This is a genomic window from Sulfobacillus harzensis, assembly GCF_012933365.1.
Lineage (GTDB): Bacteria > Bacillota > Sulfobacillia > Sulfobacillales > Sulfobacillaceae > Sulfobacillus_B > Sulfobacillus_B harzensis.
In genome coordinates this window covers 1-42,454 of the sequence record NZ_JABBVZ010000029.1, presented here as the reverse complement: position 1 = coordinate 42,454, position 42,454 = coordinate 1, and the positions used below count along the sequence as shown (strand labels likewise).

Here is a 42,454-nt window from a genome sequence, read left to right as displayed (position 1 = left end):
TCGACTTAGGGATTCGGGCCACCCACGCGCTGTCGGACGTGACCGAAACGGTTCGCAACGACACGTCGCGGGTGACGTTGACCGGTCTCATGCGGAGTTTGAAGGACCCCGAAATCCAATATAGCGTGAAGCTCATGATGGGACTCTTGCGCCGCTTGCCGCAAATACTCGCGGAGGATAGATAAGCACTGGGAAAAAGATCACCGGCCGACAGATGTCCTGCGGCCGGTGGTTTAATTTCAGGCCATTAGACTGGCATGCGCGATTCCTCGGGATGGGTGAGACCCCATACGATGAATCCACCACTCAGGTTGAAAACGGCGGATCGGCCAGTCTGTCGCAGAATGCGAGCCGCAAGATAACTGCGGTGACCGCTGCGGCAATATACGACGACAGGACTGTCGTTCGGGACCTCATCCAGTCGCGATCGGAGGTCATTCAAGGGAATATTTTTGGCGCCGGCTATCATGCCACTCTCGCTGGTTTCGTGGGAATCGCGCACATCCAACAGGAAAGGTGGCCTGGCGCTGTTCAGCCATTCTTCTAAATGGCCGGCGCTGACGTTCTCCACCAGTTCCTGATAATGGTTGGCCGCAGCCATGCCAGCAATGATCACGGGATCCTTGGCAGCGCCGACAGGCGGAGCATATGCCAAGTCCAATTCGCCGAGGTCATCCACCGTCATGCGTGCGTGAATGGCGGTTGCAATGACGTCAATGCGCTTGTCAACGCCTTCTTCGCCCGCCGCCTGAGCGCCTAGAATACGGCCGCTGGCGGGATCGTACAAGAGTTTAATCAGCACATCGCGCGCACCGGGGTAATAGCCCGCGTGATGGCCGCGGATAGTGTGCAGCAACCGATAGGGGATGTGGTCTCTTTCAGCGACCTTTTCGGTGAGGCCAGTGACCCCGACGACGAAGGGTGCCAATCGGACAATGCCGGTGCCTAGGGCTCCGTTAAGGGTTGCGTTACCTCCGGCGGCATTGGTGCCGGCAACACGCCCCTCCTTGTTGGCTACTCCGGCCAGTGGCCACCACCGTGGGTTTCCAGTGACTAAGTCCCGCTTTTCCACCGCATCGCCTGCCGCGTAAACATCCGGATGGGATGTCTGCATGCGATGATTGACCTGAACCGCCCCCGTGGTTCCCAAGGCTAGGCCCATGGATCGGGCAAGCTGAAGTGACGGACGCACGCCCAGGCCCATAACCACCAAATCGGTCGTTAGGCTCGGCCCGGACGACAAGTCCACGATGGGATGACCGACGGCGCCACGAATACCCATGATGGTATTCGACAAGGCGAGCTGTATGCCCAGATCGGGCATGCGGCTCTCCAAGAATCCGGCAATATCGCTGTCAACGGGCGGCAAGACATGGGCCGCCTGATCCACCAGCGTGACTTCGAGGCCTCGATGACGGAGCACCTCAGCCATTTCCAATCCGATGAATCCGGCGCCAATTACGGCCGCATGGTGTATGGAGTTCTGATCGAGGTATTCCCTTAGACGCAGCGCGTCGGGTACCGTGCGCAGCAAAAACACATCGGGCCGATCCATGCCAGGCAGCTTGGGGACAATGGGTGTGGACCCCGGGGCCAGTATCAGCTGATCAAATGCCCAATGGGCCGCCTGGCCGGATTGCACGAATCGAAGACGTTTGGTCGTCAAATCAATGTCTGTGACCTCGGTGTTGACGTGTACTCGGATGCGGAATCGGTCCCAGAGGCTTTCGGGGGTTTCCAGCAAGAGTGCGTCGGGTGTGGCAATTTGGCGACCCACATAGTAGGGCAACCCGCAATTGGCATAGGACACGTACGGCCCTTTTTCGAAGATGGTAATATCGGCGTTCTCGTTGAGCCGTCTTGCCCGGGTGGCCGCGCTGGCACCGCCGGCAACGCCCCCGATGATCGCAATGCGCATGGTTGCCTATCCTCCTAAAAATTTCATAAGGATAACATACACCCGGGGGTATGTTGGATATCAGGACCGAACGGCTCATTGTGAGGGGTCCGGTTGGTCCTATCACGGCGTCGGGGAGAATGCAGCGAAGGCGAAAGCCGCGAAGATAGCAGTTGTGTCCGAATGGCCCTTCAGTTCAGGAACAAAGAGCCCTTTTGGCGATTGAAATGATTCGCTACGGTAAAAAAGAGCATAAAGGAAGGGTGTGGGGGCGTGGTTTCGTATTTCGATACACCGCATGTGCTGACGTGGGAGGTGACTCGTGCCTGCCAGCTGCATTGCCGCCACTGCCGGGCGCGGGCTATTCCACACCGCGATGAGGGTGAACTGTCCTTGCAGGAAATGATCCCCGTGTTGGACGATTTGGCGGAAAACTTTTCCCGGCCGCCGATTCTTGTTTTGACGGGCGGCGACCCGCTGGAGCGGCCTGACTTGGATGACATCATTAAGGAGGCGGTGCGCCGACGCATCATTACGGCCATAGCCCCGAGCGTCACCCCCAAGCTCACCGACGAGGTGGTGGCGCGTTGGAAGTCGCTGGGGGTCCATTCCGTTTCGTTAAGTCTAGACGGGGTGGATGCGGTCACTCATGATAAATTTCGCGGCGTTCGGGGAACCTTCGATCGGACCTTAGAATTGGCCGACACTATCGTTCGGGAAGGGCTGGCTTTGCAAATCAACACCTCCATCAGCCAGCAAACTGTCCATCAAGTGTCCGCTATGGCTAGTTTGGTGCGGTTTTTACGGGTAACCAGTTGGGAGCTGTTTTTCGTCATTCCGACCGGTCGCGCCCGAATCATGGATGCGCTCTCGGCGGATCAAACTGAACGCGTGCTTCAATGGCTGGTCGAGTTTGCTCCTAAAGAATCCTTCCGCATCACAACGGTGGGGGCGCCGCAATGGTCTCGCGTGCTACACCAGCGAAACCCGGCAAGCCCGATTCGGACTGTGGCCCGGGAAGCGCGCGGATTTGCCTTCATCAACCATCGTGGTGAAGTGTTTCCGAGTGGCTATCTGCCGGTATCGGCGGGCAATGTTCGTCAAACCCCTTTTTCTGAACTTTATCGGCGGTCGGAGCTATTTCAGATGCTACGCGATCCGAATCGTTTTGAAGGCGCATGTAGCGCCTGCGATTACCGGGATTCCTGCGGTGGATCGCGCGCGAGGGCTTATGCGGTCACCGGAAATTTGGCAGCGAGCGATCCCGGGTGTCCCTGGGCGGCGGTTGAAGGGTAAGGTCGATTCGAAGTCATCGACAGCGAATTCCGAGAACTCGATTGGCTTCGTGGTAAGGCCAATCGTTTGCGAAGCGCTATGGAGGGCGAGTACCCGTCCGCGCACGCATGCGCCGGTCTTACCATCCGTCTCGTCACCGGTGGGCAGGATGGGTTAAGGCGCCAACCGACACGAAGACCTTGTGGGACATTGCCCACGGCATCGCATTTCAGGCTAAAAGCTTTGGCGTTTTTGAGCGTCGGGTGCACATCCTTTCGTATCCGCTCAACTGGGGCGTGGTCGCTCATTCATATTTCGGTCGCGGTAGAATAGGGGTATGAAAATCTAGTAACTATGGATTCGGCCACGAGGGGGGACACATGGCAGCGCCAAAACCCAATACCCGACATGAGATTATGGAAGCGGCCCTTAAGGAGTTTGCGGAATCTGGGTATGACCGTACCACCATGGACGCCATCGCCATTCGTGCTCAGGTGGCCAAGGGCTCCCTATATTATCATTTTCCGTCAAAAGAAGCGCTGTTTCGAGCCTTGTTCCAAGAGCGCGCCGAGCGTCTGGCGACCCTCACGGAGGCGTCCGTGAGCGCCAATCAGTGGAAGGGGGCTATGCAAGCATGGTCCGATTTCTTTTGGCGGGAAAAGGCATTCTTGGAGCTATTTTTAAGCGAGGCTTGGCGCAATCAAGAGCGGGAGCTTCTTGTACGGCAATTTCTGCAGCGCATTATTGAACCATTGGTCCCTGTGTTCGAAAGGGGAAGCCATGATAGCGAGATGATGGCGTATGCGCTGTTCGGGGCGATTGCAGTTCCCGCGTTGCATCTTCTCAAGCAGCCGCAGCCGGAACGCCACCGGCTCGACGATCTGGTTGCCCGGTTAGCGGATTGGATTTCGGCCCAAACGCGCTAGTTTTTTTCTTTCATCTAAGTTATACTGACTAGTCAGTATAACCATGGAAAGAAGATGGACATCGTGAACTTATTTCGAACCTCGCGCGGACGCCTCAGCGTGATGGCCATTGCCGTCGTTCCGCTGCTTTATAGCGTGGCATACCTCGGGGCGTTCTGGAACCCTTATGGGCACCTTAATCGGGTTCCCGTAGCGGTTGTTAATCATGATGCGGGAAGCGAAGGGCGTGCGCTGGTCGCTAAACTCCAAAAGGACTTGGACGTGCGGACGGAAACGGCCAGCAGCGCTCAAAGAGCGCTCAAAAACGGGCGTGTGGGGATGACGATTATCATTCCCGCCGCCTATACGAAGGGACTTGATCATCAGCAGTCGGTGTCCCTGACATTTCGAACCAATCCAGCCACGAACTATCTGACCAGCATCCTGATGCAGCATGAGGCGACGGCTGTGGCCAACACCTTGGCTGATTCGGTCCGAGCTCAGACGTTGACGGGGGTGGCTGGCGGGTTAGGGAAGGCAGCGCACGCGGCCGCGGCGGTAGCGGCCGGGACCGCCCATGCATCCCAGGGCATGGCGCGCATCCAAGGAGCGGAGACGTCGCTGGGGACCAATGCCCATAGATTAGCCTCAGACCAGAGGGCGTTGGCGCACGCACTCCTGACATGGCAGCAGGGCGCAACGCGCGTCAATCAGGGAATTCAATCCCTCAGTGCGGGGTCTGATCAGGCCGTTCGCGGAGCCTCGGATTTGGGGAACGCCGCTAAGACGCTATCCGAGGGCGCGAAGCGATTATCTGTATCGGCTGCGACCTTATCCTCCAAGGGAGTGAGTTTGGGATCCGGCGCCACGACGCTCGCAGGCAAGATGGCGGCGTTGGGTCAATCGTCGACTTCCTTGGCAGCGGCTGCGCAACACAGCGCTGCGCTGACCGAAGAAATATCGCAACTGGTAGCGGCCGAGAAGGCGAATCCTTCGTCGGCCACCTTGAATGAGATTCAGGCGCTGTTGGCGCAACAAGAGGCATTGAACGGAAGCGTGGCCCAAGGTACGGCGGCCATGGGGCGGAACCTCAATGCGGTGGCCGCCGGCTCTAATGCCTGGGCACAGGGGGCGGGCCAGTGGTCAGAGGCGGTGGGCCAATGGGCTAAGGCAACCAGTGCCCTGGCCTCGGGCCCAGCGCAATGGGCCTATCAGGTCACGTCTTGGCAAGAGGGCATGCAAAAAATTGGCCATGGGACGCAGTCTATTACTGGGGCTATGGTTCCATTAGTGCAGGGCGCCGCTACCTTGGTTCAAAAGGACTCTTCCTTAAGCCACGGGATGATTCGCTGGTCTCAGGGAGCGACCCATGCCGAGTCCGGGATTCGCCACATAACACAAGGACTGGATGCCTTGGAGGAGGGAACCGCCAACCTGGCAGCATCCCTGCCAACGTTTGAACCGGCCGTTCAAGACAGCGCCCACCCGGTGAGCGCTTACGTGGCAACAGGTTCCGAAAATTATGGGACAGGCATGGCCCCGTATTTTCTTGGGCTCTCTCTTTGGGTCGGCGCGGTGGTGGCAACCGTTTTAGTGCCGGGCGGCCGATATGACAAACGACGCCTCGGGTCACGGAGTTGGCAGAGTTTAGCGGTAGCCGGTCTTCAGATAGCCTTTCTGGGCATTGGAACCACGCTGGTTTTGCCAATGCATCCGATGCATGCCTTGGCCTACGGGCTTAGCCTGATAGGGATTGGCGCGGTATGGTGGGCTTGCCTTCGCTTGCTGGTGGAGAAGTTTGGCGACGCTGGTCGGGTTCTCGGCATTGTCCTATTGGTTGTGCAATTAGCGGGTGCGGGTGGCACCTATCCTGTCGTCCTGTCCCCCGGCTTCTTTCAAGCCATCCATCCGTACCTTCCCATGACCTGGGCTGTTCATGTGCTCCGATGGGCGCTCTCCAACGGATACCCCAATCGGGTCTTGGGGGATGCCGAACGGCTGCTGGCTCTGGGCATTGGTGCGATTGTCTTAACACGCTGGTGGCCTGCTCAATGGCTCTTCGAAGCCCCCGTGCTTACCGACCAAGAATCCACGGCGGTGGAAGACGGCCGGCCGAATGAGATTGCCTGAGACGCATCCACTCGCAACAGCCCTCATCGGGCTTCGGCGTGATGTGCTCGCTGACGCGACGCAGCGGGGGGGAATCTCCTCCCACTGACGCGTCAGCACTCTTTAACTTTTCTCATGCTAACTCCGGTGGTTTTCCGTCATTCTTGGGTTGGGGGTAGACTGGTTGGGCCGATTTCCCCGAGTTCGATGCGGTTGCCATCCGGATCCAAGAGCACCGCAATCGTACCCCACGAAAACCTCTTGCAGCGTTCGCGAAAGACGGCGCCTCGGGACTCCAATCTCGTGACGGCCGATGGGAGATCCGCAACATCCCACCGCAACACGGTCGGGTTCTGCTCCGGGGATTTTTCTGTGGCCGTGGCCACACCGCCACGCTCAACCAAGAGATAGGTCCGTTCATTGATCCGAAACCCGGTCAGGGAGTCAGTTCGTCGATAGGCCACAAGTCCCAGGACCTGCTCATAAAAAGCCACGCAGGCCTCATATCGTTCGGTAAATAAGTTGATCCCGAAAATTCCCTCCACCTATCCGATCCTCCTTTCGGTCATGAATCCAGCCTAATCGGGCACGACGTCCTTGTCGTCCGACCAAAGTCGTAGGCTGGATGAGGTTGATGCTTGGCGCAACAGTGGGTATGATGAGACAAACGGGCTCCCAAGGGCGCCGATGGAGGTGAGGACCATGGCAACTGTCAATTTTGTCATGCGCCGGATGGCCTCGCCCTTGGCTTCCGGAGCGGCATAGCGCCCACTCCTTGTCATGCGATCCGAGGCCATTCCTCGGATTTTTTCTTTAATGACAAGGAGGCATTACCACGAAAGAGATATATGACCGTTTCAAGGCCTGGGGATTTTCCGACACGGTGAGCGCCACATGGCGTGACTTGGGGGGCTTTGGCGCCATCGGCCGGATTGTGGTAGACCTGGGAGCAATGTTTCGGGTTGTAGTTTTGGAGATAGATGGGACTGTCGTCCAAGAACTTGCCCGGCCCAGCGGCAAATTCCGCCATCAGATCAAAGATGGCGAGCAATGGCCGCATATTGGCGATTTTGTGGTGCTGGACGGACCGCCCGGTCAGCGCCGTATCGAAGCGGTGCTTCCCCGCCGCACGGCCTTAGTCCGCAAAAACCCGGGCGAGGCAATTGAAGCCCAAGTGTTGGCCGCTAACATCGACACGGTTTTCATTATGGTGAGCCTCGCCCAGCCTCCCAATGCGGCACGGTTGGAACGAAGCCTGGCATTGGTTTGGGATAGTGGTGCCGCACCGGTCATCGTTCTGACGAAACAGGATGTTTGTTCCCATCTCGATGCATATGTCCGAGCAGCGGAAGAGACAGCCTTGGGGGTGCCAGTTCTAGCAGTGAGCGCTGTGACCGGGGATGGCATCGAGTCGTTAGGCGCGTGGCTGATGCCGGCACAGACCGTGGCGCTGATGGGACCTTCAGGGGTGGGCAAGTCGACCCTCTTAAACTACTGGCTTGGAGATGATGCGCAACGGGTGATGGCCGTCCGCACAGGCGATCATCGCGGGCGGCATACCACCACCCACCGGGAACTGTTCCGGCTGCCCAACGGAGCGTTGGTCATGGATATTCCGGGCATCCGCGAGGTGGGACTGTGGGCCGGCAGCGCCCACACGGTGTTCGGTGACGTGGAGCAGCTGGCTGAGGATTGCCGTTTTACCGATTGCCGCCATCAGGGAGAACCAGGGTGCGCAGTGGCCCAGGCGATTCATGAGGGACGTCTCGATGCTGAACGGTTAACACAATACCAAAAGCTAGAGCGCGAGCATCAATTCATCGAGCGCAAACGGTCGCAACGCGCTCAAAGTGAGGCGCGGCAACTGTGGAAACGGCGCAGCCAAGAGGCCAAAGCACAGCGTATGGAAAAGCGCCAACGCCAATAGAACCACGGCGGGGCTGTCTCAAAAGGCCTTTGCCCTAAGGGCTCCCACTTGATTCCCGAAAAAAGCGAGGAAGATGCCCCGCTTCTTCCTCCACTAACCGGGGTAAAATAGGCGCATTTGAGGGACGGCATCACTGCCGAGGTACCGTTTGAGGCAGCCCCGTTCGTAACGAGGTTAGGAAAAAATCTCCTCTCTGAAAAAAGGACTTCCTCGGGTTACGACGAAATTCGACGACATACGACAAACTGTGAGGAGTTGGACCATGGTCCGGACACTCATCGTCGACGACACCCTAGAAACCCGGATGGTGCTCCAAAAGCTGGTGGAAGCGGCAGGTGGCCGCGTAATCGGCGCTGTCGCGTCAGGCGAGGAAGCCCTGAGATGGCTCGCCCAAAACGCTGTGCATCTTGTATTAACCGATTATCAGATGCCGGGCCTGCTTGGCGATGAGCTGGCGTCGGCTATTAAAGAGAAATGGCCCCAAACCGTGGTCGCGATGATTACGGTACTGGACAATGAAAGACTTCGCCATGCGCCCGGCATTGGATGGATTATGTCGAAACCGGTGACGTTGAAAACAATGGAACAACTCCTGCGCGCCGTCAAACCGGTAGGAGCCATTCGCTCGTGATGGAGCGTTGGTTTTGGCGCCGTTGGCAAAAGCCACGACGGCTGCCAATGGTCATTCCTGATCCGCTTCCTCTGACGCCCATTACCAAGTCCGAGAATATGGCGCCATCCCCAACGCCATCGCCGGCCGACAAAGAGGGCAGCGTGTGGCTAGATGGTGCTGGACGGGTTCACGTGACGAATCCCCAGGGAGAGCACGGTCGCTTTGCCGTGTTGTCGGCCGCCGATGCCGATCAGGTGACGGTGCTGGTCAATGGCCGGTCGGTCGTGGGAGAGCGCGTCGTGGAAGAAAGCGACCATATTGTTGTTCGTGCCCATATGCGGGCACCCAGCGCGCAGGTCCGCGTTGAGGTTTCCGAAAACGAAATGCTGGCCACTCTTCATGTTGCGTATCAGCGTGGGGAGCGGCGGGTGCTGCAGCCAACAGTCCCGGGCCCTCGATTGGTATTGACAACCGTCAGCTTTCCCATCGATCCGCCTCGCGTCACAGTGGCCCAAGTCCGTACTGAGTTGTTGCGGGCGGGTGTTATCTCGGGAACGGTGGCCACCCGTGAGCTTCAGACATTTCTTGACAGGGGTGAGTCGGGAAGTCTCGTGATCGCGCGGGGAACGGATCCCCATCCGGGTGCTGGCAGTGTGGAATGGATTGATGACAAGCGCTTGGACGGCAGTTGGATGGTCGAGACCGGGGCTATATTGGCTCATCGACGGCCCCACCCCGCGCGGCCGGGCACTACGGTCACCGGGAAGACGGTGGCGGCACCGGCCATCGCCCCCGGGCGCCAAATGCGCCTTGGCCCGGGCGTGGCGCTGATGACACATGGCACTAAATTGGTGGCCGCGCGGTCAGGCTACGTGATTGCCCAGGACGGCATTGTGGACGTGGTTGACGCTATGGTCATTCCTGAAGTGACGTCCGCTCCGGATCCTTTAGTATTAGATGGCGATGTGACGGTCGAGGGACACATTTCCCGCCGACTGGTCATTGTGACCGGAAATTTGGTGATTAAGGGAGGAATCCGCGAAGCCGAGGTTGTGGTCGGGGGCAATGTGGAGGTTAAGGGGACGGTGAGCGATGCCGCCGTCTTTCTTGGATATGGGCGCTACGTGCAAAAGCGGGCAGAGCAGCATGTGGGCCGCATTATCGACGGGCTCTACGATCTCGAGGTGACGGCCGAAGAGCTCCTCAAAGGCGGTGGCCGATCCCGCTTTCCATTGTTGTTGCAACAGGTGATTGCCACAAAATTTACCGACATTCTGGAGTCCTTGGATTGGTTCAAGGGCGCCCTTACCTGGCCGCATTTAAACTGGTCGGATGCGTTGGTGCGCAGCATACAGGAGTTGAAGGATCGCCTCGATCAAGGACAGATTGACTCCATGGCAGAACTTGTGGCGCTCCGTACGCAACTGGAATACCTGGAGATGGATCGGGCTGTAGAGGCGCGGCCAATGGGACATCGTCCCATGCCGTGCTGATGTGCGCCGAAGCCACATCGACGGCATGGGTGATTTAACCGTCCAGAGTCTCCTCGCCAGTCACGTCTGCTCGGAGCGTTTGAGGATTCTCGATACAGCGGTCGGCGGATTCATCAGCGCGCAATTCCAACTGGCCGCCCGGCAGTTGGGCAACAATCTAGCCACGGAAACCAGCGTGGAGGTCAGCTCTCCGGAAGGAAGCCTGGAAGCCGGGTGCGCTTACCCTGGCGTGGCGCTGGCGGTGGGCGGAGAACGGATAATCGTTGACGTCCTTCAGAGGCCCATGGCAATGGGGGGACATCCGGCGAAAGGGGGTGAGGACACGTGAAGCGGATTCTGATTGGGCTTCTAAGCGTTGCCGCCCTGTTGGCAGCGTCAGCGCCCAGCTATGCAGACGCCGTGACATCCAGCGGGCCCGGAAAGCCGGTTTACGCGGTTTCCAACACGGGCAGCAGCGCTGGTCAGGCTAACCGGTCGACAACCGGTACGGCAATGAAGACCACCAATGACCGCGTGGAGTTCATTTGGGACTTTTAATTCATCGGCGACCGGGAGAGGTTCTCCCGGTCCCTTTTGGAGGGAATCACGTGGACGCAGTGGACCAACGGCTGGTGGACATCTTGGAGGAGGAACGGCGGCGGTTTGCACGCGATCTGCATGATGGTCCGGTTCAGGTGTTGTCCAATACCAGCATGCGGCTTGAATTGTTGGGGCGCATATTTGAAGCCGATCGAGCGTTGGCCCTTCAGGAAATGGAACGCATTCGCCGGCGATTGGCCCAAGCCGTAGTAGAAATCCGGCAACTTATCTACGATTTGCAACCTGTCGCCCTCGATGCCATGGGATTCATCCCATCGTTGCATGCGCTGGCCCATCGTATCCAAACCGACTGGGGAACCGTGGTGTTAGTATCGGTCGATGGGACCAGGGAGATCTCCTTAGCCTCGTCGCAGGCGATTATGCTTTACCGTGCGGTGCAGGAAGCGGCCACTAATGCGGCCAAACATGCACGCGCTCAAACGATTCGGATCGTCTGCGTTCAAGAGCCTGACGATCTACGGGTGACCGTGATGGACGACGGCGTCGGGTTTGACGCCAAAATGGGATCCAAGCCCGGCCACTATGGGCTGCTTACCATGGCGGAGCGCATGAGGCTCATGGGTGGATCGGTCGACATTCAGTCCAAGCCTAATTTGGGAACGCGGATCGCTTTGGTGATGCCTCGATGAGGAGCCGACCCGAACGCCTCTATGCGCGTGGATTGGCCTTATACCATTCGGGGTGTTTGGAAGCGGCGGAGGAGGAATGGAGGGATGCGGCAGGGGATGCCACCCAAGAAGCCCTTCGTGCCGCCATACTGGATGGACTCGGTCGTCTGGCCGCCCATCGAGGTCGGCCACGTCAAGCCTTGCAATTTTTTCAACAGGCCGTAGCCTCAGGAGGAGGGCCAGGTGTGGCCATGCGGATGGCCATGGCTTTATCTCTGGTGGGCGAGCGGGACCGGGCCTTTCGCGAGGCGGACCGTCTGGTGCGGGTAGAGCGGACGACGCGTGGGGCCGAGCCGGTCCAGGGGGCGCTCTTCATTAATTTTGCGGGAATGCAGATTAACTTTGCCCTATATGAGCAGGCTCTTCAGTCCCTTAAGAAGGCGGCCCAGGTGGGCCGGCGCATGCCGACGCCATATCAGTACGCTCTGGAGGTCAATCGGGGATTGGCATTCATGGAGTTGAAGCGATGGCACGAAGCCGAGGAGGCTTTTCATCGGGCATTGGAGCAGAGCCAGGTCGGCACCATTGGGGCGCTCAATGGGCTTGCGCGACTGGCGGTATCGCAAAACCGTTGGGAGGACGTTCGTCGATTCGGAGAGAGGGCCTTTCAAAGAATGTGGCTATCGCTAAGAAGCTTCGACGTGGAAGAAATGGGGCATCTTTCTTCTGTGCTCGGCCAATGGGCGTTATCCCTTGAACTGAGCCGTCTCGCAGTGCGCTTTTTCGATATCGCACAAACGCTCTACGGACAGGCCGGTCAATGGGAACGATGGCGCAGCATCAACGCCTTAATAGCACAGGCGGAATCAGGGCCCAATCAGCCGCCGTCGGATGCTGATTATGAGCGGGAACTCACCCGCTTTCTCGTGCTGTTGGAAAGCACTTTGGCGCAAACTCTCGTCAAGGGCGATTTTTCTCGGCGCCTGGACGTGCGCCATTGGGCCGCGCAAGCGGTGGGACAGCGGCTGGGACTAGCAGACGAAGAATTGGCCGCCTTGACCCATGTGGCTCGACTAGAAGATTTGGGATTGGCCGCGGTTGGCGCCGACGATGAGCAGTCGCCCCTCTTCGATGTCCATCCCGACATGAGTGTTCGGCTGCTGGATCGTCTGGAGCTTGCGCCCTCAATTCTTGAAGCAATCCGTGGCCATCATGAACGCTGGGATGGCTACGGATTTCCTGACGGCTTAGCGGGTGAGGCCATTCCCCGGTTGGCTCGCATCATCGCCGTGGCCGATGCCTACGCGCGGATGACGGCCGGCCCCGAAGGGTCGCATCGCCAGGCGATTGCAATCTTGCTGCAGGAATCGGGCCGGGCATTGGATCCGGCGGTGGTTGAGACCTTCATATCAGTCTTTGCCACCGCCGCCCTTGAGGATACCGATTAACCCTTGACGCCGCCTGCCGTCAACCCCGCCTCAATCCGCCGCTGCAAGAACAACACCACCAAGGCAATGGGCACCGAAGCCACGACAACGCCCGCATCAATTTGGCCGTAGTGAATATAAAAGGCGTTGCGAAAGTTTACCAGGGCCAGCGGCACAGTGAACATGTTGGGGCTTTGGATGAAGGAGAGGGCGAAGAGCAGATCATTCCATGACAACAAAAAGCCTAAAATGGCGCCAGTGAAAATGCCTGGCAAGGCCAGGGGCACGAACACACGCCAAATGGTTTGGATAATCGAAGCGCCATCGACCATCGCAGCCTCCTCAATTTCCACGGGAATCTGAGCGAAGAAGGCGGTCAGAATCCACGTGGTGATGGGCAGCGAGAGAATAAGGTAGGGGAAAATCAAGCTTTGATAGGTGTCCAGCCAGCCGATATGGCGAAAAATGAGAAATAGCGGGCCAACCATACCAATCTGTGGAAAGAAAGACACCAGGAGTACAAAGCCCAGCACCGCCATCCGGCCTTTCACGGGAAGACGCGAGAGAGCATAGGCAGCCAGCGAACCCAGTACCACGGCAATGCAGGTGGTAATGCCAGCGACCACAATGCTGTTGATAAGCGGGCGGAGAAAGTTCTCTTCCGCAAAAAGGTCCCGATAGTGGGATAAGGTGATGCCAATGGGCCAAAAGGTGCTGGTTGGCTGACTGAGGCCAGCCGAAGACTCGAGGGACGACCGCAAAATCCAGAAAAACGGCAGAAGCGAATAGATGATGATAACCGCTACCAAGACCCCAAATCCAATCCGTCCCCAGCGTCGCGCCATCATGCCTGGAACCCTCCTCCTTGACGTAACAGCCGGACATAGAGAAACGCCAAGATCATGGCGATGATGGTGATGCCGACGGAGATGGCGGCCCCATACCCAAAGTTGAGGCTCGTCATGAACTGGTACCAGTTGTAATAGGACACGACCTCGGTGGAAACGCCAGGACCGCCGCCGGTCATCACAAAGATGGTGTCAAAAATGAGCAGGGCGCTCAATGTGCGAAAGACGAGTGCGACCAGGATGGTAGGCTTCATGAGCGGCAGCGTCACGCGCCAAAAACTTTGCCAACCAGTGGCCCCATCAATGCGGGCGCTCTCATAAAGCTCGGCTGGAATTCCTTGCAATCCGGCAAGCAGCAAAAGGGCCACGAAGGGCGTGTTTTTCCACATGTCGCTGAGAATGATGGGCAGCCACGCCCAAAAAGGGGAATTAAACCACACTTGGTGGCTGCCCGGCAGGTGCAGAACGCCCAGGAAAAAATCCACAAACCCAGTGCGTTGATCGAAGAACATCTTCCACAACATAGCCGAGACCGCGGTTGGGATGGCCCAAGGAATGAGGATGGACGCCCTCACTAAGGCGCGGGCGCGAAATTTTTGGTTAACCACTAAGGCTAGCACCATGCCTAGCATGAGTTCGATGGAAACGGAAATGGCGGTAAATAAAATCGTGCGGCCAAAGTCCCCCCAAAATTCGGTGTCGGTGAGCAGCAGATGGTAGTTAGCCAACCCTGTGAACCGATTGGCGAAGGGGTCGGTCAGCACTTCGTGGTGCAGGGACAGCCAAATATTGTAGACCAAAGGGTAAACCGAAACCAAGGCCAGCATGATGACGGCCGGCGCGATAAATATATACCCCACCCGTGCCCGGCGGGCGGTGTACGACGGGCGCCCGGGGCGCGGCCGAAAAGCCTGCCCCGGAACCCGTGTGGCCGGTCTACTAGCCATTGTTGGCGATGATGGATTCAGCCTTCTTCTGCGCTTGGTCCAGAGCTGCCTTGGGCGAGGCTTGGCCGGAGTAGACTTCCGAGAGCGCCGTTTGAATGGCTGAGGAGATTTGTGGATAGAGTGGGGTCACGGGACGCGGAACCGCGTATTTGTACACCTGCTCCTCCTGAGCAAACCAGGGCGCCTTTTTAATTAGCGAACTGGTATAGGCGTCAGTCCGCGCCGGCGGGTCGCCCGAAATGAGTGCCCGCTGTGTCATGGTGCTGGCTGAGGTCAGATATTGGACCAACTCTTCCGCTTGCTTGGGGTACTTGGTGTTTTTGTTGATAACCAAGACATCCCCGCCTAACGAGGCGGTTACGTGCCCGCCCGCGGTAACGGGCGGCGGTGCGAATCCGACTTTGCCTTTAACGGCCGATCCGCTGGCCTCTGCCAATGGGTACAAATAAGGCCAATTGGTGGCAAAGAGAGCATCGCCGGACAAAAAGGCCTGTTGAACCTGGCCTTCCTCCCACCCGGTCACGGCAGTAGGCGAGATGCCCTTTTTGATGAGCCCATCCAGCCAGGTGAGCGCCTTGATGTTCGCCGGGGAGTTGATGACCGGCTTCCCATGGGCGTTCAAAAAGGCTCCACCGTAACCTCCCGACACGTCTTGGAACACGGTAACAGCGCCCTCATACTTATCACCCTCGAAGGCGAGGCCATACATCTTCGGATCCTTCTTTTGCACGGCTTGGGCATCTGCCACAAGTTGCGAGAAGGTCTTGGGCGGCGTTTTCACTAAGTCGGTGCGATAGTAGATGCCTTCAACGTTGATAAACCAGGGGATGGCATAAAGTTTGCCCTTATATTCGCCTGCCTTGACCATCCCCTGGAAGAAGTTGCTCAACTGGAATTGGGATGGGTTCAGCGGCTTAATCCAATTGGCAGCGGCGAACGCGGCCGGCCAAATTACGTCAGCGGTAATGACGTCCGGCGTGGCAGATCCCGAGGTCAGGTCGGTTACCAAGCTTTGATAGGCGTCGTTGGAGTTCGCCGACAAGGTTTCAATCTTGACTTTGATGTGAGGATGAAGCTTCTCGAAGCCTTTAATCGCGGTTTGGGTGGCTTGCAATTCGGTTCCAAGCCCTTGATTTGCAAAAACCAGTGTCACGTTGGAAGATCCCGAAGCCGAGTTCGAGGATGGGGACGAACCGCAAGCGCTTAACACGCCTGTCAACAAGGCCACCGACGATAATGCCGCCAGTGTGCGATGCCGAACAATCATGTCGACAACCTCCTGTCTCTAAGCTCAAGCCATCTTAGGCCTAGGTGAAATGGTTTTAAATGCCGTCCGAAGAAGAAGCCTCCACGAGGGACCCGCAATCGGCCTCCTTTCCCGTAACAAATATTCGAAAGAAGATTGGAACTTCAACCCAATTATTACCACAAACTGTTCCTGTCGCATAGAGGCGTAGGCTGTCAGGTGGATGATTCAAGATGGGTGAGAACCACGGGGAATTTCTGGCCGGCAATGGGAACTTGGCGACCAAGCAAAGAAAAGACGCGGCGGGACGTCCCGCCGCGTTCTGATAGGGCGACAATGTCAGGGCTGCTTCCCGACATCTTTCAACAGTTCTGCGTAGATTGAATGGGTCGCATAGCCAACTTGCCACAGGGCAATCCCTGCTAAGTGATCCTTTTTGGCCAAGGCAATTTTTTGAGCGATCCCTTTTCGGTTTTCCCACCAATAGACGGTTTGACCCATGGTGGCGGTCTCTTCTTGATACCGCGTATTCCACGTCGCTTTCGCCTTCATGGCTGGTGTGATGGCATCGTATGGAATCGTCGTCGCATGGGTGCTGCCCGATGTCCACTTGTAACCATATAACGCAATGCCTAAATAGATTTTGGAACTTGGCACCTGGCTTTTCAGGCGATTCGTTATGCTTGTGACCCAATGCATTGCCGCCACAGGCCCAGCAACCGTTCCATCGGAATGCTGGTCGTAGCTCATTAACTGGATTGCGGTCACCTCGGGCGCCAGTCTCCGGAAATCGTAGGCTCCGCCGGAATGTGGGACGACATCCACAATAATCTTATCCGAACGAGGCAACGAATCACGCAATTCCACCATGAAGGCGGTCAACTCCGACTTTAAATGCGTGTGGGGCGGCTCAAAATCGATGTTCACACCGGCGTAATGGTTAGCCGCGATGACATGGTCGATGCTCTGAACGGCCGCCTTCCGCGTTGCCGCGCTGGTTAAAAACGCTTGCGTTCCGGTTGCATCGTTGACCGAGACGATAATGGGGAGTTTTTGCTTTTTAGCCTCGGCCAATACGGCGGCGTCGACCTTGGTTTTTAAGGTGCCGTGAGCCGTCATGGAATACCACAAGGGCGCCAAGTAGGTGAGGGAATGGTTGCTGGCCCCTAGCGCAGAGGGTGGCAACGCTTTGTGGTGCGCCCAAAAACCTAAGACTTTAAGCGTACCGCCCTTGGTGACCGTGCTGGCCGGCTTTTTCGGGCTTTTGCTGGCGGCCGTTTTTTTGGTACCGCCGTTTTTGGACTGAGAGGGCGAGGCGTGTCCCGTTGTCCCGCAACCGCCAGCCAATATCAAGGCAGAAAGGAGTGCTAATGTTCCCCAACGTTGATTCATCGTTTTTTCACCTCGAGGAGAGTGTGCGTATTTCTCCTGGGAACATGCAGGTAACGATTAGCAGGTGGCATCCACTCTGAGAGGTGGGCCCACCGGAATGTCCCTATATCTAATGGTGGGCCACCGCCCAGGTTCAAACTGGCATAAGGGGATAGGCCATCAGCTGCCAGGCTCCGTTCTTCCATTGCACAGCCAGACCGGCGGTATTGGTTAGGTGGAACCATTGTGCGCTTTCCCATGGGGCGTGAAGCACCGACAGGAGCAGGGCCTTAAGACAATCCGAATGGGTAGTGGCGACAACACGGCCGTCGGGGTGTTCTTTTCGAACATCGTCCAAAAACGCGTGAATCCGTTCTGCCACATGACTTAATGGCTCGCCGCCATCAGGAGCTCCCAATTCTGGATTCACTTTCCATTGATGATAGCGGTCGTAATCGTCAGCCTCGATGTCCTCGATGGTCAACCCATCCCATCGGCCCAAGGCAATTTCGTGCAGGCGCGGGTCGACACGGACGGCTTGTCCCGGTTGACAAAACGCCTGGGCGGTCTGCTGGGTTCGCTTCAGCGGGCTTGCGTAGATGGCGGCGGCCGGACCCCAAGCCGCGGCCGCACGACGGGCCTGCTCGAGCCCTTCGGGCGTGAGAGCGGGATCTCCTTGATACGAGATAATCATGTTCTGTCGATTGGCCTCACTTTCCCCATGTCGTACAAAGATGACTTCAAGCACATCGATTCCTCCTTCGCCTTCACTATACCTTGCCCGCGTATCAGCTCGAATAGCCAGTCTCCTTGGGATGAGCAGCAGATGAGTTGAAATTGCCGTATTCTGTCGACGGTATGCAAACACAGAAATTTTTATCAATTAGCAGGAAAAACGATTGGGCGTGGCGAACATTTCCCGCGATGGAGGGAGGACAAGGCATGGAATCCGGAGACCCGTTCTTGACGCCCGTGACCGTGACCACAACCGCCGAGGAAGTGTATCGGCGTCTGAAACATGCCATTACGGATGGCGATTTATCGCCCGGAACACGGTTGGTGGAGGCCGCGTTGGCGAAGCAATTGGGGGTATCCCGCACGCCTGTCCGGGAGGCCCTGCAACGCCTCTCACAGGATGGGCTGGCTGCGTCCGACGGATCCCGAGGCCTCATCGTCGCTCGTCTATCGATTGAGAACATTGCCCATGCCTATGTTCTGAGAGAAACGCTGGAAGGATTGGCTGCCCGCCTGGCGGCCTCCCATCAGCGACCTGACTTGTTGGAGGATTTAAGCCAAAGCCTCCGCCATATGGAACATGACGCCGTCGATGCCGCTGCTTTTGATGCAGCGCACTCGCGCTTTCATGACACCATTGCAGAAATGTCGGGCAATCCCTATCTCATTCAGGCTTTAAAGAACTTGGAAGGGTTTCGCACGCGAATGGTGACCTTGGACTGGGTGGCGCGAAACCGGGTACGCATTTCCGTTCCTGAACATCGCCTCATATTTGAGGCGATTGAAATGCGCGATTCTGAGCTGGCCGAGCATTATGCCCGGCTGCATGTAAGCAAGACCCGCGAGGGTCTGATGAAACGGCTCGGATCCCCTGCGCTTGATGATTAATGAAGGAGGCAACCCGATGTTAGGGAAAAAGCTCGTAGTGTTATTGTCGTCGGCGGCGCTTTTGGGCGCACTTGCCGGTTGCGGGGCGTCTACCAAGACTACCAGCACTTCCAGTGCCACCGGTAGCTCATCAAGCCCGAGGGTAGGCGGAACGCTCAATGTCGGGATCGATTCCGACTTTGTCACCTTAAACCCGGCGATGTCATCGGCCTTGATTGACCGCCAGGCCTATATCAATATCTTTGACCCGCTTCTCAAGCTGTCCCAATCGATGAAAATAGAGCCGAACCTGGTGACCCACTGGACGGTCACCAACGGCGGGAAAACCTACACCTTGTATTTACGGCATGGCGTGACGTTTCAAGATGGCACGCCTTTTAACGCACAGGCCGTCATTTACAACTGGCAGTGGGAAATGAATCCCAAGAACGCCTCGCCGCGGCTTAGCAACCTGAAGTTGGTCTCTAGCTTGTCGGCCCCCAACAGCTATGAGGTGGTCGTCAATCTTAAGGCACCATTTGCGGCCTTCCTCTCTCTCTTGACCGGCCGTACCGGCATGATTTCCTCGCCGACGGCAATGAAGAAGTGGGGGAGCCAATACGGGCTTCACCCGGTTGGAACCGGGCCCTTCGAATTTGTTTCTTGGGTGAAGAATGATCACCTTATCTTAAAGCGCAACCCTCATTATTGGCAGAAGGGCAAGCCGTATCTCAACAAGATTGTCTACACGCCCATCACCAATCCGCAGCAAGAGTATAATGCGCTTACTACGGGACAGGTGGATTTGATTGATAGCGTTCCGGCTCAGGACGTGAGCCAACTCGCCGGCAATTCCTCCCTGCAGTACGCCAAGATGACCGGCTTAGGCTATTCAGACATGGAGTTGAACACCACGAAGTCGCCGCTCAACAATGTGCACAATCGTGAGGCGATTAACTACGCGATCAACCGTGAGGCGCTGATCAAGCTGATTGACTTTGGTCAGACCCAACCGGCCTATAGCCAGTTTCCGCCGTCATCCTGGGCCTACGACCCCAACCTCAAAATCCCGTTCTCGGACACTTTGGCGAAGCAACAGTTAAAGAAGGCGGGGAACCCCGGCGGATTCTCCTTTACGCTCTTGGGCAACAACGACCCTGTGACGGTGCAGGAGATGCAGGCCATTCAAAGCCAACTGGCGAAGGTGGGCATCACCATGCACAGTGAGCCCGTGGACTTCACCACCCTCTTAACCGATGCCATCAACGGCAACTATCAAGCCGATATGTTGGGATGGAGCGGACGGCCTGACCCGGACCAAAACTCTTATGCCTTCGACACGACTGGCGGAAGCTTCAACGACCCCCGTTATTCCAACCCGGAGGTGAACTCGCTCTTGCTGCAAGCGCGTGAGTCGACCTCGCAGGCGACCCGGAAGGCGCTCTACTACAAGGTGGCCAAGATCTTAGCGCAGCAAGCCCCTTACATCTATCTCGCCTATACGCCCGTGATTCAAGCGTGGTCAACCTCTGTGCAGGGGTACAAGGCCTATCCGGACGACCTGATGCGGTTTACGAATGTGTGGTTGAAGTAAGGAGGAGCTATGGCACGGTTTATTGTCCGGCGCATTATCAATGTCATTCCGGTCGCCTTCATTGTGCTCTTGGTGACCTTTAGCCTCATCCACATTGCGCCCGGCAACCCGGCCTACACCATTTTAGGCGAGCAGGCCTCGCCGGCCGCGGTGAAGCTGCTCGACCAGCAAATGGGGTTGAATCAACCGTTGCCGGTGCAGTTCGTAGAATATCTGAAGCACGTGGTGGAGGGGAATCTGGGCTTTTCCTTGCTGGATCATCAGTCGGTGGCTTCACTGATTGTTTCACGCCTCCCTGTGACGTTCGAGTTGACCATACTGGCCGTGCTGGTTTCGCTTATCATCGCGCTTCCCGCTGGCATTCTAGCCGCCTATCGGCCCAACACCTGGATTGACAGCTTGTCCCGGGTGTTGGCGCTGGTGGGGGCGGCGGTGCCCAACTTTTGGTTGGCGCTGCTGCTGGTCTACATCTTCGCGGTATCGCTGCATTGGCTGCCGTCCTTAGGGTGGATACCCCTTGGCCAGGGCGTGGGTTCCAATCTGGTGCACATCATATTGCCGGTGGTGGTGCTGGCCCTGCCATTGGTGGCGGTCACATCGCGGGTGCTACGCGGCGAGCTGATGGAGGTCATGCGCCTCTTATACATTCAGGTGGCACGGTCCAAGGGGGTGCGAGAATGGGGCGTCGTGATGCGTCATGGACTGAGGAACGCCCTTATCCCGGTGGTCACGGTGGTTGGGCTTCAGGTTGGTGGCCTCTTGGGTGGGGTAGTCATCACGGAATCCATCTTTTCTCTGCCCGGTATGGGCCAATTGGTGGTCAACGCTATCTTTAACCGAGACTATCCGGTCCTGCAAGGGTCGGTGCTTTTCATGGCACTCGTGGTGCTGGCCGCCAATCTTTTGGTGGATTTATGCTACGCCTGGATCGATCCACGTATCCGGTATAACTAACAGGAGGGAGAATATGGCGGTTTTTATTTCCGAACCGGCATTGGAAGAGCAAACCTTTCAGCCGGTATCTAGCCGAAAGCGCGCCTGGCGCCGGTTTGCCAAAAACCGTCTGGCGGTCGGCGGCCTGATTCTCATTGTCCTGTTTATTCTCATGGCCGTGGCCGCCCCGGTTATTGCTCCTTACTCGCCGGATGCCACCCATTTCGGGCAAGCCTTTCATCCACCCAGCGCCCAGCATTTGTTGGGGACCGACGAATTGGGCCGAGATCTCCTGTCACGGATTATCTATGGAGCGCGCGGCAGCCTCTTGTCGGCCGTTCTGATTGTCATCTTGGGAGTGGCGATTGGCGTTCCCGTGGGGCTGGTGTCGGGATATTACGGCGGGTGGCTGGACGAGGTTCTCATGCGCATTGTGGATGCCGGACTGGCATTTCCGGGCTTGGTGCTGGCCATGGCCATGGCCTGGATACTGGGACCGTCCTTGATTCATGCCGTGATCGCAATCGGACTGGTAACGATTCCGCAGTTTGCGCGGGTGACACGGGGCCAGGTGCTGGAGGTCAAAAACCGCGAGTATGTTGAGGCATCTCGGTGCCTTGGGGCATCGCCGCTTCGAATCATGTTTCGGCATATACTGGTGAATGCCGCGACACCGATTATTGTGGTTGCGACCCTCAGTATTGGGGGCGCCCTGTTGAGTGTGGCAAGTCTGTCGTTCTTGGGGTTGGGCCCGCCACCGCCGGCCCCAAACTGGGGCGAAATGCTTCAAAGCGGAGCGGAATACTTGACCATGGCCCCCTGGATTTCGCTTTTTCCGGGAGCAGCCATATTCTTGGCGGTGCTTGGATTTAACACGTTTGGCGATGGGATCCGCGATGTGTTTGATCCCAACCATCAATGATACAAGGAGAGGAAGCGATACCGGGTGGATCCGACACGACCAAATGCCCACCAATACCCTTTCGCCTCACGGAGGACGGTGGTCTATTCCCGCCAGGGGATGGTGGCTACCAGCCAGCCGCTGGCCGCTCAAGCGGGCTTGGAAGTGCTGCAGCAAGGCGGCAACGCCATCGACGCGGCCGTAGCGACAGCCGCAGCGCTCACGGTAGTCGAGCCCACATCTAATGGTTTGGGAAGCGATGCCTTCGCCTTAATATGGGCAGAGGGGAAGCTTCATGGCCTCAATGCCAGCGGACCCGCCCCACAAGGCCTCACCCCGGACTGGATCCGGGACCACGGTTATGAGGCTATGCCGGCGTTCGGCTGGGGGGCCGTGACGATTCCCGGCGCACCGGCGGCCTGGCAGGCCATGAGCCGGCGGTTTGGCAGGGTAGGCTTGGCGGGGAGCCTCGGCCCCGCCATTCGTCTTGCGGAAACAGGCTATCCGCTGTCCCCCACCTTGGCACACTTTTGGAAGAGGGCCTATGAGCGGTATCGGGAGGTGCTGAAAGGTCCTGAATATCAGGAGTGGTTTCGTGTGTTCGCTCCCGGGGGGAATGTGCCCGAAGCTGGCGATCTCTTCTACGCCCCCGATCATGCCGCCACGCTTCACCGTTTGGCCGAAACGGAGGGCGAAGCCTATTACCGCGGGGAGATTGCGGAGCATATTGTGCAGTTCTCGCTGGCCACCGGAGGCGTGATGAGTCTGGAAGACCTGGCGTCGTACCAGCCGGAATGGGTTGAGCCCTTGTCGGTGCCGTACCGAGGCTACGATGTGTGGGAGCTTCCGCCTAACGGCCAGGGATTCATTGCCTTGATGGCGTTGAAAATGCTGGATGGCTTACCGTATGGGTCAGAGGAGGAGCAGATTCATCAGCAAATTGAGGCGCTGAAGTTGGGGTTTGCGGATGCGTTTCAATATTTCGCGGATCCCCGGTTCATGCCCTGGCCCCCTGAAACGCTGTTGCAGGGCGATTACATACGCCGGCGCGCCCAACTAATTGGTGAGCACGCCGAGGTGAGAAGCGCCGGGCAACCGGTGCCGGGCGGCACGGTCTATCTTTGCACGGCGGACACTCAAGGCAACATGGTATCGTTCATTCAGAGCAATTATGCCGGATTCGGTTCGGGACTGGTGGTTCCGGGGACAGGCATTGCACTGCAAAACCGCGGCAAACTGTTTTCCCTCGACCGAGGGCATCCCAACTCTCTGGAACCCGGCAAGCGGCCATTTCACACCATTATCCCTGGGTTCTTGACCCAGGCTGGGAAACCTGTCGGGCCATTTGGGGTGATGGGCGGGTTTATGCAGCCCCAAGGCCATGTGCAGGTGATCGCCAATGTGCTGGATCGGGCAATGAACCCTCAAGCGGCGTTGGACGCGCCCCGATTTTATTGGGAAAGCGGCAATCGTGTGCGGGTCGAGGCACACATGCCGGAACAGGTGATAAAAGAACTGCGTCGGCGCGGCCACGAGGTCGAAATTGAAACGGGACTCGGGCTCTTTGGCCGCGGCCAAATTATCTGGCGCCGGGAGAACGGCGTGTTGATGGGAGGGACCGACCCTCGGGCTGATGGCGAGGTAGCGGCCTGGTAATATGCCGAGCGCTGGGGCGTCGATCTAATGCGGGTCATGAATCGATTCTGGACCGTGGCTCGTGGGAGTGACCGTCCCGGCGCTTTGGTTTTGCCGGCGCAGGCGTTCTCGCCAGGCCAAAATGGCCCCTAAAATCACGCCCAACAGGACACTCGCAATAATCACCAAGGCCTCAGAGATGCGCGGAAACTGCCAAAATAGAAAACGGATGGCGAACGGTCGGTTGTTTTGCAAGGCAAAGATGGCCACTAAGATGGCAAACACCAACCCTAAAATGAGGCGTTTCATGCGCTCACCTCCTCTCATTTCTGCGTTGTTCTTAGCGTTAAAGTACCATATTTCCGATCGTTCGAAGAAATGCGGCAGGCATACCCCCTCTGCCTCGAAAAGAGACTATAATGGGCACATGAATCCTTCCCGCGAAGAAAACTTAGCAGCGCTGACCTCCTATTATGCCCAAAAGATGGAACAGGGCCGTTTGGATGGTCCCAAGGGGATCATCGAATTTGAAAGAACCCGCGAGATTATCCACCGGCACCTTCCGCCGCTGCCTGCCACGGTTGCAGATATCGGGGGCGGTCCCGGTCGGTACACCGTGTGGCTTGCCGAATTGGGATATCACGTCGAACATCGGGATTTAATCGCTCTTCATGTGGATCAAGTTCGGACAATCTTGCGCGATCGTCCCGAGTTGTCGGTTCACACGGCCGTGGGGGATGCATGTGAGCTGGATTTGGCTGCCCACTCGGTGGATGCGGTGCTTCTCTTGGGACCCTTGTACCACCTGCCTCGTCGCGAGCAGCGCCTCTTGGCTCTCAAGGAGGCCAAGCGCATTGTCAAGCCTGGCGGCGCCATTTTCGTCTCGGCGATCTCGCGGTGGGCTCCGCGGCTCGACGCCGTCATCGGCCAAAAGCTTTACGAGCACGCCCCGGCCATGGAACAGTTGCCGAACATCGAACGGCACGGATGGATTCCTCCTTTGTTTCCTGGAGCGTTTACCGCCTATGCCCATCGTCCGCAACAATTGCGGAGCGAAATGCGCGCAGCGGGTTGGGAGGTTTTGTCTTTGGTGGGCATTGAAGGAGCGAGCTATCTCCTCGGTGATTTGGGGGAGCGGGTGCGTGATCCACAAGCTTTGGCCGTGTTGCTTCAGAGTGCCCGGGCACTGGAGGCGGTCCCAGAGGTTCTTGGAATGAGTTCTCATTTCCTCGCGACAGGAATTCGGCCAGCGTCCGGAGGATAAGTTGCCGTGACCGTGTGCCTAAGGACTTATGCGCGAGGGTCGTCGACAATTGAGCAAATAGCCCCATAACCTTGCAGCAGACGATTGAAGGAATCCGCCTCGCGAAAATTATCAAACGGACCAATTCGGGCGGGGAGATGATGAAGTGGCGCCGTATCCTCGACGCCCTCGCCGCGCAATACGGACTCGACCGCCTCGGCGGGATCGAGTCCAGCCGAAAGTTGATGGGGATTGGCCCATCCGGTGATTTCCACGAAAATCATGCGTACCTCCCTGTCTCTTTTGCGCTTAGTGTGCCAAATATTGCCGTTATGATACACCTCCTGCCATGGTGGCACGAGGACCGCTTCGCTATACTAAGGTGAGTGCGTCAAAATGAATTCGCTGATCATATGCGACAGAACAGGAGAGCGAGTTTGAACAATACTGCATCAGTAAAAAAATGGTGGGTTCTGGCCGTGGTCACGTTAGTAGCCTTTGTGACCAATCTTGACGGCACCATCGTTGTCGTGGGGCTGCCGCGGATGGTTCAGGGACTTCATATTACGGTGACCACGGGACTTTGGACCATGACGGCTTATATTATTACCAGCACCATCTTTTTGCTTCCCGCGGGACGATGGTCCGACCTCATCGGAAGAAAGCATATTTTCCTGACCGGCCTTATCATCTTCACGGTGGCCACGTTTTTCTGCGGCATTGCACCCAATGGCGCATTCTTGCTGGTGTTTCGATTCGTTCAGGGCACAGGAGCCGCACTGGCCTTGGCGACCGCTACCCCGATTATTGTGAGCGTCTTTCCGCCGAGTGAGCTGGGTCGGGCGCTTGGCATCAACTCCACATCATGGGTAATGGGTTCCATCGTGGGTCCTGTCGCCGGTGGACTTTTGGTCGGCAGCCTGGGGTGGCGTTGGGTGTTCTTTGTAGCGATTCCCTTCGCCCTTGCCGGCATCGTGGGATCCCTGTGGGTTCTCAAAGAAGGACCCCATGACTTGAAGGCACGCACGGATTGGGCCGGAGCCGTAACTTTCGGCACAGGGTTGGTGGGTCTCCTCCTAGCCCTGTCCTTTGGGCAAGCTTGGGGGTGGGGTTCGGCCCGCATTTTGGGTTTGTTTTTGGCCACGGTGATTCTTTTGGTTTTGTTTGTGGTGTTTGAGACGCGTCAAAAGGACCCCATGTTTGATTTAGGGCTTTTGAGGCATCGTCATTATCGTTCGGGTTTAGGGGTGACAGTTAGCTACTCGATTGGCTTCTTTGCCACCACCTTTCTCTTGACGATCTATTTACAAGGGGCGGTGCATCTAAGCCCTGTGGCCGCAGGGCTTATGTTGGTGCCGCTGTCGGCCCCACAGCTCATTATGGGGCCGGTTCGTACTCGGCGTTATCGGCATGGCCTTAGGCAGCTTCTGGCTGGGCCACTTGCCGAACCATTTCTCTGCCTGGTCGGTCATTTTGCCATTGCTCCTGATTTCTGCATCGAACGGCCTCGCGTGGCCTTCATTGACCAAGGCGGTCATGTCGTCGGCCCCGAGGGAGCGGACCGGTGCCGCTTCGGGGATGTTCTTCACCTTCCGCAATGTTGGGATGGCGTTGTCCCTTACCATCGCCTTGATGGCGGCCGAAGTTAGCCTTCCACCCAAGGTGGCCTCTGCCATTTACCTTGGCACCTCCGGCATCCTGTCCCGCGCTATGCAGGGGGCGCTGGTGCACGCGACCAACATGGGATTTTGGGTATTTGTGGCTTTCTATCTTTTGGCTTTGCTTGTTGCCATGCCGCTACTGAAGCCGCACCAAGCCACAGTGCTGGCCGAGCGACAAGAGATCACAAGCGGGGAGGGAATGTAGCATGTACTTTGAGGAATTTCGACCCGGGACCGCGTACACCCTTCGTCCCATCGAAGTGACGGAGCAGGCCATCCTTCAATTTGCCAGCGTCTTCGATCCCCAGCGAATTCATCTCGATCCCGAATTTGCGCGAAAGGGGCCTTTTGGCGGCTTGATTGCCTCCGGATACCACACCTTGAGTTGGGTCTGGTCACGCTGGATTGAAGCCAATGTATTAGGGGACGAATCGATGGGCGGACCGGGACTGGATCGGGTGGAATGGTTGGCTCCGGTTCGCCCCGGAGATACCCTGACCACGGTCGTGACCATTACCTCGGTGCGGCGGTCTAAGAGCCGGCCGCGTGGGATTGTCAGCATGCATTTTGAGGTGGTCAATCAAGACGGGACCCGCGTGATGGCCTACGACGCGGCGGCCTTGGTGCGTTTGCGGCCTGAGGAAGAGGGGTAAGACATGGTTCGCTGGGGGATTCTCGGTAGTGGCTGGGTGGTCCAGAATTCATTTGGGCCTGCTATGAAAAGTCTTTCGTCAGGCACAATCGGCATGATAGGGAGCCGTTTAGGATCGCGGAACGGGTTGGCCCGCGATCTTCAGGTGCGAGCCGGCACCTATGAGGACGTATTGGACGACTCCACCATCGATGCTGTCTATATTGCGTTGCCCAATCATCTCCACGAAGAGTGGACAGTAAAGGCATTGGCCGCAGGAAAGCATGTGTTAGCAGAAAAGCCGTTGGGACTTGACGCCGAATCAGTCGCTCGGATGATTGAATCGGCTCGGGCGCACAACCGTTATCTCTGGGAGGCCTTTGCGTTTCCCTTCCGGGAGCAAATGCGGATGGTGCAGGAGATTTTGGACGAGGGCGCCATCGGGGCCGTTTGCCATCTCCAAAGTGTGTTCTATTCCTCCATTGCGGATCCGAACAACATCCGCTGGGACGCCACCATGGGCGGGGGAGCGCTCTATGATGTGGGCTGCTATCCCGTGCACTGGGCGGGATATCTCTTGGGTGAAGCGCACCAAGCTCGGGCCTTCATGGTGGAGAGGCGCGGCGTGGATGTTGAGGTGAACGGACAAGTGGCCTTTGCCGGGGGAACGACGTTGCAGTTTCTAGCGGGCTTGAACCGGCCGTATGAGACCTCCGGTCAAGTGTTGGGAACCCGCGGCCGGCTGGTGTTGACGAATCCATATCATCCAACGCCTGGTGACACCATCCGTGTCATAACCCCCGAGGGGACGCGCGAATGGGCGGCCGCCCAGGGAGACATGACGTTCGTCCGGATGGTAGAGCAGATCAATGCGACCATTATGGGAGACCAGCCTCCGCGTCACCTGGCGGCCGAATCAGCGCTTCGCACGGCTCAAACTCTGGCTCTTTTGCGGCAGAGTTCCGCAGTAATCCACCGGATTTAAAGATGTATTGCCAGGGAGCGTATGGTAAAATGTGCACAGTTTTGTGCACGGAGGTGCGAAGCGTTTGCGAAAGTTTGCCTTCATCATACACCCGCTACGATTTGACGATTTTGCCCGCAAGTATCCCATTACCCAGCATCTACCACCGAAATTAGTCGAGTGGGCCTTTAAGCAAGTTGGCCCCGTTACGGCCGGTCACGTTACCGGTGTTCACTCTCCAACGGGGGAGGAGCTGGAAGGGTGGCTGCTGGGGTTGCCGCTGACGCCGGACATTTTGTTGAACGCGCCCTATGAGTGGGTGCTAAAGAAGCTGACCGCCTCGGTGCAATTGGCCGAAAAACTTGGGGCGGAAATAGTAGGGCTTGGTGCGTTCACCAAGATTGCCGGTGATCGAGGTATTACCTTGTCCCAGCGCGTGGGTGTGCCCATTACCACCGGCAACTCGTATACCACGGCTACTGCGGTCCAGGGAACCTTAATGGCGGCGGAGCGCATGCAAATTGATCTTGGGCAGGCGCGGGCCACGGTGATTGGGGCGACGGGATCCATTGGGCGCGCAGCCACCTTTCTTCTTGCTGAACAGGTACGCCAAGTGACGCTGGTTTCCCGCACCGAAGAGGACCTCAAGGCACTGGCGGCGGAAATTCGCGCCAGGCATCCGGCCATTAAGGTGGATTGGACCACCCACATCCCCGAGGCGGTGAGGCCTGCCGATATTGTCGTTGCGGTGTCGTCCGCCACCGGAACCATTGTAGAACCGGACGACCTCAAGCCCGGTGCTGTGGTGACTGATGTAGCGAGGCCACGCAACCTCTCCCGCGTGGTAATGGAGCAGCGCCATGACGTGCTGGTGCTGGATGGGGGCGTCATTCAAGTGCCCGGGGAAAATGCCGACATGGGCTTTGATTTTGGTTTTCCGCCTAAGATGGTCGAAGCCTGCATGGCGGAGACGATGATTTTGGCTTTGGAAGGACGCCTAGAGTGCTTTACCTTGGGACCCACCATTGACGTCGCACGGGTGCAGGAAATTCGCGAACTGGGCGATAAGCATGGATTTTCTCTGGCGGGATTTCGCCGCTTCGAACGAGCGATTGACGACAGTGAAATTGAGCGGATACGACTCGCAGCCAGGAGCGCATCAGCCTAGGGCCGATGCGCTCACCTGCTTTTATCCGGCATAAAACCAACCCGTATTCCACATGTCCAAGGCCTTGGCGTTTTCATCGCGGATGCCCGCGTCAATAACTTCACCTATAAACACGGTGTGGTCTCCTCGCTTGACGGTGTCGGTCACTTTGACCTCTACCCAGGCGGGCAGTTCGGTCAGCAGGGGGACGCCGGTAGCCGATCCCGATTCGTAGGGGTGGCCATTCAAGGTGTTGTTTTCCTGCTTGGTGGGACGAAAGAAGTCTTGGGCAATCTCTTTTTGGTCCGCACTTAGGACATTGATCGCGAATTGACCCGTGGTCTCGATAAGCTGGTGAAGGTGCGAATCGGCCTTGACGGCGGCCATCACCAGCGGGGGTTGAAATGAGGCTTGCGACACCCAGTTGATGGTACCTGCAGCGACATCCGCGCCCGTCCCGGACGTGCCGATGTAGAGGCCGTAGGTAAAAAGGCGCAGCGCGGTCTTCTTGATTTGCGCGTCCATCCACTCATCTCCTCTGCAAGTTGGGAAATATGACCAAAACCAGCCTAACGCAGGCGCTGGGTAAACACAAGGGTAAGCGTTCGCCCGCTGGGCTCTGCACTTTGGCACCTGTTTGGCGATGGTCCCATCGCGAATGATGTTCGATGTCAATAGAATATCCATGTTGACATAAATAGAATGTCGAGGTAAAATGCGGCCAAGGATGGAGGGGTATGCCGTGAGCCCGTTGCTGCCTGGGGTGTTTTTAATCCGTTCGCCAGTGTTCGAATTACTGGCATCCATGTTTCGGCTGCAATCCCACGAGCATCTTTCCAAGACGCCAGCAGCTTTAACGTTGGCAGATTTCGATGTGGACTTGTTTGTGGATCGGACACGGAAATCCCTGCCGCAACCCGTGTTGGAGGGGCTCAAAGTCTTCTTTAACGAGGAAAGCTATTTGGGCTTGTCATTAGTAAGTTTTGCCTGGGTCCAAAGCGCCTGGCAATCGGTGGAGATCTTCATGGACCGGCTCTCCCAGATGTCCCCGCGTGAGCTTTTCCGGAGCCTCTTGAGTACGGGCTATAGCCCTGACGGACCGCTCAACATTGATGATCCTGAGAGCGTGAGAGATTACATTAACAGGACTAATCTGCCCGACCTGGAAAAATGGAAACTTAGCTATCTGTATCTCAACGCGGAGAGCGCGAAACAGCAATTTATCGACTTGGTGGCCCAATGCCATGAGAGATACTTTGCGGCGGAGTGGGAGCGTCTTCAAAAGCTGCAGGACGAGAGTATGGCGCGCGTGGCTGAAAGGGTGCATTCGCATCGGGATTTGATGAACGAATTTCCGATTTTAAATGGAGTGCCGATTGATAATGGGGGGGTGGAGGTCGTATTGGCCCCGTCCGTTTTTTATCACTTGGACAGCTTGTCGTCCTTTAGTGATGAGCGTTTGCTGTTTATCGCCCTCTACGGCATTCATTATCTAGGACGGAAGTCGATGCGCAGCGATGAAATGGCCGGGTTTCTGAAGGTGCTGTCTGACGAAACCCGGATCAAAATCATCAAGACGCTGGCCGTCACTCCCTGCTTTGGGTACGAATTAGCGCAGCGTCTGGGTCTGTCCAATTCCACCATTTCCCATCATCTCGCCATTTTGGCGGATATGGGTCTGGTTGTTCCTGACCGCCAAGAGAACCGGGTTTACTACACGCTGGACCGGCAACGGCTTGGCGCGCTCTTGGCCTCGTTAGACCGCCAACTGCTCGGTTAATTTTTTGCGCGGTTGTTCGATGATTGTCGAAGTAATGATTGACGAATATAAAAACAGGGGGGCTTATCTCGTGAATTTTGGAGCCTTTCCGCAATTCCTCAAGCAATATCCCGAGGCTCGGAAGCTTTGGGCGAGCGAAACGGTAAAAGCTTTCGGATCCTATTTCTTCAACATTGCGGTTATGTGGTTCGTCTTTGCCCAGACTGGTTCAGGAGTAGCGATGGGGTTAGTGGTGGTGGCCAACTTTTTGCCCACCGTGATTTTGGGGCCATGGTTTGGCGTTTTGGCGGACCGCCATAGTCGCCGACGGTTGATGATGTGGGCGAATCTGGCCTCCGGGTTGCTGGCGGGTTTATTGGCCCTGTCCGTGTTGGGGCGCTTCCACGCCATTTGGCTTGTTTATGTGGTTCGCGGCCTCATGGGCGTGGCCTCTAGCTTATATGATCCGGCCCGCGCCTCTATCTTGCCCGATATTGTTGGCCAAGACGACCTGCTTACGGCCCACGCCTTGTTCCATAGTTCGCAACAGGTGGCCCGCCTGATTGGCTCGGCAATGGGAGGGTTGGCGGTGGCTTTGGCTGGGGTGGGGCTCACCATGACGCTGGACGTGCTCACGTTTGCCGCCGCGGCGATCTGGGTCGCGCGGATTGCTCATCCTGATCACAATGCGCCAAGCCAGGAGGTGTTGACGTCGTCCGCCTGGAAAAGCGCCTTTGAGGGGTGGCAATGGTTGCGCCAACGGCCCGTGCTTCTGGTGATGATGGGGATCGGCATGGTAAGCAATATTGCCCTGGGTCCAACTAATGTTCTGCCCCCGATGCTGATTCGGGATACGTTTCATGCCAGCGCACGCGCCCTCGGCCTTTTCGACTCCGCCATGGGCCTCGGCATCGTGGTGGGTGGGGTGATTATCGGGATGTTTACCATCCGCCGCATGGGGCTCTCCATGGCGGCTGCCTTGGGCCTTGAAGCGACCGGATTGCTGATGGTGGCGGTGTCGCCAACCCCGGTTGTGGCTGATGTGGGCAACTTCCTGTTGGGGGGCGGTTTGGTGGCCGCCAATGCTCCGGGCGGGGCGATGATGCAGACGCTGGTGCCTAGCCGTTTGTTAGGGCGCGTGTCATCGTTTTCCGGCATGCTGTCAGGGTTGGCGGTACCCATTACCTTTGGGGCAGTTGGCGTTGTGGGGGACGCTATTGGAGCCCACAGAAGCTTTGGATTGGCCACGGTCTTGATGGCCTCCACGGTGGTGGCCGCCTTAATGGTTCCGGGCATTCGCCGTTTTCGGTTAACCCCTGTAGCGAGTCAAGCCAATGTCTCAATTACGGAGGAAGCCTAAAGGGGCGCCGCAGCGGGTGCAGTTGTAACCCGGTAATGCGCCCAGACTGACTGACCATCAAGACGCTCGCTGCGAATCAACTGCAAGCGAATGATATCGTGAATATCGGTGATGTTGGGGCGATCGTAAATGGTTGGTGTGTTGTGTCCGCCAACTAACAGCGGGTTCCAAACGACGCTGACTTGATCGACGAGACCCTCTTGAAGGAAGGCCGCGTTAATACGCCCCCCGCCCGTAAGTGCCAGTCGGCGAAACCCCCGACGGTACAGTTGGGCTAGTGCCAAGCGCAAGTCGACATGGCGACCGTGGCCAGCAAAAATGGCATCAATGTGTTTCTCAGCCAGTTGGGCGCGATATTCCGGTGCGACCGTTTCTCGCGTAACCACAATGAGTCCCTCGGTGTGAGCCCATTGGATTCGGCCTCGCCCATCAACCACGATGTAAGCTTTCGACTTTTTTGGCCAGTAGCCTGGGGATGGCAGGCGAATGGGGTGCGAACCCCAGATGAGAACCGACTCGCTTCCCGACATTAGCCCATCGCAATCCAGATTATCCGCCAAGTGGTGAATATGATCGTGAGACTCCATTAGCCCTTCTGCTATCCATTCCGTCACGTTTCTTCCTGGCGCCGTCGTGATGCGTCCGTCGACCGACGCTCCCATGATGATGATGACCTCGGGTCGCGGCATCCTTTTCATCCCTTTCGTGGTTTAGGGGCAGCGTACCAGGAATCGCCGACACCCTCTGTCACCGTTTGCCTGTGACGTGACGTTTTTTCTTGCCAGAGGCGTTTGTTCGGTATAGACTGGAGTCATTCTTGAACCCCATGAAAGCACTAGATCTTCACATCAGAATGGAGGGAGACCCATGAAATTGGCGGAAGCTTTAGCGGAGCGCAAAGGGTTGGCTGACCGCATGACATCCCTGTCTCAGCGCGCCCGGCGCAGTGTTGTGGCTCCGGAAGGGCGTGCGCCCTTGGAGGCCGTTACCGATATTCTGGAGGAACTGGATCAAACGCTCGCCCGCTGGGAAGAGCGGGTGGTGCAAATCAATCGGGCCAATATGACGGTGCGATTGGAAAACGGCATGACCCTAATGGAAGCATTGGCCCGGCGCGACCGCTTGACCCGGCACATCGCCATCCTTAGCGAAGTGATGCAGGTCGCCACAGGGGGCCCTCATGAACGGTTTGGCATGGTTCCCCGGGAAGCAGCCACGATGGTTCCGACGATGGATGTCAGTGCATTACAGAGTCGCCTCGACCAGGTGTCGGCAGAGCGTATGGCGTTGGATTTGGCCATTCAGCAAGCCGGCTGGGCATACGACATGTAATCCGTCCAAGCGTGGTGTAATGGCGGATGTGTCCACCTCCTCACCCCTTAAGGTGAAGGAGCCTCTTTCCTTGTCGGGATACGCACAGTGTAACAGGTATGGGGCACAGGGGCATAGGGCAGCGGGTACAGCGTACCCTGGGACACATTCTACATGAGGGTGGGTTTGGGGATGCTTGGATGGCTCAGCGCCTCCGTCAAATGACCAGGGCCAAAAAACACGTCGTGTTGATTTCCGGATGATACTTAATGAGCGGGAGCCGCCTGTTGAAGCTTTAAGGTTTCGTCGTTCTCAAGAACTGTCCGCCCCATCGTCTATGATACGCTGATGGGAAGAGGGCATTCTTCGGGAAGGCGGCGGAATCAGTGTCATGGGCGGTAATTGTTTTCGTGCTGGCATCCGCCGGGTTGCACCTCGGGTGGAATCTCCTCGCGCGAACGTATTCGGGGAGTCTTCGGTTCGTGTGGTTATTGACGCTCTTTGGCGGCATTGCGGCAACATTAACGACGGTGGCATTGCGCATACCCTTTCGCCTTCAGGGCATCTGGCCTTATCTCTTGGGGACGGTTATAGCCCACGCTCTCTATTTCTCCGGATTGTCCCGGGTCTACCAGGGTGGGGCATTAGGGGACGCCTATCCCGCGACTCGCGGACTCGGCATCGCTGGCACCGCAGGATTGGGTTGGCTACTGTGGGGGCAACGACTTGCTGGGCTCACGCTTCTCGGCGTGATTGGGATTGCGGTTCTGGTAGCGTGGCCGGCCCTTAAAGCCCGATGGAGCCTTCGGACAATAGTTTGGGCGATTTTAGTGGGGGCGGCCATTGCTCTGTATTCCACCATCGACAATCACGGCGTTCGGCTCGTTTCGCCAGTCGTCTACATTGCCTGCCAATTTCTTGGAACAGCCCTCGTTTTAACGCCGATCGCCCTCCGAGAGAAGCGAACGGTCGGGATCGTAGGACCGGCGGCTGTCGGCGGGTTGTTTAGCGTCGGCTCGTACCTCTTGATTCTCTTCGCCTATCGCGTTAGTGCCGCGGCTCCGGTCTTGGCGCTCCGTCAAATCAGCATTGCGGCGGCACCCTTTGTAGGTTGGCTCATGCTAAAAGAACCGATACCGCGGCAGGCGCCATGGATAGCCTTGGGGATCGCCGTGGGTGCCTTGCTGGTGGTGCTTCACTAAGGGGCTAGGATCGCAAGGAATCTTGGTTCAAACGCAGGTGGGCTCAACCGGGAGGTCTACGTCCTCAGAGGTTCCCGAATTTCCCGACGTGATCACGTAGTGCGAACCGGATCATTTCGTAGGCCGTCTCCTGGGGGATGTTGATGACTTTTTGGCTTTGAGCATTGTTCCGAACTGCCTCCACCGCGGAACCATATTGAATGGTGTAGAACCAATTCGGTTGCAGGGCTGAGACCGAAGGGTGACTGCCGGCTCACGGCCGTATCTGACCAATCCTCAATCCCAGGACCAACACTCCCCTCAGTGCTGCGCGGTGTAATATCATGAGGGCCTAATCCTTTCCCGTTCGGCCTCATGTCTAGTCCACACAGATCATAATGCGATTTCCCTGCCCCACGTCACGGAAGGGCGTATAATCAGGCCACATGCTAGACAGGCAAAAATCCATGATTTTTAAATGAATAGAGACAATCGATACTCTACGAGCCCTAACAGACCGACCTTCTAAGCAGACTTTCGAGACCTTGGGGGTGTGTCGTCAGAGGGAGTACTCTCAAAAACGGGTATCCGGATTTTGGTGCGCTGTGAAGGCGCACGGCTTGGGAACAAGTCGTCGCCGAACTATGCGAGAGATGAGGGACGGCCCCTCGAAATCGCCTTACAGGAGGAGATTTCAAACCACCGTCAGCGGCTTGGGTCAAAAGCCCCGGTCGTGAGCGTGACGGAAAAGGCCCTGCTAGACGGGGTCAGGTGGGCGCGCGGGAGCTGAACGCCAGTGAACCCCTGACGAGGTGTCGAAAGGATAGAGACGTCATCAAAACCGGGGTCCCAAATTTACCCCGGGACAAGTGGAGCAGGAACCTGCTTACTGGCTCCACGGTGGCCGGCATGAAGGGGGCAGGACCCGTGCACAGGCTCTGGCATGGAACGCAGGAACCTTCGCTGCGATGGCAAGGGAAAATGCCGAGCGGAAGCCCCGCGAGGCAGAAAGTACCAAGGCGCAGCAAGGGACGGAGGCTCTCGTAGTAGTGACGAACCCGCGTAATGGCGGGGGAGCGAAGGGGAGCCAGTATCGAGGGACTGGAAATGTCGTCAACCAATCGGGAGGAACGCATGGACAAGCCCAAACCTTATGCCATTCCGAAGAGGCTCGTGTATCAAGCATACAAACGCGTGAAAGCGAATCACGGGACGGCCGGGGTGGATGGCGAAAGCCTGGCACGCTTCGAGGAGCACCTCAAGGACAACCTCTATAAAATCTGGAACCGCATGTCCTCCGGCAGCTACTTTCCACCGCCGGTGAAGGCGGTGGAAATTCCCAAGAAGACGGGTGGAGTCCGAATTTTAGGGGTGCCTACGGTGGCCGACCGCATCGCGCAGATGGTGGTCAAGTTGACCTTCGAGCCTTTGGTCGAACCCCACTTTCATCCCGACTCGTACGGGTATCGCCCCGGACGGTCGGCGCATGATGCGTTGGCCCAAACCCGCCAACGCTGTTGGCGGTACGATTGGGTATTGGAGTTCGACATTAAAGGGCTGTTTGACAACATTCCTCATGATCTCCTCATGAAGGCGGTGCGGCAGCACACCCAAATTCCGTGGGTGTTACTCTACATCGAACGGTGGCTAGGGGCCCCACTGCAACAGGCCGATGGCACGCATATTCCTCGAACCCGGGGCACCCCGCAGGGGGGCTAATGTTAAGCTTTACATTAGCCCCCTTATGACAAGTAAATCGTAATGGAAAGTCCGAACTGGAAAGGCGCATGGCACCTTGAATAGCTCGCCAATTACTTTCCATAACGCCGAGGCCGCTTTTGTTGGAAAAGCCTTCTAAAGTATCCCAAACCAACGAAAAAAGGCCTTCAGTAGAAGCCATATTGGCCAGCATCACCACAATCTCGGGTGGGATGCCGGATCTCGTTATGGAAAGCAAATCGAACACCAATGCCCTAAAGTCAAGGTCTTCAGCCGCTAACTTGGCATAACGATTTACTTGTCATAAGGGTCGGTGGTCAGTCCGGTGTTGGCGAATCTGTTTCTCCACTACGCCTTTGATGTCTGGATGGATCGGCGGCACGCCGACCAGCCGTTTGAACGCTATGCCGATGATGCCGTGGTGCATTGTCGATCATATGCGGCCGCGGCCCGACTCAAGACGGATCTGGCGGCCCGGCTGGCCGCCTGTGGACTGGAACTGCATCCCACGAAAACCCGGATTGTCTACTGCAAGGACAACCATCGGCGCGGAACCTATCCCGAGATAAGTTTCGACTTTCTCGGTTATACGTTTCGCCCGCGACGCTCCAAGAACCGGTATGGGGAATACTTTACCAACTTCACGCCCGCCGTCAGCCAAGCGGCTCAGAAGGCCATGCGGCAAACCATCCATGATTGGCGCTTACACCTTAAGGTGGGCTGGAGCCTCACGGACTTGGCCCGCCTAGTCAATCCGATTGTGCGGGGCTGGATGCAATACTACGGCCGGTTTTACCAATCGGCCCTGTATCCGGTCCTGCGCCACCTGAATCGCATGTTGGTGCGCTGGGTGGAATGGAAGTATAAGAAGTTGCGCGGCCATACGCGTCGCGCCGAGCATTGGCTCGGCCGTGTCGCGCGCCGTGACCCACGCTTGTTCGTACACTGGCAATTCGGAAGACTCCCGGCAGCGGGTCGGTACGGGAGCCGGATGAGCTGAGAGGTTCACGTCCGGTTCTGGGAGGGCCTCGGGGTGCGATTCCCCGGGGCTACTCGCCTGATTGATCGCTCCCTCTTGGGAACCTTCTTCATGCGGAGGCAAATCCGGATTATGTGATTGATTCGGCCGCCTGCTTGGCCGACGTCACGAATCCGAGGATAGCAATCCTTAATGCACATACGGGCCGGATAGCGACCTAGCATAACATCCGGTCAAATCGGCGCGGTGAGCTTGGGGACGACGGGAAGAGAGGTATAATGAGAATCATCAGGGTCGACGTCGTGGACTGTCGCGCGCGAGGTGAATGAGCGAAATTCGTTGGGTAGGAATGTCGGGATGGATAAGAATGCAGAAAGGCAGGAGGGGAATTCGGTGACCCACGATGAACTAGAGGTCGAACTACGGAAGCTCGATCCCCGAGAGCGGGCGCGATTGGCGGCAGCGCTGCTTAACAGCCTAGAAGAACTGTCGGAAGATGAGAATGCGCGTCTCTGGGCGGAGGAGGCGGAACGACGGCACGACGATCTACTGGCCGATCAGACCTTGGGCCGATCCGCCACGGACGTCTTCCGGGAGATCCGGGAACGCCTCGGTGGATAAGATTCGCGTGACGTTTCATCCGGCCGCGGAGATTGAACTGTATGATGCGGCGTTGTATTACGAAAGCCAAAGACGCGGGCTGGGCAGCACATTCCTGCAAGCCATCGAGACGGCGATGGACGAAATTCGCGAAAACCCGATGGCGAGTCCGCGGGTCCAGGGTGTCGTGCGAAGCAAACGGGTGCGGCGGTTCCCCTATGGTTCCCCTATTCTGTCATGTACTCCGCTGAGAATGGTGATCTCCGGATTCTCGCCATCGCAAATCAAAAGCGCCGATCGCTCTACTGGTTAAGACGTCAATGAGTCGCGACCATTGAGGCTTTCAGCGAGAGTCGAGAAGCTGATGGCGGTCCCTAGACACAGGCAAGGGTAGATACGGGGGCGAATGTCCATGAAGGGTTTTGGTCCCGCACGCCCGAATCCACGCTAGTATACGGCAGAAGTTTGGGAGAGCGGCTGCGCCGGATCAATTCCGACACGGCTACCATGGAAGAGGAGGGGGTGAGGAGCGCATGTCCAACTCTCTATGGGGAGAGGTTCAATCCGTGAGCCGGAGTGCGACGCATTCATTTACTAAAGAAACACTTCCCGCGATTACTCTGCTCGCTGGGTTGGGTGTGGAGGGCGACGCCCATATGGGGACCACCGTGAAGCATCGCTCACGGGTGGCCAAAGATCCGAATCAGCCGAACCTGCGTCAGGTTCATTTGATCCACGCTGAGTTATTCGACGAACTGCAGGAGGCCGGGTTCCACGTGCAACCCGGCCAAATGGGGGAAAACATCACCATCCGTGGGATCGATTTGCTGGGATTGCCGACCGGCACTAGGTTGCAGATCGGGGAGCGAGCTGTCATACAACTGACCGGGCTCCGTAACCCGTGTGCCCAAATCAATGAGTTTCAAGCAGGGCTCTTGAGTGCTGTCTTGGACAGGGATGAACACGACAATGTTATCCGAAAGGCGGGGGTCATGGCTATCGTGTTAACGGGGGGTCGGGTTTGCGTTGGGGACTCTGTCCACATCAAGCTGCCTGAGGAACCGCATCGCCGCCTCCAACCCGTGTAGTCCGTCGCCTTGGGTAACTGAGGGCGAATGTGCTCGAAGACAAGACTGGCGGGGATAGACGGTTTTAAAGAGGGGGGTGTTGGATGAAAGCCTTCAGCCGCTCATGGACAATTGGACTACCGTGGATGATGAGGCCGTCGCACACTGGTACGTTGAAACGACACTAGAACCCAACGGTTTATAAGGGGCCTCACCGCCAACTATTTGGGTATGCGATAGGGGTGGGTAGCGCCTATCACTACGGCGAACGGGGGCGAAGCTGCATGAGTCCGATTGGGCTATTCGCCCTCGTTTGCAGCGCCACTAGCCATGCCTTCAGCCCCTGGTTGCTATAATAAACACGAGAGCCCATCAGCCACGAGGAGGTGTGTCTTGAAGGTCCGACTTACGGCCCATAATGACAATTGGGCTCGCAAGTTCGAGGAGGAAGCCGCCGTGCTCCGACCGATTTTCGGTGAAAACGTCGTGACGTTCGAGCACTTCGGCAGCACTGTTGTGCCTGGCTTACCGGCCAAGCCCGTGATCGACATGATGTGCATCGTCCAAAGTATTGAGAAAATCGATGCGTGTAGTGAGCAAATGGCGGCGCTCGGATACGACGTGGCGGGCGAATGGGGCATCCTGGGCAGACGCCTGTTCCGGAAGGGTGGAGACGACCGGACCCATCATGTCCAGGTGTATGAAGTCGGGAGTCCGCAGATCTACCCACATTTGGTCGTCCGAGACCACCTGAGAGCCCATCCCGAGGAAGTGGAACGATACGGCCAATTAAAAGAGGTTCTGGCCCAGCGGTGGGATGATACGAGGGACTACAGTCCCGCTAAAAAACCGTTTGTGCAGGCCCTGGAACAACGAGCTCTGCGATGGGACCAGGAGACACGTGCGTGATCCGTTTTGTAAGCGGCAAAATGCTACAGAACAAGCCAATGATTAATGCGCCGAATCACCTGGCTTCGGGGGCGAATATGCATCAGCGCTCCCGTTACTCGGTTCCGGTGCTCTCTAGGTAATCGGCGAAAGCCGCCGGATCGATCAGGCGGGTAGACCCGAAGGATCCTAAGGCGTGTAACGCCTTGTCACCCGTCACTAAGAATTGAGCCTGGGCATTTTTGGCCGTGGCCAAAATCCAATCGTCTTCCGGGTGGGTCGCCACCCCGGTGACCGGCTCGATGATCGGCTGTAGCACGGCCGTGCGCTTGAGGAGCGTGAGAAAGCGGTCCGTCCGCTCCGGCCCGAGCCGCGCGGCAAAATAGGGTTTCGTGAGCGTGCGCTCGACTTCATCCAATAGCGGCTCGGACACGTAAACCTGAAATCGGCCGGTCAGCCAGCCTTCGCGGATCACCGCCAACGGTCCTCGATCCGCGCGCACCGCCGAGACGAGCACGTTGGTATCCAGGACGACCCGGATCATGCGGGAGGGGGACCGTCGGTGTGGGACCGACTCTCCTGCACGGCGCGATCCACCGCGCGGTTAAATTCTTCCGGGGGCACATCGCGGAACGCCTGCCGCATCTCATCCATCGTCTCCCGCAGCTCCGCCATGCGCCGGTCCCGTTCTTGCAGCCACTCTAGGTCTTGGGGACTGACCACCCCGGCAACCGGAACCCCGCTCTTTTCCACGATGACGCGGGTCTTGTCGCGGGCGACCTCGTTCACCACTTCGCTCCAGCGTTGCCGGACGTCGGACGCCTTCAGTACTTTGTAACTACCCACGGGCATATCCTCCGATTGTACAAAATTGTACGATAACCTCATTATAGCACAGACGTGCCAAAGAATGGCAGATAGTACGTGCAGTTAATGATGATGATTCGGGGGCGAGTGTCCCGGAAGGTGAAGCTTGCAACAAGTGAAAATACGGCGGAAGATGAGTTGAGACTGGGAATTATCAAGGTAAAGGCGCGGTTGATGCGTCGTCCAAGGGTAGGAGTCGTCGGATGCAAACCCACGTGGTCTTTGGGGAGTCTATCGCCGGAACCATGAAATTATTGGGCCTACCTGATCCGGTTATGGCCTTAGAAGACGATTTAAGTTGCGGGCCCTTGGGGGACATGTTGAGTGAGGCCACCCGAGAGGACCGCGTCGAGTGGTGGAGCCGTGTGCTCGTCCCTTCGCAACCACGGTACCTCCAAAGTCTCAGGCGGAGCTGGGAGCGGGTCGGCACGTGGCTGCACTCAGGCGGTCGGGACGACGCGGTGGTCATCTGGGTCGCGGAGAACCCGGCGGAGTTGACCGGTGCCTCCGGTATTCTGGCCCATCTGCCCATGACGGCGCCGGTGTCTATCATTAATGTCAACCAGGCCTATGCGCGTGTGCATGATACGGCGGAAGTTCAGTCCCTCATCAAATATACCGGCGAGATCATCCCGGATGAACTGCCGCCATTGATGGATCATGCCGTTCCGTTGTCCCCCACCGCTCGCTATGCCGCCATCGCCCAGTGGCACCGACTGGTCGAGAGCGGCGGCCACTTGCGCCAGATCGTGAACGCCCAAGTCGCGACCGCCGGGGTGGATTATTTGGATCCCTTCATTGTTGAGCAGGCGCAAGCTCTGCTGCGCCGTCAGGAGCGTCTTCGCGCGGTCAGGCTGGTCGGTGAATGTCTCGGTTGGCATCCCCAAGTCACCAGCGATGCACTGATCTTCTGGCGTATTCGGTGTCTCATCGAATCGGGCGTCTTTACCTATACTGGGTCTCTGAAGAGCATGCGGGACTGCTTCCTTCAACTGGCGGGCAATTGACGCAAAGGGCCCAGAAAACGCCGCCACAATGATGGCGTGTGGAGGATATGCTTCAGATAGCTAGTTTGTGCTGAAAAAATCACCGCGTCGGATCCTTGAAAACCGCATAAAAGCAGGGATTCCCAGCCCTTTTGTCGAA

Annotated in this window: 45 protein-coding genes and 2 pseudogenes; 34 read left to right on the top strand and 13 right to left on the bottom strand. The window is 57.3% G+C overall.

The window, feature by feature from the left end; genetic code table 11:
• A partial coding sequence (locus HIJ39_RS10275; RefSeq protein WP_169099341.1) for a helical membrane plugin domain-containing protein occupies positions 1 to 185 on the top strand: 185 nt, incomplete at its 5' end.
• Positions 186 to 247: 62 nt separating this feature from the next.
• On the opposite strand, the gene HIJ39_RS10270 is transcribed toward HIJ39_RS10275, so the two are convergent.
• Positions 248 to 1,918 carry an FAD-dependent oxidoreductase gene (locus HIJ39_RS10270; RefSeq protein ID WP_169099339.1) on the bottom strand — a complete coding sequence of 557 codons (1,671 nt, stop codon included), beginning with the start codon at positions 1,916 to 1,918 and terminating at the stop codon, positions 248 to 250.
• Positions 1,919 to 2,170: 252 nt separating this feature from the next.
• Here HIJ39_RS10270 and HIJ39_RS10265 point away from each other — a divergent pair, with 252 nt between their 5' ends.
• The 3 genes from HIJ39_RS10265 to HIJ39_RS24905 all read left to right on the top strand — a co-directional run bounded on the left by HIJ39_RS10265 (position 2,171) and on the right by HIJ39_RS24905 (position 6,207).
• Positions 2,171 to 3,193 (top strand): radical SAM protein, encoded by a 1,023-nt coding sequence (locus tag HIJ39_RS10265; RefSeq protein ID WP_169099337.1) that lies wholly within the window; start codon positions 2,171 to 2,173, stop codon positions 3,191 to 3,193.
• A gap of 359 nt (positions 3,194 to 3,552) precedes the next feature.
• A complete protein-coding gene (locus HIJ39_RS10260) occupies positions 3,553 to 4,098 on the top strand; it encodes a TetR/AcrR family transcriptional regulator (RefSeq protein WP_169099335.1) in 546 nt (181 codons plus the stop codon).
• 63 nt (positions 4,099 to 4,161) lie between these two features.
• On the top strand, positions 4,162 to 6,207 hold the full coding sequence (locus tag HIJ39_RS24905) for a YhgE/Pip family protein (protein ID WP_169099333.1): 2,046 nt from the start codon (positions 4,162 to 4,164) through the stop codon (positions 6,205 to 6,207).
• Positions 6,208 to 6,344: 137 nt separating this feature from the next.
• Here the strand turns inward: HIJ39_RS24905 and HIJ39_RS10250 are convergent, their stop codons facing one another.
• A complete protein-coding gene (locus HIJ39_RS10250; RefSeq protein WP_169099331.1) occupies positions 6,345 to 6,731 on the bottom strand; it encodes a VOC family protein in 387 nt (128 codons plus the stop codon).
• A 338-nt stretch (positions 6,732 to 7,069) separates the two neighbouring features.
• Between HIJ39_RS10250 and rsgA the strand changes: the two genes are divergently transcribed.
• The 7 genes from rsgA (at position 7,070) to HIJ39_RS10215 (ending at position 12,875) form a co-directional block, all read left to right on the top strand.
• Positions 7,070 to 8,113 carry a ribosome small subunit-dependent GTPase A gene (rsgA, locus tag HIJ39_RS10245; protein WP_169099310.1) on the top strand — a complete coding sequence of 348 codons (1,044 nt, stop codon included), beginning with the start codon at positions 7,070 to 7,072 and terminating at the stop codon, positions 8,111 to 8,113.
• Positions 8,114 to 8,375: 262 nt separating this feature from the next.
• Entirely contained in the window at positions 8,376 to 8,744 is a 369-nt protein-coding gene (locus HIJ39_RS10240) for a response regulator (protein WP_169099308.1), read from the top strand.
• Positions 8,744 to 10,219, top strand: a complete 1,476-nt coding sequence (locus tag HIJ39_RS10235) for a flagellar assembly protein A (RefSeq protein ID WP_243239523.1) — start codon at positions 8,744 to 8,746, stop codon at positions 10,217 to 10,219. The genes HIJ39_RS10240 and HIJ39_RS10235 overlap by 1 nt, the downstream gene beginning before the upstream one ends.
• A gap of 1 nt (position 10,220) precedes the next feature.
• Positions 10,221 to 10,547, top strand: coding sequence for a hypothetical protein (locus HIJ39_RS10230; RefSeq protein WP_169099305.1), 327 nt, complete (start codon positions 10,221 to 10,223; stop codon positions 10,545 to 10,547).
• Positions 10,544 to 10,756, top strand: a complete 213-nt coding sequence (locus HIJ39_RS10225; RefSeq protein WP_169099303.1) for a hypothetical protein — start codon at positions 10,544 to 10,546, stop codon at positions 10,754 to 10,756. Before HIJ39_RS10230 ends, HIJ39_RS10225 begins: the two co-directional genes overlap by 4 nt.
• A gap of 50 nt (positions 10,757 to 10,806) precedes the next feature.
• Positions 10,807 to 11,448, top strand: a complete 642-nt coding sequence (locus tag HIJ39_RS10220; RefSeq protein ID WP_169099301.1) for a histidine kinase — start codon at positions 10,807 to 10,809, stop codon at positions 11,446 to 11,448.
• Positions 11,445 to 12,875 (top strand): HD domain-containing phosphohydrolase, encoded by a 1,431-nt coding sequence (locus tag HIJ39_RS10215; RefSeq protein ID WP_169099299.1) that lies wholly within the window; start codon positions 11,445 to 11,447, stop codon positions 12,873 to 12,875. Before HIJ39_RS10220 ends, HIJ39_RS10215 begins: the two co-directional genes overlap by 4 nt.
• Here the strand turns inward: HIJ39_RS10215 and HIJ39_RS10210 are convergent.
• From HIJ39_RS10210 to HIJ39_RS10190, 5 genes are all read right to left on the bottom strand, one after another.
• Positions 12,872 to 13,702, bottom strand: coding sequence for a carbohydrate ABC transporter permease (locus tag HIJ39_RS10210; protein WP_169099297.1), 831 nt, complete (start codon positions 13,700 to 13,702; stop codon positions 12,872 to 12,874). The two genes, HIJ39_RS10215 and HIJ39_RS10210, sit on opposite strands and share 4 nt — an antisense overlap.
• Positions 13,699 to 14,649: a carbohydrate ABC transporter permease gene (locus HIJ39_RS10205; RefSeq protein WP_169099295.1), complete on the bottom strand. Its 951-nt coding sequence runs from the start codon at positions 14,647 to 14,649 to the stop codon at positions 13,699 to 13,701. Before HIJ39_RS10205 ends, HIJ39_RS10210 begins: the two co-directional genes overlap by 4 nt.
• Positions 14,642 to 15,916, bottom strand: a complete 1,275-nt coding sequence (locus HIJ39_RS10200; protein WP_169099293.1) for an ABC transporter substrate-binding protein — start codon at positions 15,914 to 15,916, stop codon at positions 14,642 to 14,644. Before HIJ39_RS10200 ends, HIJ39_RS10205 begins: the two co-directional genes overlap by 8 nt.
• 318 nt (positions 15,917 to 16,234) lie before the next feature.
• Complete coding sequence (locus HIJ39_RS10195; RefSeq protein WP_169099291.1) at positions 16,235 to 17,287, bottom strand: glycosyl hydrolase family 18 protein; 1,053 nt, start codon at positions 17,285 to 17,287, stop codon at positions 16,235 to 16,237.
• A 133-nt stretch (positions 17,288 to 17,420) separates the two neighbouring features.
• Positions 17,421 to 18,014, bottom strand: coding sequence for a histidine phosphatase family protein (locus HIJ39_RS10190; RefSeq protein WP_169099289.1), 594 nt, complete (start codon positions 18,012 to 18,014; stop codon positions 17,421 to 17,423).
• A gap of 194 nt (positions 18,015 to 18,208) precedes the next feature.
• Here HIJ39_RS10190 and HIJ39_RS10185 point away from each other — a divergent pair, with 194 nt between their 5' ends.
• The 5 genes from HIJ39_RS10185 to HIJ39_RS10165 all read left to right on the top strand — a co-directional run bounded on the left by HIJ39_RS10185 (position 18,209) and on the right by HIJ39_RS10165 (position 23,952).
• Positions 18,209 to 18,889: a GntR family transcriptional regulator gene (locus HIJ39_RS10185; RefSeq protein WP_169099287.1), complete on the top strand. Its 681-nt coding sequence runs from the start codon at positions 18,209 to 18,211 to the stop codon at positions 18,887 to 18,889.
• Positions 18,890 to 18,905: 16 nt separating this feature from the next.
• Positions 18,906 to 20,462 carry an ABC transporter substrate-binding protein gene (locus tag HIJ39_RS10180; RefSeq protein ID WP_169099285.1) on the top strand — a complete coding sequence of 519 codons (1,557 nt, stop codon included), beginning with the start codon at positions 18,906 to 18,908 and terminating at the stop codon, positions 20,460 to 20,462.
• Between the two features lie 9 nt (positions 20,463 to 20,471).
• Entirely contained in the window at positions 20,472 to 21,416 is a 945-nt protein-coding gene (locus tag HIJ39_RS10175; RefSeq protein ID WP_169099283.1) for an ABC transporter permease, read from the top strand.
• Between the two features lie 13 nt (positions 21,417 to 21,429).
• Positions 21,430 to 22,317, top strand: a complete 888-nt coding sequence (locus HIJ39_RS10170) for an ABC transporter permease (RefSeq protein WP_169099281.1) — start codon at positions 21,430 to 21,432, stop codon at positions 22,315 to 22,317.
• Between the two features lie 99 nt (positions 22,318 to 22,416).
• On the top strand, positions 22,417 to 23,952 hold the full coding sequence (locus HIJ39_RS10165) for a gamma-glutamyltransferase family protein (protein ID WP_169099343.1): 1,536 nt from the start codon (positions 22,417 to 22,419) through the stop codon (positions 23,950 to 23,952).
• A 24-nt stretch (positions 23,953 to 23,976) separates the two neighbouring features.
• Here the strand turns inward: HIJ39_RS10165 and HIJ39_RS10160 are convergent, their stop codons facing one another.
• Positions 23,977 to 24,240 (bottom strand): LapA family protein, encoded by a 264-nt coding sequence (locus HIJ39_RS10160; protein ID WP_169099279.1) that lies wholly within the window; start codon positions 24,238 to 24,240, stop codon positions 23,977 to 23,979.
• 118 nt (positions 24,241 to 24,358) lie between these two features.
• Here HIJ39_RS10160 and HIJ39_RS10155 point away from each other — a divergent pair, with 118 nt between their 5' ends.
• On the top strand, positions 24,359 to 25,195 hold the full coding sequence (locus HIJ39_RS10155; protein ID WP_169099277.1) for a class I SAM-dependent methyltransferase: 837 nt from the start codon (positions 24,359 to 24,361) through the stop codon (positions 25,193 to 25,195).
• Between the two features lie 26 nt (positions 25,196 to 25,221).
• Here HIJ39_RS10155 and HIJ39_RS10150 read toward each other — a convergent pair whose 3' ends face one another.
• Positions 25,222 to 25,458: a hypothetical protein gene (locus HIJ39_RS10150; RefSeq protein WP_169099275.1), complete on the bottom strand. Its 237-nt coding sequence runs from the start codon at positions 25,456 to 25,458 to the stop codon at positions 25,222 to 25,224.
• Positions 25,459 to 25,587: 129 nt separating this feature from the next.
• Between HIJ39_RS10150 and HIJ39_RS24900 the strand changes: the two are divergent.
• The 6 genes and pseudogenes from HIJ39_RS24900 to HIJ39_RS10130 all read left to right on the top strand — a co-directional run.
• Positions 25,588 to 26,139, top strand: a pseudogene (locus HIJ39_RS24900) (MFS transporter); the annotation flags it as partial.
• A 445-nt stretch (positions 26,140 to 26,584) separates the two neighbouring features.
• Positions 26,585 to 26,731: pseudogene (locus tag HIJ39_RS24895) on the top strand (MFS transporter); the annotation flags it as partial.
• A 54-nt stretch (positions 26,732 to 26,785) separates the two neighbouring features.
• A complete protein-coding gene (locus HIJ39_RS24110) occupies positions 26,786 to 27,040 on the top strand; it encodes a hypothetical protein (protein WP_243239530.1) in 255 nt (84 codons plus the stop codon).
• Between the two features lies 1 nt (position 27,041).
• Positions 27,042 to 27,488 (top strand): MaoC family dehydratase, encoded by a 447-nt coding sequence (locus HIJ39_RS10140; protein WP_169099273.1) that lies wholly within the window; start codon positions 27,042 to 27,044, stop codon positions 27,486 to 27,488.
• A gap of 3 nt (positions 27,489 to 27,491) precedes the next feature.
• Complete coding sequence (locus tag HIJ39_RS10135; RefSeq protein ID WP_169099271.1) at positions 27,492 to 28,451, top strand: Gfo/Idh/MocA family protein; 960 nt, start codon at positions 27,492 to 27,494, stop codon at positions 28,449 to 28,451.
• A 64-nt stretch (positions 28,452 to 28,515) separates the two neighbouring features.
• The gene (locus tag HIJ39_RS10130) at positions 28,516 to 29,598 is read left to right on the top strand and encodes an NAD(P)H-binding protein (protein ID WP_169099269.1); all 1,083 of its coding nucleotides are present in this window, start codon (positions 28,516 to 28,518) and stop codon (positions 29,596 to 29,598) included.
• 21 nt (positions 29,599 to 29,619) lie between these two features.
• On the opposite strand, the gene HIJ39_RS10125 is transcribed toward HIJ39_RS10130, so the two are convergent.
• Positions 29,620 to 30,102, bottom strand: a complete 483-nt coding sequence (locus tag HIJ39_RS10125) for a flavin reductase family protein (RefSeq protein ID WP_169099267.1) — start codon at positions 30,100 to 30,102, stop codon at positions 29,620 to 29,622.
• 217 nt (positions 30,103 to 30,319) lie between these two features.
• On the opposite strand from HIJ39_RS10125, the gene HIJ39_RS10120 reads away from it, so the two are divergent.
• Both HIJ39_RS10120 and HIJ39_RS10115 read left to right on the top strand, forming a co-directional pair.
• Complete coding sequence (locus tag HIJ39_RS10120) at positions 30,320 to 31,357, top strand: metalloregulator ArsR/SmtB family transcription factor (RefSeq protein ID WP_169099265.1); 1,038 nt, start codon at positions 30,320 to 30,322, stop codon at positions 31,355 to 31,357.
• 70 nt (positions 31,358 to 31,427) lie between these two features.
• Entirely contained in the window at positions 31,428 to 32,696 is a 1,269-nt protein-coding gene (locus HIJ39_RS10115) for an MFS transporter (protein WP_169099263.1), read from the top strand.
• On the opposite strand, the gene HIJ39_RS10110 is transcribed toward HIJ39_RS10115, so the two are convergent.
• Positions 32,693 to 33,385 carry a RibD family protein gene (locus HIJ39_RS10110; protein WP_169099261.1) on the bottom strand — a complete coding sequence of 231 codons (693 nt, stop codon included), beginning with the start codon at positions 33,383 to 33,385 and terminating at the stop codon, positions 32,693 to 32,695. The two genes, HIJ39_RS10115 and HIJ39_RS10110, sit on opposite strands and share 4 nt — an antisense overlap.
• A gap of 178 nt (positions 33,386 to 33,563) precedes the next feature.
• Here HIJ39_RS10110 and HIJ39_RS10105 point away from each other — a divergent pair, with 178 nt between their 5' ends.
• From HIJ39_RS10105 to HIJ39_RS10070, 8 genes are all read left to right on the top strand, one after another.
• Positions 33,564 to 34,028, top strand: a complete 465-nt coding sequence (locus HIJ39_RS10105) for a DIP1984 family protein (RefSeq protein ID WP_169099259.1) — start codon at positions 33,564 to 33,566, stop codon at positions 34,026 to 34,028.
• A 365-nt stretch (positions 34,029 to 34,393) separates the two neighbouring features.
• Positions 34,394 to 35,209, top strand: a complete 816-nt coding sequence (locus tag HIJ39_RS10100) for an EamA family transporter (RefSeq protein WP_169099257.1) — start codon at positions 34,394 to 34,396, stop codon at positions 35,207 to 35,209.
• 1,113 nt (positions 35,210 to 36,322) lie between these two features.
• Entirely contained in the window at positions 36,323 to 36,907 is a 585-nt protein-coding gene (locus HIJ39_RS10095; protein WP_207711600.1) for a reverse transcriptase domain-containing protein, read from the top strand.
• A gap of 313 nt (positions 36,908 to 37,220) precedes the next feature.
• Entirely contained in the window at positions 37,221 to 37,907 is a 687-nt protein-coding gene (locus HIJ39_RS24890; protein ID WP_338055138.1) for a group II intron maturase-specific domain-containing protein, read from the top strand.
• 372 nt (positions 37,908 to 38,279) lie between these two features.
• Positions 38,280 to 38,507 carry an addiction module protein gene (locus HIJ39_RS10085; protein ID WP_169099255.1) on the top strand — a complete coding sequence of 76 codons (228 nt, stop codon included), beginning with the start codon at positions 38,280 to 38,282 and terminating at the stop codon, positions 38,505 to 38,507.
• A complete protein-coding gene (locus HIJ39_RS10080; protein ID WP_169099253.1) occupies positions 38,500 to 38,799 on the top strand; it encodes a type II toxin-antitoxin system RelE/ParE family toxin in 300 nt (99 codons plus the stop codon). Before HIJ39_RS10085 ends, HIJ39_RS10080 begins: the two co-directional genes overlap by 8 nt.
• 220 nt (positions 38,800 to 39,019) lie before the next feature.
• Positions 39,020 to 39,574 carry an MOSC domain-containing protein gene (locus HIJ39_RS10075; RefSeq protein ID WP_169099252.1) on the top strand — a complete coding sequence of 185 codons (555 nt, stop codon included), beginning with the start codon at positions 39,020 to 39,022 and terminating at the stop codon, positions 39,572 to 39,574.
• Between the two features lie 372 nt (positions 39,575 to 39,946).
• The gene (locus HIJ39_RS10070; RefSeq protein ID WP_169099250.1) at positions 39,947 to 40,462 is read left to right on the top strand and encodes a GrpB family protein; all 516 of its coding nucleotides are present in this window, start codon (positions 39,947 to 39,949) and stop codon (positions 40,460 to 40,462) included.
• A gap of 94 nt (positions 40,463 to 40,556) precedes the next feature.
• Here the strand turns inward: HIJ39_RS10070 and HIJ39_RS10065 are convergent, their stop codons facing one another.
• Together HIJ39_RS10065 and HIJ39_RS10060 are read right to left on the bottom strand one after the other, a co-directional pair.
• Positions 40,557 to 40,985 (bottom strand): putative toxin-antitoxin system toxin component, PIN family, encoded by a 429-nt coding sequence (locus HIJ39_RS10065; protein ID WP_169099248.1) that lies wholly within the window; start codon positions 40,983 to 40,985, stop codon positions 40,557 to 40,559.
• Positions 40,982 to 41,287, bottom strand: a complete 306-nt coding sequence (locus tag HIJ39_RS10060; protein WP_169099246.1) for a type II toxin-antitoxin system prevent-host-death family antitoxin — start codon at positions 41,285 to 41,287, stop codon at positions 40,982 to 40,984. Before HIJ39_RS10060 ends, HIJ39_RS10065 begins: the two co-directional genes overlap by 4 nt.
• Before the next feature lie 224 nt (positions 41,288 to 41,511).
• On the opposite strand from HIJ39_RS10060, the gene HIJ39_RS10055 reads away from it, so the two are divergent.
• Positions 41,512 to 42,315 carry a DUF3658 domain-containing protein gene (locus tag HIJ39_RS10055; protein ID WP_169099244.1) on the top strand — a complete coding sequence of 268 codons (804 nt, stop codon included), beginning with the start codon at positions 41,512 to 41,514 and terminating at the stop codon, positions 42,313 to 42,315.
• Positions 42,316 to 42,454: the final 139 nt, after the last annotated feature.

Excerpts from the sequence above, each read along its gene's own strand:
- HIJ39_RS10055 (WP_169099244.1), top strand. The coding sequence starts at position 41,512 with ATGCAAACCCACGTGGTCTTTGGGGAGTCTATCGCCGGAACCATGAAA.
- HIJ39_RS10105 (WP_169099259.1), top strand. The coding sequence starts at position 33,564 with ATGAAATTGGCGGAAGCTTTAGCGGAGCGCAAAGGGTTGGCTGACCGC.
- HIJ39_RS10135 (WP_169099271.1), top strand. The coding sequence starts at position 27,492 with ATGGTTCGCTGGGGGATTCTCGGTAGTGGCTGGGTGGTCCAGAATTCA.
- HIJ39_RS10260 (WP_169099335.1), top strand. The coding sequence starts at position 3,553 with ATGGCAGCGCCAAAACCCAATACCCGACATGAGATTATGGAAGCGGCC.
- HIJ39_RS10150 (WP_169099275.1), bottom strand. The coding sequence starts at position 25,458 with ATGATTTTCGTGGAAATCACCGGATGGGCCAATCCCCATCAACTTTCG.
- HIJ39_RS10175 (WP_169099283.1), top strand. The coding sequence starts at position 20,472 with ATGGCACGGTTTATTGTCCGGCGCATTATCAATGTCATTCCGGTCGCC.
- HIJ39_RS10205 (WP_169099295.1), bottom strand. The coding sequence starts at position 14,649 with ATGGCTAGTAGACCGGCCACACGGGTTCCGGGGCAGGCTTTTCGGCCG.
- HIJ39_RS10160 (WP_169099279.1), bottom strand. The coding sequence starts at position 24,240 with ATGAAACGCCTCATTTTAGGGTTGGTGTTTGCCATCTTAGTGGCCATC.
- HIJ39_RS10180 (WP_169099285.1), top strand. The coding sequence starts at position 18,906 with ATGTTAGGGAAAAAGCTCGTAGTGTTATTGTCGTCGGCGGCGCTTTTG.
- HIJ39_RS10200 (WP_169099293.1), bottom strand. The coding sequence starts at position 15,916 with ATGATTGTTCGGCATCGCACACTGGCGGCATTATCGTCGGTGGCCTTG.
- HIJ39_RS10125 (WP_169099267.1), bottom strand. The coding sequence starts at position 30,102 with ATGGACGCGCAAATCAAGAAGACCGCGCTGCGCCTTTTTACCTACGGC.
- HIJ39_RS10185 (WP_169099287.1), top strand. The coding sequence starts at position 18,209 with ATGGAATCCGGAGACCCGTTCTTGACGCCCGTGACCGTGACCACAACC.
- HIJ39_RS10195 (WP_169099291.1), bottom strand. The coding sequence starts at position 17,287 with ATGAATCAACGTTGGGGAACATTAGCACTCCTTTCTGCCTTGATATTG.
- HIJ39_RS10095 (WP_207711600.1), top strand. The coding sequence starts at position 36,323 with ATGGACAAGCCCAAACCTTATGCCATTCCGAAGAGGCTCGTGTATCAA.
- HIJ39_RS10155 (WP_169099277.1), top strand. The coding sequence starts at position 24,359 with ATGAATCCTTCCCGCGAAGAAAACTTAGCAGCGCTGACCTCCTATTAT.
- HIJ39_RS10235 (WP_243239523.1), top strand. The coding sequence starts at position 8,744 with ATGGAGCGTTGGTTTTGGCGCCGTTGGCAAAAGCCACGACGGCTGCCA.
- HIJ39_RS10075 (WP_169099252.1), top strand. The coding sequence starts at position 39,020 with ATGTCCAACTCTCTATGGGGAGAGGTTCAATCCGTGAGCCGGAGTGCG.
- HIJ39_RS10140 (WP_169099273.1), top strand. The coding sequence starts at position 27,042 with ATGTACTTTGAGGAATTTCGACCCGGGACCGCGTACACCCTTCGTCCC.
- HIJ39_RS10165 (WP_169099343.1), top strand. The coding sequence starts at position 22,417 with ATGGTGGCTACCAGCCAGCCGCTGGCCGCTCAAGCGGGCTTGGAAGTG.
- HIJ39_RS10110 (WP_169099261.1), bottom strand. The coding sequence starts at position 33,385 with ATGCCGCGACCCGAGGTCATCATCATCATGGGAGCGTCGGTCGACGGA.
- HIJ39_RS10170 (WP_169099281.1), top strand. The coding sequence starts at position 21,430 with ATGGCGGTTTTTATTTCCGAACCGGCATTGGAAGAGCAAACCTTTCAG.
- HIJ39_RS10065 (WP_169099248.1), bottom strand. The coding sequence starts at position 40,985 with ATGATCCGGGTCGTCCTGGATACCAACGTGCTCGTCTCGGCGGTGCGC.
- HIJ39_RS10215 (WP_169099299.1), top strand. The coding sequence starts at position 11,445 with ATGAGGAGCCGACCCGAACGCCTCTATGCGCGTGGATTGGCCTTATAC.
- HIJ39_RS10210 (WP_169099297.1), bottom strand. The coding sequence starts at position 13,702 with ATGATGGCGCGACGCTGGGGACGGATTGGATTTGGGGTCTTGGTAGCG.
- HIJ39_RS10270 (WP_169099339.1), bottom strand. The coding sequence starts at position 1,918 with ATGCGCATTGCGATCATCGGGGGCGTTGCCGGCGGTGCCAGCGCGGCC.
- HIJ39_RS10240 (WP_169099308.1), top strand. The coding sequence starts at position 8,376 with ATGGTCCGGACACTCATCGTCGACGACACCCTAGAAACCCGGATGGTG.